General features: G+C 71.2%; 48 protein-coding genes and 4 pseudogenes (2 of these 52 cut by a window edge). 24 read left to right on the forward strand and 28 right to left on the reverse strand.

Translation table 11 applies throughout. The features are described 5' to 3' along the window. A protein-coding gene (locus OG936_RS19630) for a heavy metal translocating P-type ATPase (protein WP_406496285.1) crosses the window boundary here: on the reverse strand, nt 1–1,400 show its 5' portion. The gene continues 874 nt to the left of window position 1, outside the view; only the first 1,400 of its 2,274 coding nucleotides appear in the window; its start codon is at nt 1,398–1,400; its stop codon lies beyond the left edge, outside the window. Nucleotides 1,401–1,658: 258 nt separating this feature from the next. On the opposite strand from OG936_RS19630, the gene OG936_RS19635 reads away from it, so the two are divergent. Beyond that, nucleotides 1,659–2,348 carry a copper homeostasis protein CutC gene (locus OG936_RS19635; protein ID WP_406496287.1) on the forward strand — a complete coding sequence of 230 codons (690 nt, stop codon included), beginning with the start codon at nt 1,659–1,661 and terminating at the stop codon, nt 2,346–2,348. A gap of 276 nt (nt 2,349–2,624) precedes the next feature. Here the strand turns inward: OG936_RS19635 and OG936_RS19640 are convergent, their stop codons facing one another. Further along, nucleotides 2,625–4,718, reverse strand: a complete 2,094-nt coding sequence (locus tag OG936_RS19640) for a HelD family protein (RefSeq protein WP_406496288.1) — start codon at nt 4,716–4,718, stop codon at nt 2,625–2,627. 309 nt (nt 4,719–5,027) lie between these two features. Between OG936_RS19640 and OG936_RS19645 the strand changes: the two genes are divergently transcribed. After that, on the forward strand, nt 5,028–5,291 hold the full coding sequence (locus OG936_RS19645) for a hypothetical protein (protein ID WP_406496290.1): 264 nt from the start codon (nt 5,028–5,030) through the stop codon (nt 5,289–5,291). Nucleotides 5,292–5,338: 47 nt separating this feature from the next. On the opposite strand, the gene OG936_RS19650 is transcribed toward OG936_RS19645, so the two are convergent. Further along, the gene (locus OG936_RS19650) at nt 5,339–6,982 is read right to left on the reverse strand and encodes a DNA repair helicase XPB (RefSeq protein ID WP_406496292.1); all 1,644 of its coding nucleotides are present in this window, start codon (nt 6,980–6,982) and stop codon (nt 5,339–5,341) included. A 187-nt stretch (nt 6,983–7,169) separates the two neighbouring features. Then, a complete protein-coding gene (locus tag OG936_RS19655; RefSeq protein ID WP_406496294.1) occupies nt 7,170–9,629 on the reverse strand; it encodes a helicase-associated domain-containing protein in 2,460 nt (819 codons plus the stop codon). 75 nt (nt 9,630–9,704) lie between these two features. On the opposite strand from OG936_RS19655, the gene OG936_RS19660 reads away from it, so the two are divergent. Then, nucleotides 9,705–10,781: a hypothetical protein gene (locus OG936_RS19660; RefSeq protein ID WP_406496295.1), complete on the forward strand. Its 1,077-nt coding sequence runs from the start codon at nt 9,705–9,707 to the stop codon at nt 10,779–10,781. 24 nt (nt 10,782–10,805) lie between these two features. On the opposite strand, the gene OG936_RS19665 is transcribed toward OG936_RS19660, so the two are convergent. Genes OG936_RS19665 through OG936_RS19675 form a run of 3 tightly spaced genes read right to left on the reverse strand, consistent with a single transcriptional unit; the run spans nt 10,806 to nt 13,770 of the window. After that, nucleotides 10,806–11,684, reverse strand: coding sequence for an ABC transporter ATP-binding protein (locus tag OG936_RS19665; RefSeq protein WP_406496297.1), 879 nt, complete (start codon nt 11,682–11,684; stop codon nt 10,806–10,808). Next, a complete protein-coding gene (locus OG936_RS19670; RefSeq protein ID WP_406496299.1) occupies nt 11,681–12,763 on the reverse strand; it encodes a FecCD family ABC transporter permease in 1,083 nt (360 codons plus the stop codon). Before OG936_RS19670 ends, OG936_RS19665 begins: the two co-directional genes overlap by 4 nt. Further along, complete coding sequence (locus tag OG936_RS19675; RefSeq protein ID WP_406496301.1) at nt 12,760–13,770, reverse strand: FecCD family ABC transporter permease; 1,011 nt, start codon at nt 13,768–13,770, stop codon at nt 12,760–12,762. The genes OG936_RS19670 and OG936_RS19675 overlap by 4 nt, the downstream gene beginning before the upstream one ends. A 120-nt stretch (nt 13,771–13,890) precedes the next feature. Between OG936_RS19675 and OG936_RS19680 the strand changes: the two genes are divergently transcribed. Continuing rightward, the gene (locus OG936_RS19680; RefSeq protein ID WP_406496302.1) at nt 13,891–14,514 is read left to right on the forward strand and encodes an HAD family hydrolase; all 624 of its coding nucleotides are present in this window, start codon (nt 13,891–13,893) and stop codon (nt 14,512–14,514) included. Nucleotides 14,515–15,121: 607 nt separating this feature from the next. After that, on the forward strand, nt 15,122–16,519 hold the full coding sequence (locus OG936_RS19685) for a hypothetical protein (RefSeq protein ID WP_406500512.1): 1,398 nt from the start codon (nt 15,122–15,124) through the stop codon (nt 16,517–16,519). A gap of 220 nt (nt 16,520–16,739) precedes the next feature. Here the strand turns inward: OG936_RS19685 and OG936_RS19690 are convergent, their stop codons facing one another. Next, complete coding sequence (locus OG936_RS19690) at nt 16,740–16,964, reverse strand: hypothetical protein (RefSeq protein WP_406496304.1); 225 nt, start codon at nt 16,962–16,964, stop codon at nt 16,740–16,742. A gap of 211 nt (nt 16,965–17,175) precedes the next feature. Here OG936_RS19690 and OG936_RS19695 point away from each other — a divergent pair, with 211 nt between their 5' ends. Beyond that, nucleotides 17,176–17,559: a cold-shock protein gene (locus tag OG936_RS19695; RefSeq protein WP_406496306.1), complete on the forward strand. Its 384-nt coding sequence runs from the start codon at nt 17,176–17,178 to the stop codon at nt 17,557–17,559. Nucleotides 17,560–17,580: 21 nt separating this feature from the next. Here the strand turns inward: OG936_RS19695 and OG936_RS19700 are convergent, their stop codons facing one another. Genes OG936_RS19700 through OG936_RS19715 form a run of 4 tightly spaced genes read right to left on the reverse strand, consistent with a single transcriptional unit; the run spans nt 17,581 to nt 21,078 of the window. Further along, nucleotides 17,581–18,438, reverse strand: coding sequence for a 1,4-dihydroxy-6-naphthoate synthase (locus OG936_RS19700; RefSeq protein ID WP_266905882.1), 858 nt, complete (start codon nt 18,436–18,438; stop codon nt 17,581–17,583). Further along, nucleotides 18,419–19,129 carry a futalosine hydrolase gene (locus OG936_RS19705; protein WP_406496308.1) on the reverse strand — a complete coding sequence of 237 codons (711 nt, stop codon included), beginning with the start codon at nt 19,127–19,129 and terminating at the stop codon, nt 18,419–18,421. The genes OG936_RS19700 and OG936_RS19705 overlap by 20 nt, the downstream gene beginning before the upstream one ends. A 29-nt stretch (nt 19,130–19,158) precedes the next feature. Then, nucleotides 19,159–19,638 carry a DUF2771 domain-containing protein gene (locus OG936_RS19710; RefSeq protein ID WP_406496310.1) on the reverse strand — a complete coding sequence of 160 codons (480 nt, stop codon included), beginning with the start codon at nt 19,636–19,638 and terminating at the stop codon, nt 19,159–19,161. Between the two features lie 27 nt (nt 19,639–19,665). After that, the gene (locus tag OG936_RS19715) at nt 19,666–21,078 is read right to left on the reverse strand and encodes an MFS transporter (RefSeq protein WP_406496311.1); all 1,413 of its coding nucleotides are present in this window, start codon (nt 21,076–21,078) and stop codon (nt 19,666–19,668) included. A gap of 467 nt (nt 21,079–21,545) precedes the next feature. Between OG936_RS19715 and OG936_RS19720 the strand changes: the two genes are divergently transcribed. Then, nucleotides 21,546–22,481, forward strand: a complete 936-nt coding sequence (locus tag OG936_RS19720; RefSeq protein WP_406496313.1) for a DUF3027 domain-containing protein — start codon at nt 21,546–21,548, stop codon at nt 22,479–22,481. Between the two features lie 244 nt (nt 22,482–22,725). Then, complete coding sequence (locus tag OG936_RS19725; protein WP_406500514.1) at nt 22,726–25,986, forward strand: sacsin N-terminal ATP-binding-like domain-containing protein; 3,261 nt, start codon at nt 22,726–22,728, stop codon at nt 25,984–25,986. 202 nt (nt 25,987–26,188) lie between these two features. On the opposite strand, the gene OG936_RS19730 is transcribed toward OG936_RS19725, so the two are convergent. Beyond that, nucleotides 26,189–28,669: an HAD-IC family P-type ATPase gene (locus OG936_RS19730; RefSeq protein ID WP_406496315.1), complete on the reverse strand. Its 2,481-nt coding sequence runs from the start codon at nt 28,667–28,669 to the stop codon at nt 26,189–26,191. A 134-nt stretch (nt 28,670–28,803) separates the two neighbouring features. Beyond that, complete coding sequence (locus OG936_RS19735; RefSeq protein WP_406496316.1) at nt 28,804–29,118, reverse strand: DUF2530 domain-containing protein; 315 nt, start codon at nt 29,116–29,118, stop codon at nt 28,804–28,806. Nucleotides 29,119–29,337: 219 nt separating this feature from the next. Here OG936_RS19735 and OG936_RS19740 point away from each other — a divergent pair, with 219 nt between their 5' ends. After that, on the forward strand, nt 29,338–30,795 hold the full coding sequence (locus OG936_RS19740) for an NCS2 family permease (protein WP_406496318.1): 1,458 nt from the start codon (nt 29,338–29,340) through the stop codon (nt 30,793–30,795). 33 nt (nt 30,796–30,828) lie between these two features. On the opposite strand, the gene OG936_RS19745 is transcribed toward OG936_RS19740, so the two are convergent. Further along, nucleotides 30,829–31,044 carry a ribbon-helix-helix protein, CopG family gene (locus tag OG936_RS19745; protein WP_383758481.1) on the reverse strand — a complete coding sequence of 72 codons (216 nt, stop codon included), beginning with the start codon at nt 31,042–31,044 and terminating at the stop codon, nt 30,829–30,831. 145 nt (nt 31,045–31,189) lie between these two features. Here OG936_RS19745 and OG936_RS19750 point away from each other — a divergent pair, with 145 nt between their 5' ends. Both OG936_RS19750 and OG936_RS19755 read left to right on the forward strand, forming a co-directional pair. Continuing rightward, on the forward strand, nt 31,190–31,630 hold the full coding sequence (locus OG936_RS19750; protein ID WP_266747727.1) for a MarR family winged helix-turn-helix transcriptional regulator: 441 nt from the start codon (nt 31,190–31,192) through the stop codon (nt 31,628–31,630). Nucleotides 31,631–31,714: 84 nt separating this feature from the next. Further along, complete coding sequence (locus tag OG936_RS19755) at nt 31,715–33,049, forward strand: MFS transporter (protein ID WP_406496320.1); 1,335 nt, start codon at nt 31,715–31,717, stop codon at nt 33,047–33,049. 84 nt (nt 33,050–33,133) lie between these two features. On the opposite strand, the gene OG936_RS19760 is transcribed toward OG936_RS19755, so the two are convergent. Next, a complete protein-coding gene (locus tag OG936_RS19760) occupies nt 33,134–33,718 on the reverse strand; it encodes a Uma2 family endonuclease (RefSeq protein WP_406496322.1) in 585 nt (194 codons plus the stop codon). A 100-nt stretch (nt 33,719–33,818) separates the two neighbouring features. Between OG936_RS19760 and thpR the strand changes: the two genes are divergently transcribed. Further along, nucleotides 33,819–34,391, forward strand: a complete 573-nt coding sequence (thpR, locus tag OG936_RS19765; protein ID WP_406496324.1) for an RNA 2',3'-cyclic phosphodiesterase — start codon at nt 33,819–33,821, stop codon at nt 34,389–34,391. Nucleotides 34,392–34,438: 47 nt separating this feature from the next. On the opposite strand, the gene OG936_RS19770 is transcribed toward thpR, so the two are convergent. Further along, on the reverse strand, nt 34,439–35,356 hold the full coding sequence (locus OG936_RS19770) for an alpha/beta fold hydrolase (protein WP_406496325.1): 918 nt from the start codon (nt 35,354–35,356) through the stop codon (nt 34,439–34,441). Between the two features lie 88 nt (nt 35,357–35,444). Here OG936_RS19770 and OG936_RS19775 point away from each other — a divergent pair, with 88 nt between their 5' ends. Both OG936_RS19775 and OG936_RS19780 read left to right on the forward strand, forming a co-directional pair. Then, nucleotides 35,445–35,975, forward strand: coding sequence for a PadR family transcriptional regulator (locus tag OG936_RS19775; protein WP_406496327.1), 531 nt, complete (start codon nt 35,445–35,447; stop codon nt 35,973–35,975). 775 nt (nt 35,976–36,750) lie between these two features. After that, complete coding sequence (locus tag OG936_RS19780; protein ID WP_406496328.1) at nt 36,751–37,740, forward strand: aldo/keto reductase; 990 nt, start codon at nt 36,751–36,753, stop codon at nt 37,738–37,740. Nucleotides 37,741–37,825: 85 nt separating this feature from the next. On the opposite strand, the pseudogene OG936_RS19785 reads toward OG936_RS19780, so the two are convergent. The 3 genes and pseudogenes from OG936_RS19785 to pip form a co-directional block, all read right to left on the reverse strand. Next, a pseudogene (locus OG936_RS19785) lies at nt 37,826–37,978 on the reverse strand (aldo/keto reductase); the annotation flags it as partial. Nucleotides 37,979–38,095: 117 nt separating this feature from the next. Next, on the reverse strand, nt 38,096–40,384 hold the full coding sequence (locus tag OG936_RS19790; RefSeq protein WP_406496330.1) for an N-acetylmuramoyl-L-alanine amidase: 2,289 nt from the start codon (nt 40,382–40,384) through the stop codon (nt 38,096–38,098). A 196-nt stretch (nt 40,385–40,580) separates the two neighbouring features. Continuing rightward, nucleotides 40,581–41,576 carry a prolyl aminopeptidase gene (gene pip, locus OG936_RS19795; protein ID WP_406496332.1) on the reverse strand — a complete coding sequence of 332 codons (996 nt, stop codon included), beginning with the start codon at nt 41,574–41,576 and terminating at the stop codon, nt 40,581–40,583. 79 nt (nt 41,577–41,655) lie between these two features. On the opposite strand from pip, the gene OG936_RS19800 reads away from it, so the two are divergent. The 4 genes from OG936_RS19800 to OG936_RS19815 all read left to right on the forward strand — a co-directional run bounded on the left by OG936_RS19800 (nt 41,656) and on the right by OG936_RS19815 (nt 44,429). Further along, the gene (locus OG936_RS19800) at nt 41,656–42,141 is read left to right on the forward strand and encodes a hypothetical protein (protein WP_406496334.1); all 486 of its coding nucleotides are present in this window, start codon (nt 41,656–41,658) and stop codon (nt 42,139–42,141) included. Nucleotides 42,142–42,260: 119 nt separating this feature from the next. Beyond that, nucleotides 42,261–42,734, forward strand: coding sequence for a MarR family winged helix-turn-helix transcriptional regulator (locus OG936_RS19805; RefSeq protein ID WP_406496335.1), 474 nt, complete (start codon nt 42,261–42,263; stop codon nt 42,732–42,734). Then, on the forward strand, nt 42,731–43,603 hold the full coding sequence (locus OG936_RS19810) for an ABC transporter ATP-binding protein (RefSeq protein ID WP_406496336.1): 873 nt from the start codon (nt 42,731–42,733) through the stop codon (nt 43,601–43,603). The genes OG936_RS19805 and OG936_RS19810 overlap by 4 nt, the downstream gene beginning before the upstream one ends. Further along, on the forward strand, nt 43,563–44,429 hold the full coding sequence (locus OG936_RS19815) for an ABC transporter permease (protein WP_406496338.1): 867 nt from the start codon (nt 43,563–43,565) through the stop codon (nt 44,427–44,429). The genes OG936_RS19810 and OG936_RS19815 overlap by 41 nt, the downstream gene beginning before the upstream one ends. A gap of 21 nt (nt 44,430–44,450) precedes the next feature. Here the strand turns inward: OG936_RS19815 and OG936_RS19820 are convergent. Further along, nucleotides 44,451–44,534 (reverse strand): annotated as a pseudogene (locus tag OG936_RS19820) (DUF397 domain-containing protein); the annotation flags it as partial. Between the two features lie 190 nt (nt 44,535–44,724). Between OG936_RS19820 and OG936_RS19825 the strand changes: the two are divergent. Then, on the forward strand, nt 44,725–45,309 hold the full coding sequence (locus tag OG936_RS19825; RefSeq protein ID WP_406496340.1) for a cysteine hydrolase family protein: 585 nt from the start codon (nt 44,725–44,727) through the stop codon (nt 45,307–45,309). Nucleotides 45,310–45,499: 190 nt separating this feature from the next. On the opposite strand, the pseudogene OG936_RS19830 reads toward OG936_RS19825, so the two are convergent. After that, a pseudogene (locus OG936_RS19830) lies at nt 45,500–47,129 on the reverse strand (IS200/IS605 family accessory protein TnpB-related protein). Nucleotides 47,130–47,460: 331 nt separating this feature from the next. Continuing rightward, complete coding sequence (locus OG936_RS19835; RefSeq protein WP_406496342.1) at nt 47,461–48,219, reverse strand: class I SAM-dependent methyltransferase; 759 nt, start codon at nt 48,217–48,219, stop codon at nt 47,461–47,463. A gap of 386 nt (nt 48,220–48,605) precedes the next feature. On the opposite strand from OG936_RS19835, the gene OG936_RS19840 reads away from it, so the two are divergent. Together OG936_RS19840 and OG936_RS19845 are read left to right on the forward strand one after the other, a co-directional pair. After that, complete coding sequence (locus OG936_RS19840; RefSeq protein ID WP_383758504.1) at nt 48,606–49,244, forward strand: TetR/AcrR family transcriptional regulator; 639 nt, start codon at nt 48,606–48,608, stop codon at nt 49,242–49,244. A gap of 48 nt (nt 49,245–49,292) precedes the next feature. Then, nucleotides 49,293–49,919: a helix-turn-helix domain-containing protein gene (locus OG936_RS19845; protein WP_406496344.1), complete on the forward strand. Its 627-nt coding sequence runs from the start codon at nt 49,293–49,295 to the stop codon at nt 49,917–49,919. Nucleotides 49,920–49,955: 36 nt separating this feature from the next. Here OG936_RS19845 and OG936_RS19850 read toward each other — a convergent pair whose 3' ends face one another. Continuing rightward, nucleotides 49,956–50,642 (reverse strand): GDSL-type esterase/lipase family protein, encoded by a 687-nt coding sequence (locus OG936_RS19850; protein WP_406496346.1) that lies wholly within the window; start codon nt 50,640–50,642, stop codon nt 49,956–49,958. 58 nt (nt 50,643–50,700) lie between these two features. On the opposite strand from OG936_RS19850, the gene OG936_RS19855 reads away from it, so the two are divergent. The 3 genes and pseudogenes from OG936_RS19855 to OG936_RS19865 all read left to right on the forward strand — a co-directional run bounded on the left by OG936_RS19855 (nt 50,701) and on the right by OG936_RS19865 (nt 52,734). After that, nucleotides 50,701–51,705: a WD40 repeat domain-containing protein gene (locus tag OG936_RS19855; RefSeq protein ID WP_406496348.1), complete on the forward strand. Its 1,005-nt coding sequence runs from the start codon at nt 50,701–50,703 to the stop codon at nt 51,703–51,705. A gap of 51 nt (nt 51,706–51,756) precedes the next feature. Further along, nucleotides 51,757–52,269: pseudogene (locus OG936_RS19860) on the forward strand (GNAT family N-acetyltransferase); the annotation flags it as partial. Between the two features lie 57 nt (nt 52,270–52,326). Continuing rightward, nucleotides 52,327–52,734 carry a DUF4259 domain-containing protein gene (locus OG936_RS19865; protein WP_406500516.1) on the forward strand — a complete coding sequence of 136 codons (408 nt, stop codon included), beginning with the start codon at nt 52,327–52,329 and terminating at the stop codon, nt 52,732–52,734. Here OG936_RS19865 and OG936_RS19870 read toward each other — a convergent pair whose 3' ends face one another. The 4 genes from OG936_RS19870 to OG936_RS19885 all read right to left on the reverse strand — a co-directional run. Then, on the reverse strand, nt 52,735–53,307 hold the full coding sequence (locus OG936_RS19870; RefSeq protein ID WP_406496349.1) for a Uma2 family endonuclease: 573 nt from the start codon (nt 53,305–53,307) through the stop codon (nt 52,735–52,737). 156 nt (nt 53,308–53,463) lie between these two features. Continuing rightward, nucleotides 53,464–54,582, reverse strand: a complete 1,119-nt coding sequence (gene serC, locus OG936_RS19875) for a phosphoserine transaminase (protein WP_406496351.1) — start codon at nt 54,580–54,582, stop codon at nt 53,464–53,466. A 107-nt stretch (nt 54,583–54,689) separates the two neighbouring features. Continuing rightward, on the reverse strand, nt 54,690–55,898 hold the full coding sequence (locus OG936_RS19880) for a cytochrome P450 (protein WP_406496352.1): 1,209 nt from the start codon (nt 55,896–55,898) through the stop codon (nt 54,690–54,692). Further along, nucleotides 55,895–56,643, reverse strand: partial view of a cytochrome P450 gene (locus OG936_RS19885; RefSeq protein WP_406496354.1) — the 3' portion only. It continues 544 nt past the right edge of the window; 749 of the gene's 1,293 nt are visible here — the last part of the coding sequence; its start codon lies off the right edge, out of view; it ends in the stop codon at nt 55,895–55,897. The genes OG936_RS19880 and OG936_RS19885 overlap by 4 nt, the downstream gene beginning before the upstream one ends.

Below are 56,643 nucleotides of genomic sequence, written 5' to 3' on the forward strand. Positions count from 1 at the left end.
GTGTGTACGTCCAGCAGGGTCATCCGGCCGGTGGTGACCGTGCCGGTCTTGTCGAGGACGATCGTGTCGACGCGGCGGGTGGTCTCCAGGACCTCGGGGCCCTTGATCAGGATGCCGAGCTGGGCGCCGCGTCCCGTGCCGACCATGAGGGCGGTCGGGGTGGCGAGGCCCAGGGCGCAGGGGCAGGCGATGATCAGCACGGCGACGGCTGCGGTGAACGCGGCGCTCAGGCCCGCGCCGTTGCCGAGCCAGAAGCCGAGCGTGCCGAGCGCGAGGGCGATGACGACGGGGACGAAGACGGCGGAGATCCGGTCGGCGAGGCGCTGGGCCGCCGCCTTGCCGTTCTGCGCGTCCTCGACGAGCTTCGCCATCCGGGCCAGTTGGGTGTCGGCGCCGATCCGGGTCGCCTCGACTACGAGCCGGCCGCCCGCGTTGAGCGTGGCCCCGGTGACGGAGTCACCGACGCCGACCTCCACGGGGACGGACTCGCCGGTGAGCATGGAGGCGTCCACGGCCGACGCGCCCTCCACGACGGTGCCGTCGGTGGCGATCTTCTCGCCGGGGCGGACCAGGAACCGGTCCCCGACCTGGAGCTCGGCGGTCGGCACGATCACCTCACGGCCGTCGCGCAGCACGGTCACCTCCTTGGCCCCGAGCTCCAGGAGCGCCTTGAGGGCGGCGCCCGCCTTCCGCTTGGAACGGGCCTCGAAGAAGCGCCCGGCGAGGATGAAGGCGGTGACTGCGGCAGCCGTCTCCAGATAGATGTTCCCCGCGCCGTCGCTCCGCCCGATGGTCAGCTCGAAGGGGTGAGTCATGCCGGTCATCCCGGCGGTGCCGAAGAACAGCGCCCACAGCGACCACAGGAACGCGGCCGAGGTGCCGACCGAGATCAGCGTGTCCATCGTCGCCGCGCCGTGCCTGGCGTTGGTCCAGGCGGCGCGGTGGAAGGGCCACGCGGCGTACGTGACGACGGGGGCCGTCAGGGTCAGCGAGAGCCACTGCCAGTAGTCGAACTGGAGCGCCGGGACCATCGACATCGCGATCACCGGCACGGCGAGCACCACGGCGGTGAACAGCCGCTGCCGCAGGGGCCGCAGCTCGTCGGCCTCCGCGGCCTCGGGGCCTTCGCCCTCGACGGTTGCCGGAGGCGCGGGCTCGTGCGCGGTGTAGCCGGTCTTCTCGACGGTGGTGATCAGGTCCTGTACGGAGACGTCCTCGCCCCGGTAGCTGACCTTGACCTTCTCGGTGGCGTAATTGACGGTGGCCTCGACGCCGTCCATCCGGTTGAGCTTCTTCTCGATACGGGCCGCGCAGGAGGCGCAGGTCATGCCGCCGATCGCGAGCTCGACCTCTGCGGTGGTGCCGGTACCGGTGCCGGTTATGGCGGTTTGCGCGGACACGGTGTCCTCCCTGGCGCTGAGTTATACCCCTGGGGGGTATGGCTTCCGGAGTCAGGTATACCCCCCACCCCTATAAAATGCAAGGGTGGATATCGGGTCGGGATCCGGAGTGCGTGCGTCCGCCCGGCGCCCGTTCACCGGAAGTGCGCCTGGCCTCACGTATCTTCACGTCACATGGAGGCTGCGCCGCCGGCCTGCCGCCCCGTAGGCTGGTCATTGGACTAGACCTATTGCCGTTTCCTGGAGGATTGGGATCCCATGAGCAACCGTGGACTCCTGGAGGTGATCGCTCTCGACGCGGAGGACGCGGTCGCTGCCCAGGCGGGTGGTGCGGACCGGCTTGAGCTGGTCACCGACATGGCGGCGGACGGCCTGACCCCGTCCCGCGCGACCTTCGCGGAGATCCGGGCGGCGGTGGACATTCCACTGCGCGTGATGCTCAGGCTGGAGGACGGCTTCGCCGCGGGCGACATCGACGAACTCGTCGCCAGGGCGCGCGAGCTGCGGGCGGAGGGCGCCGAGGAGTTCGTCATGGGCTTCCTGGACGCCGAGGGCCACCCGGACCTGGTCGCCGTCGAACGGCTCGTCGCCGAGCTGGACGGCTGCCGCTGGACCTTCCACCGCGCGATCGACCGGGCCGCGGACCGGGACGCCCTGCGCAGGCAGCTGGCGGACATGCCGGGCCTGGACACGTACCTCACCGCGGGTTCGCCCAAGGGTGTCGACGAGGGCATCCCGACGCTGCTCGTCGAAGCGGCCCGCACGGGCGAGCCCGGCTACGAGCCCCGGATCCTGGTGGGTGGCGGCCTCCGCCTGGACCACCTGCCGGAGCTGCTGGACGCGGGCATCGACGCGGTACACATCGGCGGCGCGGCCCGCCCGCACGGCTGGTCGGGACCGGTGGACGCGGCAGCGGTACGGGAGTGGCGCACGGTGCTCGACGCGTAGCGGGGAGGGGCGGGGAGGGGCGGGTCGCCTGCGGCGGGGCTGTTCCCCTGCCCGCTCCTCCCCGTAACCGGGGTCTCTGCCCCCGGACCCCCGCGCCTCAAACGCCGGCGAGGCTGGGTTTTGCGCCCGCGCCTCGGACGCCGGAGGGGCTGGGTTTTGCGCCCGCGCCTCGGACGCCGGAGGGGCTGGGTTTTGCGCCCGCGCCTCGGACGCCGGAGGGGCCTGGTTTGCGCCTGCGCTTCGGACGCCGGCGGGGCTGCGTTTTGCGCCCGCGCCTCAAGCGCCGGAGGGGCTGGGTTTCGCCAGCTCGCCCGGCAGCTCCGCCGCGTGGACCACCGTCAGCCCCGACACCGCACGCGTCAGCGCCACGTACAGCCGCCGCAGCCCCGTGCGCTCGTCGGGCTCGCCGTCCACCACCGCGGCCGGCTCGTCCAGCACCACGTAGTCGTACTCCAAGCCCTTCGCCAGCGACGCCGGGACCAGAGTCAGGCGGGACTCGGCGGTCGTCTCCTCACCGGGGGAGAGATACGCGTGCCCCGCCGCGGCCAGCGCGTCCGCCAGCGCCGGAATCCGCGCGTCCGCCGCGATCAGGCCGATCGACCCCTCGTGCCGCAGCGACTCCTCGCACGCCGCCAGCACCGCCGCGTCCAGCTCCGCCGGACCGGCCACCTCCCGTACCTCCAGCGAACCCGGCGACTCACGCACCGACTCCACCGCCGCGAGGCCCGGCGAGATCACCGGCAGCAGCCGGGACGCGTACGCGATCACCTCGCGCGGCACACGGAAACCCGCCGTCAGCTCCTCCACCAGCGCGTCCGGCTTGCCCAGATGGTGCAGCGCCTGCGTCCAGCTCTCCGTCGACCACGGCGTCGTGCCCTGCGCGAGGTCGCCGAGGACCGTCGCCGAACCGGTCGTGCAGCGGCGGCCCACCGCCCGGTACTGCATGGGGGACAGGTCCTGCGCCTCGTCGAGCACGACATGGCCGAGCGAAGGCGTACGCGCCACCAGATCGCTCGCCTCGTCGATCAGCACCGCGTCCGCCGCCGACCACTTCGCGGACTTCACGCTGCGGGCCGGCCTGGTCCACAGGATCGTCTTCTGCTCGTCCTCGGTGAGCAGCCCCGCCGCGTGCGCGGCCAGGAACTCCGCATCCGACAACAGCCGAAGCACCAGCTTGGCCGGTTCGACGGCCGGCCAGATCGCCTTCACGGCCGCCTTCACGGCGGGGGTGCGGGCCACCGCGTTCTGCACCCGGTCGTCGGGCGCCTCGCCCGCCTCCTCCATCCGCACCAGGACGGAGTGCGCGATCCGCTGCGGAAGCGCCTCGTGGGCGGCCCCGTACCGCATGTCCCGGGCCAGGAGTTCGGTGACGATCTCCTCCAGCTCGTACGCCGGCACCCGCCACCGCCGCGAGCCGCGCACCACCATCACCGGCTCCGTCGGCAGCGTCACATGCGAACGGATCGCCCGCCGCAACACCTCAGCCATCCTGGCGTCGCCCTTGACGACGGCGGCGGCCGCAGAGTCCGTGCCGCGCACCTCGATGCCCGCCGTCACCAGATCGTCGACGGTCGCCTGCTTCACCTCCAGCTCGCCGAGGGCCGGGAGCACCTGCTCGATGTAGTGGAGGAAGGACCGGTTCGGGCCGATGACCAGCGTGCCCGTACGGGCGAGCCGCTCCCGGTGCGCGTACAGCAGATACGCGACCCGGTGCAGGCCGACGGCCGTCTTGCCGGTGCCGGGCCCGCCCTGCACGCAGACCGTCCCGCCGAGGCCGCTGCGGACGATCTCGTCCTGCTCGGGCTGGATCGTCGCGACGATGTCACGCATCGGACCCACGCGCGGCCGCTCGATCTCCGCCTGGAGGAGCTTGCTGGTCTGCGCGGCCTCGGCGGGGTCGGTGAGGTGCTCGTCCTCGTACGCGGTCAGCTCACCGCCGGTGTAGCCGAAGCGGCGGCGCCGGCCGACGTCCTGCGGGTCCTTCCTGGAGGCCCGGTAGAACGGCTGCGATACGGGCGCACGCCAGTCGACGACCATCGGATCGCCGTCGGCGTCGTGGACGTGGCGGCGCCCGATGTAGAACTCCTCTCCCTCGGCACCCTCGGCCTGCTCGGCACCGACCGTGTGCAGATAGTCGAGGCGCCCGAAGAAGAGCGGGGTGTGGGCGAAATCGGCGAGGGACTTGATCCGCTCGTCGATCTGGGCCTGCAGAACGGCCGCGTTGACCCAGTTCGCGGTGACGTCGCGGATGTCGAGGGCCTGGGCGTCCTCGCGCATGGCGCGCAACGCGGAGCGGGACGCGGCGAGGTGGGCGCGCTCAAGGGCCAGGGGATCGGTGGTGGTGTCGCTTTCGTGTACGTGTGCGGGCACGGTGTTGCCTCCGGCTTTTCAACGCAGGACGGCGGACCGCACCTCGCCCCGGGGCACTGCTCGGGGCGATGCGGTCCGCTCGGGGATCGATCACGGGGTACGCACACAGGTGGTGCGTACGGCTGTCGGCCGGTTTCCGTCCGGTCGGCGGCGCTCCCCCGGCTGCCGGCGATGGCCGGTACCACGGTGCGGGAGGCGGGCAGACCGGCGATTGTATCGACCGTGCTCATCCGGGTCGAACGGATTTGAGGCCGCTTCGGCGCCGGTCCGCCGCCGGGTCCACCCCGTAGGGGACGGCATAGCCTCGGCATGTTCGCCATCGGCTTCGCGGTGATGGCGGCCGACAGCTGCGGCCCGGACAACTGCTCCTCGGACATCACGGTTCCGCTGAGCCTCATGGCCTACGGGCTGTACGCGGCCCCGTTCATCACGCCCCTCGCCCTGATCACCGCCTGGGCGCTGCCGTGGCGTCCCCGCTGGACCACCGCCCGCCGGTGGGCAGCGGCGATCGCCGTGCTGCCCGGCCTGACGGCGGTGGGCGGCCTGGTCCTGCTCCTGACGCTCGGCGGCTGACCCCGTCAAGACGCAGCCGGTCCGCGTACGCGGACCGGCCACCGGCCTCAGTTGCCGGTCAGCAGCTCGTCCGCGTCCACGATCCGGTACGCGTACCCCTGCTCGGCCAGGAACCGCTGGCGGTGCGCCGCGAAGTCCTGGTCGATCGTGTCGCGGGCGACCACCGAGTAGAACCGCGCCTCGTGCCCGTCCGCCTTCGGCCGCAGCACCCGGCCGAGCCGCTGCGCCTCCTCCTGGCGCGAACCGAACGTCCCCGACACCTGGATGGCGACGGTCGCCTCCGGCAGGTCGATGGAGAAGTTCGCGACCTTCGACACCACGAGGACGCTGAGCTCGCCCTCCCGGAACGCGTCGAAGAGCTTCTCGCGCTGGGCGTTGCTCGTCTCGCCCTTGATCACCGGGGCGTTCAGATGTTCACCCAGCTCGTCGAGCTGGTCGATGTACTGCCCGATGACGAGGGTCTGCTCACCCCGGTGCTTGCGCACCAGCGCCTCCGTCACCTTCCGCTTCGTCGCGGTCGTCGCGCAGAACCGGTACTTCTCCTCGGTCTCCGCGGTCGCGTACGCGAGCCGCTCCGAGTCCGTCAGATTGACCCGCACCTCGACACAGTCGGCGGGCGCGATGTAGCCCTGCGCCTCGATCTCCTTCCACGGCGCGTCGAACCGCTTGGGCCCGATCAGCGAGAAGACGTCCGACTCGCGGCCGTCCTCACGCACCAGCGTCGCGGTGAGGCCGAGGCGCCGCCGGGCCTGCAGGTCGGCGGTGAACTTGAAGACGGGCGCGGGCAGCAGATGCACCTCGTCGTAGATCACCAGACCCCAGTCACGGGAGTCGAACAGCTCCAGGTGCGGGTAGACGCCCTTACGGCGGGTCGTCAGCACCTGGTAGGTCGCGATGGTGACCGGCCGGATCTCCTTGCGCGTACCGCTGTACTCGCCGATCTCGTCCTCGGTCAGCGAGGTCCGCTTCACCAGCTCGTGCTTCCACTGCCGGGCCGAGACGGTGTTCGTCACCAGGATCAGCGTCGTCGCCCTGGCCTGAGCCATCGCACCCGCCCCGACCAGCGTCTTCCCCGCACCACAGGGCAGTACGACGACACCCGAGCCGCCGTGCCAGAACCCCTCGACGGCCTGCTTCTGGTATGGCCGCAGCGCCCAGCCGTCCTCGGCCAGGTCGATCGGGTGCGCCTCGCCGTCGACGTATCCCGCGAGGTCCTCGGCGGGCCAGCCCAGCTTCAGCAGCGTCTGCTTGATCTGTCCGCGCTCGGACGGGTGCACGGCCACGGTGTCCGGGTCGATCCGCGCCCCGACCAGCGGCTGGACCTTCTTCGAGCGGAGGATCTCCTCCAGCACGGGCCGGTCGGTGGAGGTGAGCACGAGACCGTGCACCGGATCCTTGGACAGGGTGAGGCGGCCGTACCGGGCCATCGTCTCGGCGATGTCGACGAGCAGCGCGTGCGGTACGGGATAGCGCGAGTACTGCACGAGCGCGTCGACGACCTGCTCGGCGTCGTGCCCGGCGGCTCGCGCGTTCCACAGCCCGAGCGGGGTCAGCCGGTAGGTGTGGATGTGCTCGGGTGCGCGCTCCAGCTCGGCGAAGGGCGCGATCGCACGACGGCAGGCATCGGCCTGGTCGTGGTCGACTTCCAGGAGCAGTGTCTTGTCGCTCTGGACGATGAGGGGTCCGGTCACGCGCGTCGGCCCTTTCTGCTGCGGGGACGGCCGGGAACGGCCAAACGTCCAGTGTGCCGCATGTGGGGACCACGGTGGAGTGTGCTGATCGGCACAGGGACGTACGAGCTACGAGTTCCGGACCTCGGGTTCCGGGCTCCGGACCTCGGGTTCCGGGCCCAGGGTCTCGGGTTTCGGGCTCCGGACCTCAGTGTGCGGCGTCGTCGGCCAGTTCGGCGACACCGGTGATCCGGTGCAGGGGATAGGTGCGGACCTCGTCCGCCGTGTGGTCGTACGCCGTGACGAAGCCGCCCTCGACCCGGACCGGGGCGATGACCCGCTGACTGGCCGCCCCGTCCGCGTTGACGTAGCCGATCCAGAGCGCCGACCCGGTCATCGCGGCGGCCTGGACGGTGGCGAGGGTCTCGGCCGGGGTCGTACGGGGCAGGGCGCCGGCCGGTGCGTCGGGGGCGTCGGCCGGGTCCTTGCGGACCACCGTGGCGGCCGTGTCCCCGGCGCGGATCGCCCGTACCGCCGCGCCGAGCAGCGTGGCGTCCGGGACCGGCGGGCCCTCCGGCACCGGGGCGGGGGCGGTGCGCGGCGGGGTGCGGTGGGCGCCCGCGCGGGTGATCAGGACGTCGCCCTCGGCGGACTCGGCCGCCGGGGCGTAGCCCATCTCGCGCAGCCCGTCGAGCAGGGACGCCGGGTCGACCTGGGCGGCCAGGGCCGTCGGCGCGAGGCGGCGCAGGCGCAGGGTGGCCGAGCGCCGGTCGGCGAGGATCTCGTTCAGCACCGCCTCGTCGTCGCAGCGTACGTACGAGGAGGCGGCGCCGATCCGCAGATGGCCGTGGCGGCGGGCGACGTCGTCGATGAGGTAGCTGAGCGGCTGCGGCACCGGCGTACGGCTGTGGGTGGCCAGGAACGCGTGCAGATCGGCCGCGGACTGTCCGGCGTCCAGGGCACGGCGCACGGACCCGGGGGTGAAGCGGTAGACCGTCGCGCCGCCCTTCGACTCGATGTCCGCGAGGGCGGAGAGCAGGTCCGCCAGGGGGCGTTCCAGCGGGCCCGGGGCGACGGCCGTCAGGTCGGCCTGGAGCAGGACGTGGTCCAGCGGCTCCGGGATGAGGGGCGCGAGCAGCGCGGTGGCCTCGGCCGGCCCGGCGTCGAGCAGGGCGCGGGTGTGCGAGGCGAGCGCGCCGCGTCCGGTGATGCCGAGGAGCTCGGACTCGTTCAGCGTCCACAGGGCGATCCGGGACCGCAGGTCGGTGGTGTCCCCGGCAGTGGCGGAGGCGCCGCGCAGGGGGCGCTCCCAGCGGAGGCGGGCGAGGACGGTCTCCGGGTCGGGGGCGGTGCCCGGTTCCAGGGCGGCGAGGAGGGCGAGGACCCGGTGGCGCACCTCGGGGGCGGCGGAGCGGTCGAGGCCGGGGCCCAGGGCGGACAGGGCCCGGCCCTTGGCGTCCTGGCCGCCGACCAGTCCGGGGGTGCGGGTGGCGGCGAGCCAGGCGGTCGCGAGGCGCGCCCAGCGGTCCTGGGCGGGGAGTTCGGTCCAGTCGTCGTACGTGGGCGTCGGCGCGTACCGCTCGTCGGCCTCCCCGTCGGAGGCCAGCAGCCCGGCCGCGTAGGCGAGTTCGACCCAGAACGCCGCGAGCGGCTCGGAGACATCGAGGGCGGTGGCGGTCTTCTTCAGGTCGCGGACGCTGAGCCCGCCGGCGCGCAGTATCGGGGGGCCGCCGCCGTTCCAGTTCTTCAGCAGCTCCTCGACGGTGGTCACCGCCAGGAACGCCTGACCGGCCGCGGCGCTGTCCACAGCCTGGGGATCACGGACGGCGACCGCTTCCACGGCGGGCGGCCGGGGCTCCGGTACGCGGTGGGCGCGCCCGGCCCGCAGATGCAGGGCGGCCTCGCGCGGCAGCACCACGGTGCGGGTCGACACGGGCAGCAGCAGCCCGTGGTCGCGCAGCCACTTCACCGGCGGGGTGGGGTTCGGGGTCACTTCCCCGTACGGCGGTCCCCACACCAGCCGGTCCAGTACGGACAGGGCCTCGGCGGGGGCGGTGTCCAGCAGTTCGCCCATCCTGGCCCGGTCGGTGAAGAGCGCGGACAGGGCCGTCACGGCGGACACCGGGTCATGGGTGGCGGGCAGTCCGGCGGCCACCAGGATCTCCTGGAGCCGGCCGGGCGACATACCGGCGGTCGCCTCCGCGACGGTCGGGCCGAGACCGGTGGGGGAGGCGTGCTGCGGGGACGGCGCGAGAAGTTCGCGTGCGGTACGCACCAGCCGCAGCCGGTCGTCCTCGCCCCAGACGAGGGCCTGTTCGCGCACGGTGGCCAGGGCGGCGGGCAGCGCGTCCTCGATCGCCGCGTCCACGTCGTCGCGGTGCTCGCCGTCGTCCCGGCCGTCGCCGGTGAGGAGGCCGAGCAGCGTCTCGTACGAGGCGGGGTCGGGGGCCACGGCGAGCGCCTCGGCGGTCTGCAGGGAGAACCGGTCGAGGTGTTCCAGCGCGCGTACGACGGAGGCGCGCGTGCCGGCTCTCGTCGCGAGCTGAGTGATGTCGTTGGGTACGGGGGTGAGGAGATCGGGGCGGGCACGCAGCAGCCCTGCCAACGACTCGTCGTCCCGGGCGCGGAGAGCTTCGGCGAGCGTCCGCGGTGGTGTGGTCATCCCCATCCGTCCCACGGTAGTCGCTCCGGACAGGGGCGAGGGCGCTACCGTCGGTGCAGGGCGGCAGAGGGGAACCATCGCGTGGGGATCGAGAGCGACCAGCTCGTCTACGACTACCTGAGCCGGGTCGGGGACCTGGCGCAGCAGCAACAGCTGTCCTCGGCCGGCCGGATGAGGCTCGTTTCGGCGCTCCGGGGCGAGATCGACCGGCAGCGCGGAAAGCAGTCCGCGGACAGCCCGGCGGCCGTTCGCCGCATCATCGGGAGGCTCGGCACCCCCGACGAACTGGTCGCCGCCGCGGCCGCGTCGGCGGACGGGACGGTCCAGTTGCCCCTGCGGCCGGAACCCGCCGCGGGGGAGGGGCGCGGCATCCCCCGGCCGCGCAAGGGGATGCTCCGGAAAGACAGTTCCGGCCAGGGCGCGTCGCGGGCGGAGATGGCGGACGGGGAATCGGAGGGCTCGGCGGACTCCGGGGTTCCGGACGTGGCCGCCGGGCGGGTCCCGTCGCCGCCGCACATGGCCGGAACGGACGAGCTGGGGCCGTCCGGCAGCGAGCCCGACTGGTGGCGGATCGAGCCCCAGCCGTTCGGTGACGGGGTGGACGTGCCGGGGTTCGTCGGCGGTGTCGAGATCCCGGACATGATGCGGCCGCCGACATCCCGGGACGCGGTTCCGGGCCCCCGTACCGGGGCGGAGGACGCCGCGGACGACGACGGCACGCCCGCCGAGGAGACCGGCACCGACGAGGCCGCACCGCGTCGCCGACGGCTCCCGCGCCTGCGCCGCCGCGCCCCCCGCGAGTCGGCGCCGACGGCCCGGGGCTTCTCCCACCCCTTCCTGCTGCTCGCCGCCGCGCTGCTGGTCACGGGTGCTGTGACGGGTTCCTGGCTCGCCCTGGCGGGCGGCTGGCTGCTCGCGTACGGCTCACGCACGCTGTCGCGCGCGGAGGCGAAGTGGGCCGCGATGGGCCTGCCGGGCGTGGTCGTGGCGGGCGCCCTGGTCTGGCTCTGGGGCCGGACGGACGGCCGCTGGGGCGAACCGATCCCGCAGGACGGGATGGCGGACGCGCTGAGCGGGGTGTGGCCGGTGGTGGTCCGGACGGCCGCGGTGGCGTCGGCGGCGTTCCTGGTGTGGCGGGCGCGGAAGCGGGCGGGGTAGGCCGGGGGGCACTGCTCCCCGGGTTCACGACGCGGGCGTGGCCTGCCAGGGCGCCCCCGGCACGACGAGTGGCGACCCCGTCACCGGGTCCGGGACGATCACCGCGTCCAGGCCGAAGACCTCGCGTACGAGAGCGGCGGTGACGATGTCCTTCGGGTGGCCCTCGGCGACGATCCGGCCCGCCTTCATGGCGACCAGGTGGTCCGCGTAACGGGCGGCCTGGTTGAGGTCGTGGAGCACGGTGACGACGGTCCGGCCGCGGGTGCCGTCCGGGGCCGGGGCGGTGAGCCGGCGCACCAGGTCCAGGACCTCCACCTGGTGTGCGATGTCGAGGTACGTGGTCGGCTCGTCGAGCAGCAGCAGATCCGTCTCCTGGGCGAGTGCCATCGCGATCCAGACCCGCTGGCGCTGCCCGCCGGACAGCTCGTCCACCGACCGGTCGCCGAGCGCGGTGATGTCCGTACGCGCCATGGCGTCCGTCACCGCCCGCTCGTCCTCCTCCGACCACTGCTGCCACCAGTGCTGATGCGGCTGCCGGCCGCGGGCGACGAGGTCACAGACGGTGATCGCCTCGGGGGCCACCGGGGTCTGCGGCAGCAGTCCGATCGACTGGGCGATCCTCCGCGTGGGGATCTTCGACAGTTCGGTGCCGTCGAGGAGCACCGCCCCGCCGCGCGGCTTGAGGAGCCGGCCGAGCGCGCGCAGGGTGGTCGACTTGCCGCAGGCGTTCGGGCCGACGATGACGGTGACCCGGCCGTCGGGCACGGCGAGGTCCAGCTCGTGGACGACGGTGCGGTCCTCGTACGCGAGCGTCAGCTCCCGCACGGTGAGCCGGCTGGTCGCGGCCGGGGCCGCCGCGGCGTCGGACGCGCCGGACGCGTCGGACGTACGGGTCGAGCTCATGCGGTGCCTCCACTGCGGCCGCGGCCGCCGCCCTGACCGCGGACGATCAGCCAGATCAGATACGGGGCGCCGACCGCCGCCGTCAGAACACCCACCGGCAGTTCGGTGGGCGAGAAGAGCCTGCGCGCCAGCAGATCCCCGGACACCACGATCACCGCACCGAGCAGTGCCGAGCAGAACAGCGGGATCTGCGCGGTCCGGGTCATCCGGCGGGCGATCTGCGGGGCGAGCAGCGCCACGAAGTCGACCGGCCCGGCCGTCCCGGTCGCCACGGACGCCAGGATCACCCCGAGGGCGACGAGACCCAGCCGTACGCGCCCCAGACGCACCCCGAGCGCGGTCGCGGTGTCGTCATCCATCGATACGGTGCGCTGGGCGCGGGCAGCCCACAGGACGGCCGGCAGCAGGACCAGCAGCGTCCAGCCGATCGGTGCGGCCTCGGACCAGCCGCGGCCGTTGAGCGAGCCGGTCATCCAGACCTGTGCCTGCTGGGCGACCAGATAGTCGCCCTTCGTCAGGAACAGTGTGGTGACCGACTTCAGCGCGATGGCGAAGCCGATGCCGATCAGGACGAAGCGGGTGGCGTGCAGCCCGCCACGCCAGGCGAAGACGTACACGAGGGCCGCCGCGGCCACCCCGCCGATGACGGACAGATACGGCAGCACGGTGTACGAGGTGACGCCGAAGGTCATCGCGCCGACCGTGAGCGCGCTCGCCCCCTGGCTGATGCCGATGATGTCGGGGCTTGCGAGGGGGTTGCGGGCGACGGTCTGGATCAGCGCGCCGGCGATCCCGAACGCCGCGCCGACCAGCAGCCCGACGACCATCCGCGGCAGCCGCAGCGTGCCGACGACCAGCTCGTCGGGGGACGGCTGCCCCAGGACCACCTTCACGACCTCGCCGGGCGCGACGAAGCTCTCGCCGACGCAGAGGTACGCGACACAGACCGCGGCCAGCAGCACGACGAGGGCGGCGGCGACGACGGCCGCCCGCCGGTGCAGCAGGAACCGGCCCCGTGCCCCGATCCGTACGACGTGGTACCCGGCGGGCCGTACCCGTACGGGGGTGTCGGCGCTCATGCGGGCACCGCCTTCCGGCGTACCAGGGTGACCAGGAACGGAACGCCGATCAGCGCCGTCATCACGCCCGCCGGGACCTCGCTCGGCGGGAAGACGACGCGGCCGATGACGTCGGAGACGAGCAGCATGACGGGCCCGATCAGCGCCGCCATCGGCAGCACCCAGCGGTGGTCGGAGCCGACGATCGCGCGGGCGATGTGCGGGACGGCGAGGCCGATGAACGCGATCGGCCCGGCCGCCGCGACACCGACACCGGTCAGCACCGTGGCCCCGACCCCGCCGACGATCCGTACGGTCGCGACGTTCTGCCCGAGCCCCTTCGCCACGTCCTCGCCGAGCGCCAGCGCGTCGAGCCCACGGGCGACGGACAGCACGAGAACGGTCCCGACCAGCATGAACGGCCAGATCTGCTGGACCACGTCGGACTCGCGCCCGCCGATCGAGCCGACCTGCCAGAAGCGGAACTCGTCCAGCGCGGACGCCCTGGTCGTCAGCACCGCCGTCGTCATCGACACCAGCAGCGCGTTGATCGCGGCGCCACCGAGGGCGAGCTTCACGGGGGTGGCGCCCCCGCGCCCGCTGGAGGCGACGGCGTACACGGCGACGGAGGCGATCGCGGCCCCCGCGAAGGCGAACCACACGTACCCCGTCAGGCTGTGGATCCCGGCGAACGCGATGGCCAGCACCACGCCCACGGAGGCGCCCTGGCTGATGCCGAGGATGCCGGGGTCGGCGATGGGGTTACGGGTGATGCCCTGGAGCACCGTGCCCGCGAGCGCGAGTGCCGCGCCGACCATCAGCCCGATCAGGGTGCGCGGCACCCGCATGTTCCGGATGACTTCGGCGGCGTCGGAATGCCCGCCGTGCAGCAGGGCGTCGATCACCTCGGACGGGGGTATGGAACGGGCCCCCACGGCGAGGCTGAGAAGTACCGCCACCAGCAGCGCCGCGACGGCCGCCGCCGTCGCGAGTGCGCGTCTGGAGCGGCGTGGTGCGGCGGCTGACATCGGACCCAATCGAAAGCGAAGCAAAGTTAGGCTTGGCTAAGTCTAAGCACCGCCGATTTCGGGCCCGAGGGCCGTACCGGACGGGTACGGCGTTCCGGCTCCGTGCCCGGCCCCGCGACAATGGACTCCATGTCCTCGCATCCCCTGACGGTCGGCTTCGACCTCGACATGACGCTCATCGACTCGCGGCCCGGCATCAAGGCCGCGTACCTGGCGCTTTCCGCCGAGACGGGGACGCCGATCGACACGGACCTGGTGGTGAGCAGGCTCGGTCCGCCGGTCGACGAGGAGCTGCGGAACTGGTTTCCGGCCGATGCGGTGGCCGCGACCGCCGACCGGTACCGCGAGATCTATCCCACACACGCCATCGCCCCGAGCCTCGCGCTGCCGGGCGCCCGGGAGTCTGTCGCGGCGATCCGGGAGCGGGGCGGCCGGGCGATAGTCGTCACCGCCAAGCACCGGCCGAGCGCGGAGCTCCACCTGGCCCACCTGGGGATCGAGCCCGACGCGGTGATCGGCGGCCTGTGGGCGGAGGCCAAGGGACGGGCCCTGCGCGAACACGGGGCGCACGTGTACGTCGGCGACCACACCGGGGACGTACGGGGCGCCCGCACGGCCGGAGCGCTGTCCGTGGCGGTCACCACGGGCCCGTGCGACGCGGAGGAGCTTCGGGCGGCGGGGGCGGATGTCGTCCTGTCGTCGCTGGCGGAGTTCCCGTCCTGGCTGGAGAAATACGCGGCGTAGGGCCTTCGACGGGCGAGGGGTCACTGAGCGCCGTACGACGGAGCATCGTCCGTCTTCACCGCGCACTCCACCCAGAGCAGCTTTCCGCCCTGCCCCGGCAGACCACTGTGCAGAGGGGGTACGCACCCCAGCTCTCCGCGTAGAGATGCGACTCGCCAGGTGCCAGCGAGGCTGCAGTGATAGGGGCGCGAGGGGTGAAAGCTGGGGGATAAGTGGCCTTGAACTGCAAGAACGCCCCCGGTGGCACTGCGTATTCACCCGGCCTCGGCCCGGCGGTTTTCGTCGGCGCGGAGCTTACTTGCGGCCGATTGGCGCTGCCGACTGGCTGAAAAGAGCGAGACAAGCCGGTTCCGCGATGGCACCCTTGATCACGTCTGCCTTCAAGAGGGCCGCACACGGAATTACTGCGGTGCATGCGGTTCCTGGCCAGTGAGTTGCCTCCCTGCGTGTGGCACTCCGTCCTGCTCGACAGCCGTTCTGGAAACCCTCCTTGATGACTACTGTTCGAACCTTGCGTTCATCGCTCCGTTGCCCGGGGACCGGAACGCCGTCCGTGACATCTTCAGCTGACCCCGAGCGGCGCCGCGCTCTCGCCCAGTTGATACCGATGCTGTGGACTGTTTCCCTCGGCCTATGGGGCCTGTCACGGCAGGACAGCGTATGGCGGGACGAGGCCGCGACCTGGCAAGTGGCCCAGCGCTCCACGGCTGAGATTTGGCACATGCTGGGAAACATCGATGCCGTGCACGGCTGCTACTACCTTCTGATGCACGCACTGTTTGAATGCTTCGGCCCCAGTACCACCATCCTGCGGCTGCCCTCGGTCATCGCCACGGGAGTGGCGGCGGCGTGCGTGGGGGGAATCGGCTACCGGCTGGCCGGTATGTGGGTGGGCTTGGCCGGAGGGATGGCTTTCGGACTGCTTCCGGCCGTGCAGTTCTATCTCCAGGAGGGGCGGCCGTACGCCCTGGTCGCAGCCGGAGCCGGAATCTCCACCCTGCTGCTCGTGACCCTGCTGCAGGGGCGCGACCGCGCGCTGTACTGGGCTGCCTATGGCGGCACTGTCGCGATGAGCGGGCTTTTGAACTGGCTCTCGCTCATGATCCTTCCAGCGCACTTGGCGACTCTGGTCTGGAGCCGGGCCGGCCGTGCAGTGTGGAGACGATGGACTGCTGCCGCCGCGGCCGCAGCGGCCTGTGTGCTGCCCTTGATCGTGTTCAGTCGAGGACAGTCCGCACAGATCTTCTGGATCCCACCGCTGACCTGGCACATGCTCATCGGCCCGGCGGTCCTGTTGGTGATCGGTGGAGTCGGCGCACTACTGGACCGGCCCCGGACCGGCCGACTGTCGGTGGCAACCGTCGGACTACCGCTGCTGGTGGTCCCACAGATCAGCCTCGTCGGGCTTTCTCTGATCCAGCCGTTGTTCCTGGACCGGTACATCCTCTTCAGTCTGCTGGGACTGGCGCTCCTGATCGGCACGGTGATCGGCTCGGCGGTACAGGCAGTGAAGCCCCGGCACCCGAGAGCGTCGCTCGCGGTTCTCCCCGCAGCGCTCGTCGTCGCGATAGTGGCATCGTTGCCGCAGTCGCTGGCCAAGCGATCCCCATCGAGCCGGGTGGACGATGTCCTGGCAATAGCCTCGGACGTGCGGCGGTTGCAAGAGCCAGGGGATGCGGTGCTCTTCATCCCATCGGCGCGCCGGGACACCAAATCCGTCTCCCCGAGTGTCTTTTCCGGTCTGCGAGACATTGCACTGGCGCAGAGCCCGGAGAAGTCCGGGACCCTTAAGGGCCTGGAGGCGACCCCCGATCAGATCCGTGCGGCAATGCTGGACCAGCGTCGGATCCTGCTGGTGACGGATACGCCTCAGGTGGCGAGACCGGTGACAGTCGAGCGGGACAAGATGAAGGTCTCCGTGCTGAAGAAGTACTTCAGGGCCGTGGCTGACGAGCAGGTCCGCGGACGAAGGGTGACAGTGTACGAAATCCGCCCCGTCGGGTGAGACAGTCAGCCGCCACACCATCGCTGAGCGACACCAGGCAGGGACATCAGCCCGCACGAGCGCCGCCGCCCCTGGCGTCTCCGCGCGCGGCGGGTCCTCAAGCGGCTTGCCGAGCAACACGACCCACCCGCAGCGTCACGACGTCACATCCTCAGTCGGGCGAGCTCAAGCCCGTACGGAACTGGGGGCGGTCGAAACGGCCCGCCGGACGCCCCCGGCCCTACGGCTTCGGCGCCCCGGCCCGCACCGAGCGCACCACGCCCGCCGCGGCGATCAGGAAGCCGACGCCCATCAGCATGCACAGCGACCACGCGATGGACGGAAGCGGATGGGTTCCGAGGAACAGCGGGGCCATCGTGGCCAGCGTGGCCAGTGCGCCGATGAAGAAGACGATCGCGCCGATCCGGACGAGCCGGTCACCTGCGCCAGAAGGAATAGTGCTCACCCCGTCAGGGTAGTTCCCGACATCGGCGAACCGCCCCGCGGCCGTCGATGTACAGAAACAAGCACCGTTTCTGGACAGCAGTCCGGATGACCAGGCTTGACGAGGGGTACGTCACCTGGGGAGGCTTTTGCCAGCAGGGGAGCACCACCACTGGATAACCTGACCTGCTGAGGCTTTGTTCCGGCATACGGGTTGAGATGAGGTGCGTGCTTTGCCGACTGGCAAGGTCAAATGGTTCAACAGTGAGAAGGGCTTCGGCTTCCTCTCCCGCGATGACGGCGGCGACGTCTTCGTGCACTCCTCCGTGCTCCCCGCCGGCGTCGACGCACTCAAGCCCGGCCAGCGCGTCGAGTTCGGCGTCGTCGCCGGTCAGCGCGGAGACCAGGCGCTGTCGGTGGCGATCCTGGACCCGACACCCTCCGTCGCGGCCGCGCAGCGCCGCAAGCCGGACGAACTCGCGTCCATCGTGCAGGACCTGACCACCCTGCTGGAGAACATCACGCCGATGCTGGAGCGTGGCCGCTACCCCGACAAGGCGGCCGGCAAGAAGATCGGCGGCCTGCTGCGCGCGGTCGCCGACCAGCTCGACGTATAGGCCCCGGCATTCTGCGGGACCTCAGACGAACGACAGCGCATCCGGGCCGAGGGGCGGTACCAGCCCCTCGGCCGCGGCGCGCGTCAGCAGTCCGCGGATCGCCGCGTAGCCGTCCTCGCCGAGGTCGGCCGTGAACTCGTTGACGTACAGCCCGATGTGCTGGTCCGCCACGGCCGGGTCCATCTCCTGGGCGTGCTCCAGCACGTAGGGCCGGGAAGCCTCGGGGTCGTCCCAGGCCATCCGTACCGAGGTGCGCACCGAATCGGCGAGCAGCTTCAGCGTGTCCGCGCCCAGCGACCGCTTGGCGATGATCGCGCCGAGCGGGATCGGCAGCCCGGTCGTGTCCTCCCAGTGCCGGCCCATGTCGGCGAGGTTGTGCAGCCCGTAGTTCTGGTAGGTGAAACGCGCCTCGTGGATGACGAGACCGGCGTCCACCTTCCCGTCGCGCACGGCGGGCATGATCTCGTCGAACGGCAGGACGACGATCTCGCCGACCCCGCCCGGCACCACCTCGGCCGCCCAGAGCCGGAACAGCAGATACGCGGTGGAGCGCTCGCTCGGCACGGCGACGGTCCGGCCCGTCAGGTCCGTGCCCGGCTCCTTCGTGAGGACGAGCGGCCCGCAGCCCCGCCCCAGCGCCCCGCCGCACGGCAGCAGCGCGTACTCGTGAAGGACCCACGGCAGTACCGCGTACGAGACCTTGAGGACGTCGAGCTCGCCGCGCTCGGCCATGCCGTTGGTGATGTCGATGTCGGCGAAGGTGACATCGAGGGCGGGCGCGCCGGGGACCCGTCCGTGCGCCCAGGCGTCGAAGACGAACGTGTCGTTCGGGCACGGCGAGAAGGCGATGTCCAGCCGGTCACGCGTGGTTTCGGTCATGGGGGGTCCAGCCTTCCAGTACGGGTATGAGCTTCCCGAACGCCCCGGTGAGCGCGGTCAGCGCGTCGCCGATGCGCCAGGCGGCGCGGTCGCGCGGGCCGACGGCGTTCGAGACCGCGCGGATCTCCAGCACCGCCGTGCCCGCCCGCCCGGCGGCCTCGGCGACCCCGAAGCCCTCCATGGCCTCAGCGGTGGCCGCGGGGTGCGCGGTGAGCAGTGCGGCGGTGCGCTCCGCGGTGCCGGTGACGGTGCAGACGGTGAGGACCTCCCCGGTCGCCCCACCGGTGGCCGCGGCCACCTCCCGTACCAGTGCGGGCGGTGGCGTGAAGCGGTCGCGCCCGAAGCCCAGGGCGGTGACGGGCAGGAATCCGTCGGGGGTGTCGGCGCCCAGATCGGCGGCGACGATCGCGCTCGCGACGACGAGGGAGCCGAGCGGCGCGGCGGGGGCGAATCCGCCGCCGATGCCGGCCGAGACGACGAGACCGTACGGCTCGGGCGCGGTGGCCAGCGCGAAGGCGGCGGCGGCCGCGGCGGCGGCCGGTCCCGCGCCGCCCGCGAGGACGTCGAAGGGCCCGGCGCGGTGGATCTCCGCACCCCCCGCCTCGCGCACAGGCGCCGCGGAACCGTCCCCGAACGTACGCGTGACCGCGTCCCGTTCCACCGGGACAGCGGTCACGACAAGCACACGCACGGGGGGAGTCCTCCGAGGTCAGGAGAGGATCAGCTGGTCTTCTTCAGCTCGAAGTGCCAGACGCCCGTGAGCTTCTTGCCCTTGGTCTCGACGATGCTGACCTGCGTCTTGTTCGACGTCTCGCCGGTCTGGCTGGAGAAGAAGGCGCTGCCCGGGATGGACCGGTAGGTCTTCTTGTACGGCTCCTGCTCGGCCTGCTGGCCGTTGATGAACAGCGTCCAGCCGTTGTCCGCGATCTCCGGGTCGACGCCGAAGCGGACCTTGTCGTCCATGGCGACCTCGACGGACTTCTCCGCCTTCTTGTTGAGGCAGCTCTCGTATTCGGAGGACTTGAGGGGCTCGCCGCCGTTGTAGCAGGCCGCCTCGGACGTCACCACGTTCCCGCCGACCGTTACGGTCGCGAGCGGCGTCGGCTTGTCGCAGGCGGAGAGGACAAGGAGTCCCGCGGACACGGCACCAAGAGCGACGCCGATTCGACGGCCCTTACCGGAGAAGAACGCAACGGTCATGGGCCGAAGGCTATCGGTCGCTCCGGCTCACGCCACGCGGGGGTGCGGCGAGCCGCGCCGCGCGCCGACCAGCAGCCCCCGTACGGACGTGGCCGCACCCAGGGCGAGGATGCCCGCGGCGACCGACATGCCGAGTACGCCGTTGAGGGGGAGGACGATGCCGATGCCGCCGCCGACCACCCACGCCATCTGGAGCACGGTCTCCGACCGGGCGAACGCGGAGGTCCGTACCTCCTCGGGCACGTCGCGCTGGATCATCGCGTCCAGCGAGAGCTTCGACAGGGCCTGGGTGAAGCCCGCCGTCGCGCTGAGCGCGGCGACCATGACGGTGCTGAAGAAGAACGCGGCGAGCACGGCGACCCCCAGCGCCAGGGTCAGCACGGAGGCGACGATCACCTCGGGGCCGCGGGCCTTCAGCCAGGCGCCGAACGCCGTGCCGAGCGCGTTTCCCGCACCGGCCGCCACACCGACGATGCCGAGCGAGACGGCGGCGCTCTGCCCGGCGAGCGGCTGCTCGCGCAGCAGGAACGCCAGGAAGAAGATGAGGAATCCGGAGAGCGCGCGGTGCGCGGTGTTGGCCTGGAGACCGTTCAGCACGGACGGTCCGACGGACCGCAGCCCGGGCCGTTTCTCGCCGTTCTTCTCCCGGCCCCTCGTCCTCCCGTTCCGCTTCGTCCCGGGCCGGGGGGCCGCCGCGCCGTACGTCGGCACCAGCCGGGCCTTGCGCTCGCCCTTCGCGGAGTCGACCGTGTGCGGCAGCGTGAAAGCGAGGACGGTCCCTCCGATGAAGATCACGCACGCCCCGTACAGCGGCCAGGGAGACCCGATCGTGTGCAGCCCCGCGCCGATCGGGGCGGCGACGCCGGTCGCCAGGAGACCGGCCAGGGTGACCCGGGAATTCGCCTTCACCAGCGAGAAGCGCGGTGGCAGCAGGCGCGGCACGACGGCGCTGCGGACCACCCCGTACGCCTTCGAGCAGACCAGGACGCCCAGCGCGGCCGGATACAGCTCCAGGCCGCCGGTGGCGACCGCGCCCGACATGGTGAGCGCGAGCACCGCACGGGTCAGCATCGCAGCGGCCATCGCGGCGCGGCGGCCGTGCGGCAGATGGTCCAGGAGCGGGCCGATCACGGGCGCGAGGAGGGTGAAAGGCGCCATGGTGATGGCGAGGTAGAGGGCGACGCGGCCCCGGGCCTCGTCCGTCGGCACGGAGAAGAACACCGTCGACGCGAGCGCGATCGTGATCATCACATCGCCCGCGCCGTTCACGGCGTGCAGTTCGATCAGCTTGCCGAGCCCGGACTCCCCGGCGCCGTGGGCGTGCGTCGCCTTCCGGATGCCTTTCGCGGTGCCGGTGAACGGGGTGTGGAGGGCATGACCGATCGCCCGGCCCGTCCTGCGGAGCGGGCCGGAATCCTTGTGCGACCTGGCGGAAGTCACCTCGACATAGTGCCCCAGCCGTCGCGGTGACGAACCGGCATCGGTCCGGGACGCGGAGCGCTCCGCCCTGTCGGGTCAGTGCTCCGCCCGGCCCGCGGCTCGAACCGGCTGGTCGTCCGGCCGGTTGTCAGGCTGGTCGTCGACCGGTTGTCCGGTCCGTCTCCGTACGGGCCGCGAGGCCGTCTTCGCACCGGACACGGCACCGGATACGACCCTGTTCCGGACGGGCAGGTGGGCGGGGAGCGGCGGAGAGGGTAGCGTGCGTAGCGCGCCACCGGCGGTTGTCCTCGGCCGCGCGCCTATCGGCGATCCCGCAGAATGGATTGCAGAAGGTGCGCCCGAGGCAGGCACAACGGGTGTGGACGTCGACGCGGCCCCCAGGTCCGCTCCGCCCGCAGCCGTCATGGCCGAAATCGATGGATGTGCTGGCGCACTCGTGAGACTGGCGTAGGAGAGAAGCGAGACCTGTGAGTGCTGCGACGACGCGAAGCCGTACGGCCCGTACCCCTGCCCCCGACCGTCTGTGCGCCGAGGCGGTAGACCTCGCGCGCGCGGCGGCCGAGGAAGCAGCCGCGCCGGGGGTCGTCGGTGAGCATGTGGGCCTGGTCTCCGAGGGCGACCGGGTCGTTACGCACTTCTTCGAGTGCCGGGAGCCCGGCTACCGGGGCTGGCGCTGGGCGGTGACCGTCGCCCGGGCGTCCCGCGCGAAGAACGTCACCCTCGACGAGACGGTTCTGCTGCCCGGCAGCGATGCGCTCCTCGCCCCCGAGTGGGTGCCGTGGAGCGAGCGCCTGCGCCCCGGCGACATGGGGCCCGGCGATCTGCTGCCCACCGAGGCGGACGACCTCCGCCTGGAGCCCGGCTACACCGGTGAGGACGAGCCGCCGCCGAGCTCCGCGGTCTCCGAGGTTTCCCAGGAGATGGCCGACCTCGTCGACGCGGAGGACGCGGAGCTGACGACGCGCCCCGCGACGACCAGCCGGGGCTCGATCGCGGCGGTCGCCGAGGAGCTCGGCATGCGGCGGGCGCGGGTCCTGTCGCGGTACGGGCTGCACACGGCGGCCGACCGGTGGGACGAGGGGTTCGGCGCGAAGACGCCGATGGCCCAGGCGGCGCCCGCGTCGTGTGTCACCTGCGCGTTCCTGGTGCCGTTGGCGGGGTCGCTGAAGCAGGCGTTCGGGGTCTGCGCGAACGAGTTCGGCCCGGCCGACGGACACGTGGTGTCGCTGTCGTACGGGTGCGGAGGGCATTCGGAGGCGGCGGTGATGCCGAAGCCGCCGAAGCCGGCGCCGCACGCGTTGGACACGATGCAGGTGGACGAGTACCCGTTGCGGCCGGCGCGGGACTCCGGCTCGGTCCCGGCGGAGCCGGACGCTCCGACGGAGGATCTCGGCCACTCCTGACCGGGGCCGGGTTTGCGGGCACTCCGGCGCGGCCGGTGACGCAGACCCGCGGGCCCGCCCCGCGAACCGGTTCCGTCCTCAATCGCCGGACGGGCTTGATTTCGTACACCCCGGCTTGTCCGGCCTCGCCATGGGTGACCCCGCAGACATGGCCCCCCGCCCGGCGAGAGGACCCGGTACCTTCAGGCGCACACTGGCGGCACGGGCAAGGCGTAACCGGAAAGAGCGGAGTCAGAGCGTGAGCATGAATGCGACCGAGGGGGCCGATCCGTTCGGGACCGCACGGATGCGACGCGGCGTGCTCGACGCCTGGGGCGCCGGCCCCGCCAGATTCCGCGAGGACGCCAACGCCGAGGAGGACCTCGCGCTCGGCGGCTACCGTGACCGCCTCGTCGTCGAGCTGGCCCAGAACGCCGCCGACGCCGCCGCCCGCGCCCGGGTCCCCGGGCGGCTCCGCCTCACCCTGCACGCGGCGACCGCGGACGCCCCCGCCGTACTCGCCGCCGTCAACACCGGCGCCCCCATCGATGCCACCGGCGTGGAATCGCTCTCCACCCTGCGCGCCTCCGCCAAGCGCGAGGGCCACGAGGGAGCCGTCGGCAGGTTCGGCGTCGGGTTCGCCGCCGTGCTCGCGGTGAGCGACGAGCCCGCCGTCGTCGGCCGGCACGGCGGCGTCCGCTGGTCCCTCGCCGAGGCCCGCGACCTCGCCGCCCGCGCGGCCGTCGCCAGCCCCGGCCTCGGCGACGAGCTCCGCCGCCGCGACGGCCACGTACCGCTGCTGCGGCTCCCGCTGCCCGCCGAGGGCACCGCACCCGACGGGTACGACACCGTCGTCGTCCTCCCGTTGCGCGACGGTGGCGCCGAGGACCTCGTGGTCCGGCTGCTCGACGCGGTCGACGACGCCCTCCTGCTCACCTTGCGCGGGCTCGACGAGATCGTGATCGAAACCCCGGACACCGTGCGGACGCTGCGCCGCTCGCAGCACGGCCCGTACATCCACGTCGAGGACTCCGCACACGGTACGCACCGCTGGCGCACCGTCACCCACCACGGCCCCGTCGAGGCCGCGCTGCTCGCCGACCGGCCCCGCGAGGAACGGCTGCGCCCGCACTGGTCGGTCACCTGGGCCGTCCCCGTGGACGCGGAAGGCGCCCCCGTACGCCCCCGCACCGCCCCCGTCGTCCACGCGCCGACCCCCACCGACGAACCCCTCGGCATTCCCGCGCTGCTCATCGCGTCGCTGCCGCTCGACACCGCCCGCCGCCACCCCGCGCCCGGCCCGCTCACCGACTTCCTGGTGCAGCGCGCGGCCGACGCGTACGCCGAACTGCTCGCCGGCTGGCAGCCGGTGGCGGTCGACACCATCGACCTCGTTCCCGGACCGCTCGGCAAGGGCGAACTGGACGGCGCCCTGCGCGGCGCGATCCTGGCGCGGCTGCCGCGCGTCGCGTTCCTGGCGCCCGCCGCCCCGCGCGACGCCGCGGCCGAAGCGGACCGGTGGGACACCTGGGACGCGCAGCCGGACGGCATCCGCGAGGCGGTCACCACCGCGCTGCGCCCCATCGAGGCCGAGGTGCTGGAGGGCGTCGGCGCCGAGACCGTGCGGGTGCTCTCCGAGGTCCTGCCCTGCCTGCTGCCCGCCGGACTGGAGCGCCGCAGCGAACTGCGCACCCTCGGCATCGCACGCGTCCCGCTGACCGAGGCGATCGACCGGCTCGCCGGGCTCGAACGCGACCCCGGCTGGTGGCGGCGGCTGTACGACAGCCTGTCCGGCGTCGACCCGGACCGCCTCTCCGGTCTGCCCGTCCCGCTGGCCGGGAAGCCGGAGACACCGGAATCGCAGGCCCCGGCCGCGCCCCGCACCACCATCGGCCCCCGCCAGGTCCTCCTTCCACTCCCCGGCGCGCTCACCGGACCCGTCCTCGGCCGGCTCGCCCGGCTCGGGCTGAAGGTCGCGCACCCGGATGCCGCCCATCCGCTGCTGGAGAAGCTGGGCGCCCTGCCCGCCTCGCCGCGCGCCGTGCTGTCGACCCCTCAGGTGCGGGCCGCTGTCGCCGGATCGCTGGACGCGGGCGAGGTCTGGGACGAGGACGCGCTGGACGTCGACGAGCTCGCCGAGACCGTCCTCACCCTCGTACGGGACGCCGACCTGGCCCCCGGCGACGAGCCCTGGCTCGGTGCGCTCGCCCTCCCCGACGAGGACGGCGAACCGGCCCCCGCCGGTGAACTCGTGCTGCCCGGGAGCCCGTTCGCGGCCATCATGCGGGAAGGGGAACTCGCGCTCTGTGAGCAGGAGTTGGCCGAACGCTGGGGCGAGCAGCCGCTCACCGCCTGCGGCGTGCTCGCCACCTTCGCCCTCGTGAGGGCCGCCGATGTCGTTCTGGACCCGGACGAACTGGAGCCCCGTGAGGGCGACTTCGCCGATCCCGACGACGCCGGTCTGCTCGACGCAGTCGATGTGTGGTGCGAGGACGTCCTCGACCAGTTGCAGTTGAGTCTGCCGCCGCGCAGTGGTGACGATGAGGGGTGGTGGTCGGGCGACGGGCGGGCTCCGGTGCCGCCGGTCGCCACCGAACTCGTAGCCGTCCGCGACCTGGACCTCGTCGACGACGACGCCTGGCCGCAGGCGCTCGCCCTGCTCGCCCGGCCGCCGCTGCGCGACGCGCTGACCCAGCCCGTGCGGGTGCTGCTGCCCGACGGCACGACCCGGTCCGTCCGCCCGTACACGGCCTGGTGGCTGCGCGACCACCCCGTGATCGACGGCCGCCGCCCGGCCGGCCTGCGCGCGGCGTCCGGCGACCCGCGGCTGGCCGGACTGTACGAATCCGCCGACGCGACCGGCTTCGACGACGCCCAGGTGCTGCGCGCTCTCGGCGTACGGACCTCCGTGGCCGCCCTCCTCGACGAGCCCGGCGGCGCCGCCGAACTCCTCGGCCGGCTCGCGGACGAGGACCGCGAGGTCGGCCCCGTACAACTGCACGCCCTGTACACCGCGTTGGCCGATCTCGACCCCGAACAGGTCACGCTGCCCGACGCGTTGCGGGCCGTGGTCGACGGCGAGGTCCGGGTCGTCGACGCGGCGGACGCCGTGATCGCGGACGCCCCGGATCTGCTGCCGTTGACCACCGGGCTCCCGCTGCTCCCGGTCGCCCCGGCGCGCGCGGCCGATCTGGCCGAGCTGTTCCAGGTGCGGCGGCTCGGCGAGACCGTGGCGGCCGAGGTGACGACGGAGGGCGAGGAGCATCCCGTACCGGATGCGGTACGGGTCCTGCTCGGCGCCCGGACTCCGGACACGTACGTCGAGCACGGTGAACTGCGCGCGGGCGGCGTCGAACTGGACTGGCGCCGCACCCCCGACGGGGCTGTGCACGCTGCCACGCTGGAAGGCGTCGCGGCGGGCTTGACCTGGGCGGCGGGGCAGTGGCCGCGCCGCTTCGAGGTCGCGGCGCTGCTGGAGGACCCGTCCCGTACGGAGGAGCTGGCCCGGGACCGCTGGTTCGACTGAGACGGGGCTCGCAACGGCGGTCGGGGACGCCCGCCCGGCGGTACCCACGGGCGGGCGGGGCGGGATCTTCCGGGCGGGGCGGGATCGTCACGGAAAAGTCGCCTTCGTGTGCAACCCTTCACATCTGTGGGGAGTCTCGTCCGACGAGTCACCAGACTCGTCGGACCGAAGACCTCCCGCGGTCGGGGAAGTACTCGGGGAACTACACCGGGAAACGGCGGCCGACCAGCCGCCAGGCGTACTCCAGGCCGGCCGCCGCCACCACCGCGATCCCCGCCGCGGTCCACGGCATCACTGCTCCCACCAGCTTCAGCGCGAAGAACTCCTGCAGCCACGGCACCACCAGCACGATCAGGAATGCCAGCCCCATCGCCACCACCAGACCCACCCGCCACCAGGTGTACGGACGGGCGATGATCGCCAGGACCCACATCGAGACCAGGAACAGCGTGAGTGTCGCCGCGCTGGTCTCCGCGCCCAGCGCACCCGTACCGGAGTAGTAGTGCCGGGCGGCCATATACGTCACGAAGGTGGCGACGGCTGCGATGACACCCGACGGGATCGCGTACCGCATGACACGGCGCACGAAGTGCGGATGGGCCCGTTCCTTGTTGGGGGCGAGGGCCAGGATGAACGCCGGGATGCCGATCGTCAGTGTCGACAGCAGCGTCAGGTGGCGCGGCAGGAACGGGTAGTCGACCTGGAAGCAGACCACCAGGATCGCGAGCAGCACCGAGTAGACCGTCTTGGTCAGGAACAGGGTGGCGACCCGGGTGATGTTGCCGATCACCCGGCGGCCCTCGGCGACGACGGACGGCAGCGTCGCGAAGCTGTTGTCGAGCAGCACGATCTGGGCGACGGCCCGGGTCGCCTCGGAGCCCGACCCCATGGCGACGCCGATGTCGGCGTCCTTCAGCGCCAGTACGTCGTTGACGCCGTCGCCGGTCATCGCGACGGTGTGGCCGCGGGACTGGAGCGCGCCGACCATGTCCCGCTTCTGCTGCGGGGTGACCCGGCCGAAGACCGCGTTCTCCTCCATGGCCGTGGCCATGTCGTCCGGGTCGGTGGGCAGCCGGCGTGCGTCCAGGGTGTTCCCGGCGCCCGGCATGCCGAGCTTCCCGGCGACCGCGCCGACGGAGACCGCGTTGTCGCCGGAGATGACCTTCGCGGCGACCCGCTGGTCGGCGAAGTAGGCCAGCGTCCGGCCGGCGTCGGGCCGCAGCCGCTGCTCCAGCACGACCAGCGCGCTCGGTACGGCCCCGGTGGCGGCGTCCGCCCCTTCGAGTTCGCCCTGCGCGCGAGCCAGCAGCAGCACCCGCAGCCCCTGCTCGTTGAGCTGCTCGATCTCGGTGAGCGCCGGGTCCTGCTCGGGCAGCAGCACATCGGGGGCGCCCAGCAGCCAGACCGATGCCCGGCCGCCGCCCTCGTCGAACGCGGCGCCGCTGTACTTGCGGGCCGAGGAGAACGGCAGCGCCTGTGTGCACCGCCACTCCTCACCGTCCGGGTAGGCGTCGACGATGGCCTGCAGGCTGGCGTTGGGCCGTGGGTCGGACGCGCCGAGGGCGCCCAGCACGCGCCGTACGTACGCGTCGTCCGTACCGCCCAGCGCCCGCACCTCGGCGACGTCCATGCCGCCCTCGGTGAGCGTGCCGGTCTTGTCCAGGCAGACGACGTCGACGCGGGCCAGCCCCTCGATGGCGGGGAGTTCCTGCACCAGACACTGTTTGCGGCCGAGCCGTACGACCCCGATCGCGAAGGCGACCGAGGTGAGCAGCACCAGGCCTTCCGGGATCATCGGGACGATGCCGCCGACGGTCCGGGCGACCGACCCCTTGACGTCGTTGTTGTTGACGACGAACTGGCTGATGATCAGGCCGATCGCGGTCGGCACCATCATCCAGGTGACGTACTTGAGGATGGTGGAGATGCCGGTGCGCAGCTCGGACTGGACGAGGGTGAAGCGGGACGCCTCCTCGGCGAGCTGTGCGGCGTAGGCCTCGCGGCCGACCTTGGTGGCGGCGAACGAGCCGCCGCCCGCGACGACGAAGCTGCCGGACATGACGAGGTCGCCGGGCTGCTTCAGCACCGGGTCGGCCTCGCCGGTGAGCAGCGACTCGTCGACTTCCAGGCTGTCGGCCTCGGCGACCGTGCCGTCCACGACGACCTTGTCGCCCGGGCCGAGCTCGATGAGGTCGCCGAGGACGATCTCGGAAGTGGAGATCTCGGCCGAGACCCCGTCGCGCCGCACGGTGGGTTTCGCCTCGCCGATGACCGCGAGGCCGTCCAGGGTCTTCTTGGCCCGCCACTCCTGGACGATGCCGATGCCGGTGTTGGCGATGATCACGAAGCCGAAGAGGCTGTCCTGGATCGGCGCGACGAACAGCATGATCAGCCAGAGCACACCGATGATCAGGTTGAACCGGGTGAAGACGTTGGCGCGGACGATCTCGCTCATGGAACGCGACGAGCGGACGGGTACGTCGTTGACCTCGCCCCGGGCGATCCGCTCAGCCACCTCGGCGGCGGTCAGCCCACGGGTGTTCACCGCCGGGGCCGGCAGCTTCACGGGGTGGACCGGGTCGAGCTCGGACCCGGCGTCGATCATGGCCGGTCCGGGGCGGTCGGCGGAACCGGAAGCCCCGGGGGGCTGCTCGCCGGAGGAATGGGGTGCCCGCTGCGTCATGGCTCCGACGGTACGGGTGGAACGTTCGAATCACCCACCGGGGGTCCGAAGATCAGACCGGAGGAGGAGAGAACTGGTCCTACGGGGGTAGGGAACTGCGGAAAACCCCGGACTGCCTGGTGGGACGCGTCACATCACGCGGAGTCCGAGGTGCCCCGGTCGTCCGGCCCGGTGCCCGAGGCCGGAACCCCGGCCGACTCAGCGGCCGCCGCGGCCCGCTTGATCGCCGCGTCGCGTCCCCGTACGTACCAGATGCCGATCAGGCCGAGCCCCGCACCGGCCAGACAGGTCCACACCCACCACGCGTGCCCGTGGTCGTCGAACCAGCCGTAGAACGGGAGCTGGACCAGGAAGAGGACGAACCAGAGGATCGTGCCGCCCGTGATGGTGGCGACAACGGGCCCCTCCAGGGGCTCGGGTGCCTCGTGCTTCGGTGTCCACTTCGCCATGACCTCAGTGTATGGGGCGTCCCGTGACCCCCTCCCGTGCCCCGTAAAGACCGCATACATAAAGACTCCCGGCCTAGGTGGCCCAAGGGTCTACGCGCGGAGATAGCGATCTTCGCCTTATGTATTCATACTGAATCTGCTTGCGACTGTCTCGAATTATTCGTCTGAACGTCCAAAGCTGACCACTTTTAACCCCCCTACGTACGACTGAGGTCCTACATGTCCCCCTCGGCCACCGCTCCGGTCGATTCCACGCGGTCCTCGGGCCCTCAGCCGCACAACGGCCTGGATCGCTTCTTCAAGATCTCCGAGCGGGGGTCGTCGGTCGCGCGCGAGATCCGCGGCGGATTCGCCACGTTCTTCGCGATGGCGTACATCATCGTGCTGAACCCGATCATTCTCGGCAGCGCGAAGGACATGTACGGGCACCAGCTCGACGGTGGCCAGCTGGTCACCGCGACCGTACTGACCGCCGCGTTCTCCACGCTCCTGATGGGCGTCATCGGCAATGTGCCGATCGCGCTGGCCGCCGGCCTCGGCGTCAACACCGTCGTGGCCCTCCAGCTCGCCCCCAGGATGAGCTGGCCGGACGCGATGGGCATGGTCGTCCTCGCGGGCATCGTGGTCATGCTGCTGGTCGCGACCGGGTTGCGCGAACGCGTGATGCATGCCGTACCGAAGTCGCTGCGCAAGGGCATCGCGATCGGTATCGGTCTCTTCATCCTGCTGATCGGCCTGGTCGACTCGGGCTTCGTCTCCCGCATCCCGGACGCCGCGCACACCACCGTGCCGCTCCAGCTCGGCAGCGCCGGTCACCTCACCGGCTGGCCGGTGCTCGTCTTCGTCATCGGTGCGCTGCTCACCCTCGCGCTGATCGTCCGCAAGGTGTCGGGCGCGATCCTGATCTCCATCGTCGCGATGACGGTCCTCGCGCTGATCGTCGACGCGATCGCCGATCTGCCGGGCGAGGCGTGGGGGCTGACCGTCCCGAAGTGGCCGGGCAACCCGGTCGCCACCCCGGACTTCGGGCTGATCGGTCACGTCAGTCTGTTCGGCGGCTTCAGCAAGGTCGGCGTGCTCACCGGCATCCTGTTCGTCTTCACCGTGCTGCTGTCCTGCTTCTTCGACGCGATGGGCACCATCCTCGGTGTCGGTGACGAGGCGAAGCTGACGGACAAGGACGGCAACTTCCCCGGCATCAACAAGGTGCTGTTCGTCGACGGCATCGCGGTCGCCGCGGGCGGTGCGAGCTCCGCCTCCGCGGGGACCTGCTTCGTGGAGTCCACGGCGGGTGTCGGCGAGGGTGCCCGCACGGGCCTCGCGAGCATCGTGACGGGTCTGCTGTTCACGGTGTCGCTGTTCCTGACGCCGCTGGCGACCATGGTCCCGTCGCAGGCGGCCACCCCGGCGCTGCTGGCGGTGGGCTTCCTGATCATCTCGGGTTCGGTGCGGGACATCGACTGGAGCGACTACACGCTCGCCATCCCGGCCTTCCTGGCCATGCTGATGATGCCGTTCACGTACTCGATCACCAACGGCATCGGCATCGGCTTCATCGCCTTCTCCGTGCTGCGGGTCGTGGCCGGGCGCTGGCGCGAGGTGCCGGCGGCGATGTATGTGGTGTCCGCGGTCTTCGTCTTCTACTACGCGATGCCGGCCCTCGGCCTCACGTCGTGACCGCTGCCGCCCTGATCCGTGCGGTCCCGAGGCTCACGTGACCTCTTCCGCCCTGATCCCCGGGGTCTCCTGCGACCCGTAGAACTTCTCCGTCTCGTCGACGGCCGCCTTGAAGCGCTCGTCGAAGTCATCGCGAATGAGCGTCCGGACCACATAGTCCTGGACGCTCATTCCGCGTTTGGCGGCATGCCGGCGGAGCCGGTCGAGCAGCTCACCGTCTATCCGCAGGCTGAGCACAGTCGATCCCATGGCAAGCAGGGTTACGGCCCAAGAGGAAGGTTCGCGTCACTTTCCGGATCCGACTCACTCGTTCGGGTGATCGATTGGGCAGTCTGCCTCTCGCGCGTGTAACACGAATGGTCTTTAGGGTAGGTAATGAGGTACCCTAATAAACATGCCTGACCTGATCCACGACGGCGACAGTGCGGCCGCCGTGAGCTCCCTCCGCTCAGCCGTGATGCTGCTCGGCCGTCGCCTCAAGCACCAGCGCGTCGACGAGTCACTGAGCCCCACCGAGATGTCGGTGCTGGGCACGCTCGCCCGCTGCGGCTCGGCCACACCGGGCGAGCTGGCCCGCAGGGAGCATGTGCAGCCTCCGTCGATGACTCGCATCGTCGCGTTGCTGGAAGCGAAGGGGCTGGTCAGACTCGAACCGCACCCCGATGACCGTCGTCAGAAGATGGTCAGCCAGACCGAGCGGGCGGAAGCCATGCTCGAAGAGAGCCGCTCCAAGCGGAACGCCTGGCTGGCCACCCTCGCCGAGGGCCTGGACGAGGACGAGTGGGAGACGCTGCGCAAGGCGGCGCCCGTGCTGGAGAAGCTCGCCCACCTGTAGCGGGCCGGCCGCGCCGGACCACCGGCGCACCGCCCGCACCCTTGTCAGTCAGTGACTTGTAGACGCCCGAGGAGGCGAACCCTTTTGAGTACGGGATCCGGAGCAGACTCCGCCCCCGCACCGACTTCCACCCACGAGAGCAAGCCCGGCGGGACCTTCTCGTCGCTGAAGATCCGCAACTACCGCCTGTTCGCCACGGGCGCAGTGATCTCCAACACCGGTACCTGGATGTCCCGCATCACGCAGGACTGGCTCGTCCTGAGCCTCACCGGATCCGCCACCGCCGTCGGCATCACCACGGCCCTCCAGTTCCTCCCGATGCTTCTCTTCGGCCTGTACGGCGGCGTCATCGCCGACCGGCTCCCGAAGCGGAAGCTCCTTCTCGTCAGCCAGGCGGCGCTCGGCCTGTGCGGGATCGCCCTCGCGGTGCTCACGCTCTCCGGTGTCGTCCAGGTGTGGCACGTCTACCTCATCGCGTTCCTGCTCGGCATGGTGACGGTCGTGGACAACCCGGCCCGCCAGTCGTTCGTCTCCGAGATGGTCGGCCCCGCCCAGCTGCGGAACGCGGTCAGCCTCAACTCGGCGAACTTCCAGTCCGCCCGCCTCATCGGCCCCGCCGTCGCCGGTGTCCTGATCACCACCGTCGGCAGCGGCTGGGCCTTCATGTTCAACGGCCTGTCCTTCGCCGCCCCGCTCGTCGGCCTGATGCTGATGCGCACGAGCGAGCTGCACAAGGCCACCGTCGTGCCCCGCGCCAAGGGCCAGCTGCGCGAGGGCCTGCGCTACGTCTCCGGCCGTCCCGAGCTCATCTGGCCGATCGTCCTGGTCGGCTTCGTCGGCACGTTCGGATTCAACTTCCCGATCTGGCTCACGGCCTTCGCGGACGAGATCTTCCACGGCGGCGCCGGGATGTACTCGTTCTTCAACATCCTCATGGCGGCCGGCTCCCTCGCGGGCGCCCTGCTCGCCGCCCGCCGCCGCTCCTCGCGGCTGCGGATGCTGGTGGCCGCGGGCACCGCGTTCGGACTGCTGGAGATCATCGCCTCCCTGTCGCCGTCCGTCTGGCTCTTCGCGATCCTGCTGGTCCCGATCGGCATGATCGGCCTGACGACCAACATCAGCGCGAACACGAGCGTCCAGATGGCAGCCGACCCGGCCATGCGCGGCCGCGTCATGAGCCTGTACATGATGGTCTTCGCCGGGGGTACGCCGGTGGGCGCCCCGATCGTCGGCTGGATCAGCGACACGTACGGGGTCCGTACGGGCATGGCGGTCGGCGGCGCGCTCTCGCTGGTCGCAGCGGTCGGCGTCGGCCTCATACTGGCCCGCGTCGGCGGCCTCCGCCTCCGGGTCGACCTCCGCCCGGGGCGCCCGCACGTGCGGTTCGTCCCGCGTGAAGAGCTGGCCACGGCGGCCTGAGGGTCGTCCGCGCAGCACGCCACACGGCCCCGACCGGTTGTCCCCCGGTCGGGGCCGTGCCGCTGTCGCCGCGCGTCGGGGGCGTCAGTCGCGGGGGAATCCGCTCGTCTCCAGGGTGAGGCCCACCACGGTCGACGTGAGGTCGATCGGGGTACCGAAGTCGAGGCTCAGTACGCTGCGGTACTCGTCGTCCTTCGGGATCGTGTGGAGATGCCACGTGCCGGTGTACGGGTCGACGACGACGTACACCGGCACACCGGCGGTGGCATACGTGGCCTTCTTCGGTCCGTAGTCGTTGTCGGCGGTTTCCTTGGAAATGACCTCGGCCACGAACTCGATGTCCTGGTAGCGCCAACGGCCCTTGTCGTCTTTGGTGGCGTCCTCGGCCAGGGCTACGACATCGGAAGCGAAGCCATTGAGACGGCCCGGGAAGTCGATGCGCACGTCGGACTTGAGCCGTTGCCGCGGGTACCTGGCACGCAGTTGCTCGATGATGTCGATGATGACGTCCCAGTGGGTGTCCCGCTGCGGCGACATGTAGATGTTCCCCTCGACGATCTCGACCTTGAATCCCTCGGGGGTGGGCTCAAGCCACTCGAACATCATGTCCAGAGTGCGCTCGTCGCTGGTGTCGGCCATTTCGATCCTGTCGGTGTCCACGACGGTCATCGTGCCGCTCCGCCCCGCTGCCGCACGGGCGCGGGCAGCCGCGTAGTACAACGATACGCACGGAGACGAAGACACGCTGTTACGGTGCGACACTCGGCCCATGAGCAGTCGCAGACTCTTTGTCGCCGTTCTGCCGCCCGACCACGCCCTCCAGGAACTGCGCCGTGCCGTCGCCCCGCTGCGCGCGCTCCCCGGTGCCGGGAGACTGCGCTGGACCGGTGAGCCGGGGTGGCACTTCACGCTCGCGTTCCTCGGGGCCGTGGACGAGGAGCTGCTGCCCGAGCTGCGGGTGCGCCTCGCACGGGCGGCCGGCCGCACCGAGCCCTTCCCGCTGCGCCTCCACAGCGGCGGCCGGTTCGGTGGGCGGGTGCTGTGGGTCGGGGCCGCGGGCGGACTCGACACGCTGCGGCTCCTTGCCGAACGCGCCGACGCGGCCGCCCGCCGCTCCGGCGTCCCGATGGACGAGCACCGCCACTACAGCGCGCACCTCACCCTCGCCCGCAGCCGCACCGAGACCGACCTGCGCCCCTATGCCGCGGCCCTCGAAGGTTTCGAGGGCACCCCGTGGGAGGTCGGTGAGGTCGCCCTCGTGCGCAGCAATCTGCCGGTCACCGGGGTGGCGGGGGAGCGGCCTCGGTACGAGGTGACCGGATCCTGGTCGCTGGGCCACTGAGGCCGGCGGTTACGCTCGAAGGGTGGATCCGAAGACCAGAAACCGCATCATGGCAGCCGTACTCGTGCTGATGTTCGTCGTAGTAGCCGTGGCAGCCGCCGTGGGGCAGTGACGGCCGGCGTCAGCGGCCGTGCCGCGGACGCCCGATCCGTCGGCGCAGGCACCGCAGCGGCCCCAGGAGGGTGCCCGAGGGCCAGGGCCGTCTGCTCGGCGAACGCCTCCGGGTTGTCCAGCATGATGTTGTGCCCGCACTCCGGGACCGCGACGACCCGCACCCCGTTCTCGATCAGCGTGTCCTCGCCGGGCAGCGGTCCGTCGTCCAGTGGGCGCAGATACGTACGCGGGATCTCCAGGTCCAGCAGCAACTCACGCATCGTCGGCGTCGTCCCGCGGGCGAGGTGCACCGCACTGCGGTGCAGCGCCTCGGGTCCCGCGAGGCGCATGGTGGCCCACCAGTGGGGCCCCACCCGGTCGCGCACCTCCTCCCGGCCACCGGCCAGGAACTCCTCCTCCGTGTATGAGGCGATCCTGCTGCTGCTGCTGCTGCCCGGCCGCGCCGGGGCGGGGGCGACCGGGTCCAGATTGGCGTCGACCAGTACCAGCCGGGCCACCAGGTGCGGGTGACGCGCCGCGAGCACGATGGCCACCGCGCCGCCCATGCTGTGCGCGACCACGTCCGTGTCGTGCGCGTCGGCCGCCTTCAGCGCCGCCGCCACCGCGTCGGCGTGCTCTTCCAGGGTGTAGCCGAAGTCCGTGGGGCGGTCGCTGATCCCGAAGCCGAGCAGGTCCATGAGCAGCGACCGGGCGTCGGCCGACAGGGGATGCGCGGCGCTCGCGCTGAAGTACGGGCCGGACGACGCCCCGAGCCCGTGCAGATAGACCCGGGTACGAGACGTGCCGGGGCGGCCGGGAAGTTCCACCCACCGGATGCGCGCGCCGCCGGGTGTCACCTGAGCGTCCTTCATGTCTTCTCCTCGTCGCCGCACCTCGTCAATACATCGCCGAGACTGTACATCGGCGCCGAGGTATAACGCCATCAGGGATGATGCCTTCATGCTGGAACTGGCCATCCTGGGATTTCTGTACGAGCAGCCGCTGCACGGCTACGAGCTGAAGCGTCGCGTCGCCCACCTCACCGGACACGTCCGCCCCATCGCGGACGGCACGCTCTACCCGGCGATCAAGCGCCTGGAACGCGCCGGATGGCTGGAGCGCCGGACCGAGCCGGGCAGCAGGGCCGCCCCCCGCCACACCCTGACCCTGACCGGGCCCGGCCGCGAGGAACTGCGGCGCCGGCTGCGGGAGGCCGACGACGTGGACATCAGCGACGAGAACCGCTGGTTCACCGTCCTCGCCTTCCTCCGCCATCTGGGGGCCCCGGCCGAGCAGGCGCAGGTGCTGCGGCGCCGGCTCGCGTTCCTGGAGGAGCCGAGCAGTTTCTTCTACGAGGGCGAGCGGCCGCTCGGCGCCGAGGCGTTCGAGGACCCGTTCCGGCGGGGTCTGCTGCGGATCGCCCGCGCGACGAGTGAGGCGGAGCTCAGCTGGCTCGGGGAGGCGCTGGAGGAACTCGGAACGCCGCTCTGACTGGCCAGAACCACTTTGTCGCGGCGGTCGCCGCCCGGGGCGAACCAGGTGATCACTCAGGAGGGGTGGGAGCTGGCGAACAAGAAGCTGGACGAGAACACCAGCAAGCGCAACGGCAACCGGAGGGCGGCTCCCCGATGCTCAGGGTCGCCTTCTGCACCTGCGGAGAACCGGCGTACCTCGGCCCGGGGCGGAACCGGCCGTACTACCGCTGTGCGTCCCTGACCACGCACAAGCCCTGGCCTACGGGCAGCAAGAGCATCGCAGCTCATGTGCTGGAGGGAGCCGTCGAGGAGGTCTACCGCGGCGCAGGCGATGGTCCCGGAAACCCACGAGGGCATGTGGCAGGAGGGGAAGGGCCGAGTGCAGGTCCTGATTCCCATGGACTTCAAGCGCCGCGTCCGCGACCTGGCGGCGGTGCACAGCGAGAGCTGACCATCCCGTCGGCACCAGGCAGGAAGGGCCTCGCCGGAGGGTAGGCGTGAGGGCGTCGGACAGGTCCTCCCGCACGACGAACGAGCCGGACGCGGTGCGGTACACGTTGGGGCAGTCACCCTGTCCGCGTTCGCCGTTTCCGTTGCAGTCGGGACAGTTCCTCACGAGCCTGTGAACCCCCTGGTTGTCCGGCCCCGATCAGGGCCGGACAGGAAGACCGTACGGAGCCGTGGGCCGGGACGTCTATGCAGAGACGCGACGATGCGCGTCGTCGCATAAATCAGTGGGTTCGCGGGGCCCTCTTGCTTGGAGAGGACTCGAAGCGGTTGGCTTGGGGCTCATGAAGTACACGCAGCTCGGACGCACGGGACTCAAGGTCAGCCGACTCGTTCTCGGCACGATGAACTTCGGTCCTCAGACAGACGAACCCACCAGCCACGGCATCCTGGACGCCGCGCTCGATGCGGGTCTGAACTTCGTAGACACGGCCAATGTCTATGGGTGGGGTGAGAACAAGGGCCGCACCGAGGAGATCATCGGTAGCTGGTTCGTCCAGGGCGGCGGTCGACGGGACAAGACCGTTCTGGCCACGAAGGTGTACGGGAGTATGGCCGGCGACGGAGACCCGTGGCCCAACCACGACCGGCTGTCGGCGCTGAACATCCGGCGGGCCGTTGAGGCCAGCCTCAAGCGGCTCCAGACCGACTACATCGACCTTTACCAGTTCCACCACATCGACCGCCGGACCCCCTTCGAGGAGATCTGGCAGGCCGTCGACGTCCTGATCCAACAGGGGAAGATCCTCTACGCAGGGTCCTCGAACTTCCCCGGCTACAAGATCGCCCAGGCAAACGAGACCGCCGCGCGGCGGGGGACGGTCGGGCTGGTCAGCGAGCAGTGCCTCTACAACCTCGCCGAGCGGCGCGCGGAGATGGAGGTCATCCCAGCCGCCCAGGAGTACGGACTCGGCATCATCCCCTGGTCCCCGCTGCACGGCGGCCTGCTGGGCGGTGTGATCAAGAAAGAGGTCGAGGGCAGCCGCCGCGCCTCCGGGCGGTCGGCCGATGCGCTGGCCAACACCTCCGTACGGGCCCAGGTCCAGGCGTACGAGGACCTGCTCGACAAGAACGGCCTGGAGCCCGGCGAGACGGCGCTGGCCTGGTTGCTGACGCGCCCCGGGGTCACCGGCCCGATCGTCGGGCCGCGCACGGCCGAGCAGCTGGAGAGCGCACTGCGCGCCCTGGAGCTGGAGCTGAGTGACGAGCTGCTGATGGCCCTGGACGAGATCTTCCCCGGTCCGGGACCGTCCCCGGAAGCCTTCGCCTGGTGAGCAGGTAGGTGTACGTACGGTGGCCGTCGTCCCTTCGTCCCGGGGCGGCGGCCATCCCCCGTTCAAGCGGGCATCAAAGTGCCTGGTTCGCGGTGTCGAAGAAATTCAGACCCGTGTCCAGCGCCGCGTCCATGATGGTGTGGCTGTCGACCTCATTGGTCTGCGGGCCGAAGTTCATGGTGCCGAGGACGAGACGGCTGACTTTGAGTCCGGTGCGTCCGAGCTGCGTGTACTCCATGGCCCCAAGCCGACGCCTTCGAGTCCGCTCGAAGCAAGAGCGGCCCGGAACGCGCCCTGCCCCCGGCACGGTGCCGGGGGCAGGACGTCGCGCGAATGCCTCGCGTGAGCGGCTACGTCACTTCAGGTACACGATGCCGTCCGTGGTGATCGCCGGCCGCCCGGAGGTGGCCACGACGACGATCTTGACGGTGTGCTTGGCGCTGCTGGTCCAGCTCTTCGTCCACAGCGCGTCGCGGTACTTGGTGGTGCTGGACTTCAGGTCCACCGTGGACACCTTGACCCCGTCCACATAGACGTACACCTGGCCGGAGGTGGTGGCCCTGGAGGCGATCAGGGCGACCGAGCGGCCGGTGAACGTCCAGCTCAGGCTCGCGTTCTTCGACGAGCTGGAGTACGACTTGCCGCCGAGGTAGCTGGACGAGGACTTCGTCGTCCAGGTGCCGGTCTTCGTCGCCGAGCTCTCCTGGACGATGACCGGCGTGCCGGAGACCGATGCGGCGGCGGTGTTGCCGGCCAGGTCGTACGCGGTCATGGCCCAGCTGGTCGCGACGCCCGACTTCGCGGTGTGCGAGGCGCTGGTGGTCGTCGGGCCGTAGGTCTTGGCGACCGGGGCGGTGAGCCTGACCTCCTTGAGCGAGGCGGCGTCGGTGGCCTTCCACTTCAGGGTGAGCGGTACGGCCGTGGTGTTCACCGTGCCGGTGCGCAGGGCCAGGTTGGGCTTGGTGGTGAAGGAGGGCGCCGTCTGGTCGGCGACGACGGTGGCCGCCGTGGACGTGGTGACCTTGCCCGACTGGTGGGTGGCCCGCACCTGGACCTTGTGGGAGCCGACGGCGAGCGTGGCCTTGGCCGAGGTGGCCGTCCCGGCGGTGGTGGCGACGGACTTGCCGTCGACCAGCAGTTCGTACTTGGAGACGAACGCGCTCGGGGTGCTCGCCGACCAGCCCACGGTGACCGCGGACTTGGTGTAGTACGTCGTGCCCGAGAGCCCGGCGCCGGTCACCGACTTGATGGCCAGTCCGGTGACGGGGCCCGCGGCGAGGCTGCGGATCGCGGGCAGCTGCCCGTACAGCTTGGTGCCGGGGCACTCGGTGTTGAAGCCGTCGCGGTGCCCGGATATCTGGTTGAACGGGTACTTCGTACCGGCGGTGAACGTCTTCCTGAAGCCGTTGGAGCCATTGGCGCCCGCGGTGAGCGTCGTGGTGCCCGCCGGGTCGCCCTTGTACTGGCCGAGCTTCCATGCGGCGATCCGTGCCACGGAGGTGGTCACCGCAGTGGGAGCGGTCGCGCCCGTGTACGTACCGATGACCGCGATGCCGGTCGACTCGCGGTTGAAGCCGTAGGTGTGCGCGCCGAGGACCGGCCGGTCCACGCCGCCCTTACGGCCCTCGAAGACCGTCCCGCACTTGTCGACCACGAAGTTGTAGCCGAGGTCCTTCCACCCGTTGGCCTTGACGTGGAACGTGTACAGGCTGCGCACGATCGCCGCGGAGTCGGCGCAGGAGTATGTGCTGCTCCCCGCGGTGTGGTGGACGAAGACGGCCTTGATGGTGTCCAGGTACTCCGGTGCCTCCGGGCTCATCGACTCGTCGGCACCCCAGCCCGCACGCGAGGTGATGGGCGGCTTCGGCACGCTCGACGACGGCGCGGGCGGCAGCGTCTTGGACGGGGTCGGACTCGCGGACGGCGAGGGGCTCTGGCTCGCCGGGGGAGTGGGCGCCTGTGTGGCCGGGGCAGACGGGGTGGGCGACGCCGGTTCGGACGGAGTGGCCTCGGCGGGCGGTTCCGTGCTGTCGTCGGGCGCGGGCGACTCGGGGGTGGTGGAGTCCGTCTCGTCGGCGGAGGGCGTGGCCGAGGGGTCGTCCGCAGTGGGGAGGTCGGCGGCGAACGCGGCCGGGTCGGCGTCGAGGGTGCCGCTGCGGCCCGGGTCCACGGTGTCCAGCCGCAGCCCCGCGGGCAGCTTCGAGGAAACCTTGCCGCCCGCGTTGATCCGTACCTCGACCCCGTTGGACGGGCCCACCCAGCGCGGCTCGGTGGTCCCACGTACGCCGGCCCGGCCGGCCTCCGTACGTCCGTCGACGTCGGTTTCGAGCGGAAGCCAGGACGTCCAGTTCCCGTTGGCGGCGGACCGGGTCCGTACCTCCACGGCTCCGGCGACCTTGGCCGCCGGGTCGGTCCAGGTGATGCCCAGCATGCTGAACGGCGCGGTGTCCCGCTTGTCGAGGGAGGCGGACGTGCCGTCGCCGCCGACCTTGAGCGCGGTCGCGCGCACATCGGCCTTGGCCGGGGCGGACTTGGTGTCCGAGTCCACCGAGGGGTTGCCCGTCACCCCCTCGAAGACCAGGACGCCCGCCAGGGCGGAGGTGGCCACGGCAGCCGTGACCCAGATTCTCTTCTTCGATCTCAAGTCGTACCCCAAGGATCGCTTAAGGACGGTCATTACGTCAGAGGCTGCGGCAGGCGACAGCACCGGTCGTCACAGGACCAGTGGGGGGTACGAGTGCTACCACGCGCATACAGCGAAGGCACAGCTTGCCATGGTCCGACGCCGTGGTGTCCACGCGGGTGGCATCGAGCCGGTCCGGGGAGCGCCGGGTGGTACGTCAGGGACGCTCCGGCCGGGTCCGGACCGCGAACCGGTCCAGTGCCGCCAGCACCGCCCGGCTCGTCGCCGGACCGCCCAGATGCCCCGCACCGCCGATCACGGTCAGTTCCGCGTCCGGCCACGCCTTCGTCAGCTCCCACGCGGTGATCAGCGGCCCGCCCAGGTCGAACCGCCCGTGCACCAGCACGCCCGGAATCCCCGCCAGCCGCCCCGCGTCCCGGATCAGCTGCCCCTCCTCCAGCCAGGCACCCCGGGAGAAGTAGTGCGAGCAGATCCGTACCAGCGCCTGCCGCGCCCGGTCGGGGCGGCCGCTGTACGGCGGCGGACCGGTGTACGTCTCCTGGGAGAGCACCGCGTCCTCCCAGGCGCACCAGTCGGCCGTCGCCCTCTCCCGTACACCGGCGTCGGGGCTCTCCATCCGCCGGGCGTACGCGGCGAGGACGTCCGGAGTCGCGCCGCTCCCGGCCTCCGGCACACCCGCCCGGAACAGGTCCCATGCCTCGGGGAAGATCTGTCCGGCGCCCCGGTACAGCCAGTCGATCTCGCTGCGCCGGGTCGTCGTGACCGCCGGAATCACGATCTCGGAGACCCGTTCGGGGTGCTGCTCGGCGTAGGCGAGGATCAGCGTCGAGCCCCAGGAACCGCCGTACAGCAGCCAGTTGTCGATCCCGAGGTGGCGGCGCAGCCGCTCCATGTCGGCGATCAGCCGGTCGGTCGTGTTGAACCGCATGTCGGTGGCCGGGTCGCTCGCGTGCGGGGTGGAGCGGCCGCAGCCCCGCTGGTCGAAGAGGACGACGCGGTAGCGGTCCGGGTCGAAGTACTGCCGGGAGCGCTCGGTGCACCCCGAGCCGGGACCGCCGTGCACGACGAGTGCGGGTTTGCCGTCCGGATTGCCGCACACCTCCCAGTACACGAGGTTGCCTTCCCCGACATCGAGCATGCCGTGCTCGTACGGTTCGATCGGCGGGTACTTCTCGTCGGGCTCGCGGTCCATGGCGCGGCGGCTCCTTCGGCTCGGCGGGCAGACTCGGCGGGCAAAGGGGCCAGCGTAGAGCGGGCGTAGCCTGTTCGTTGTGAATTCCGTACCCCGGGTACTGGCCGTACTCGACGAACTGCTGACCGCCGCCGCCCACGACGACCGCGGCGCGCTGTGGCAACTGGCCGAGCAGGGTCGGGAGTTGGACGCCAACCTGGTGCGCCTTCCGCAGGGCGCGGAGGTCGGTGAGCATCAGGAGGACGTCCTGGACGTCCTTCTCGTCGTCATCGCGGGCAGCGGCCGGATCGTGGCCGGGGGCGGCGACGTACTGAACCTGGCCCCGACCACGGTCGTCTGGCTGCCCCGCACCTCGCGCCGTGCGCTCGTCGCGGGACCGGAGGGGCTGGCGTACGTGACGGTCCACCGTCGCCGCCCCGGCCTGACCGTCAAGCCCTCGACGGCCCACGAGGGCGGCGAGGCGCCCTGCATGCTGGACCGGGTCTGCCCCGAGTGCGGCCGGCTCTCGCAGGACCCGGAACCGGTGTTCTGCAGCCGGTGCGGGGAGCGGTTCCCGGAGCGCTGAACGTCCGGCCCGGCCTGCTCCCCGCCGCGCGGGGCCCAGGCCTCCCGGATCCTTCCAGCCCTTCCGCATGGACAAAATTCACAGGGGCATTACCTCGCATACAGAGCTAAAATGGGCAGATGGCGGCGGGTGATCTCCCCGATGAGCTCGCCGGACTCCTGCCCCGCATACAGAGGCTCGCCCGGCGACGCCTGTGGAGTGACATGGGCGCCCCCCGGCTGCGCGGGGCACACGCCGAGCTGCTGCGGCTGGTGGCCGCCGAGCCCGGCATCCGGGTCTCGACGGCCGCACACAGCCTCTGTCTCGCGGCCAACTCGGTCAGCACCCTGGTGAACCACCTCGTCGCCGAAGGACTGCTGCGACGCGAGAAGGACCCCGGGGACGGGCGCGCCGCGCTGCTGTATCCCACTTCGGCGGGGATCGGGAAGCTGCGCGACTGGCGCGCCCGCCGCGAGGCGCTCTTCCGCGAACACCTGGCCCGGCTCGGCCCGGACGACCGGGCGGCGCTCGCCGCCGCGCTCCCGGCCCTGCGCGGACTGGCCGACTCCCTGCGCGAGGGGGACCCACTGCGAGAAGGGGATGAGATCGCGTGACCACGGCAACCGACCCGGCCCCCGCCCTCAACTGCACCGGCCTGAGCTACAGCTTCGGCGATGCGAAAGCCGTCGACGGGCTGGATCTGCTGGTCGGCCAGGGCGAGGTGTTCGGCCTCCTCGGCCCCAACGGCGCGGGCAAGACCACCACCATGCGCGCGATCACCACACTCCTGCCCGTACCGCCCGGCGTCATCGAGGTCTTCGGCCACGACGCGGCCCGGCACAAGATGGCCGTACGGCGCCTGCTCGGCTACGTACCGCAGCAGCTGTCGGCCGACGCGAACCTCACCGGCCGGGAGAACGTCCAGCTCTTCGCCCGCGTCTTCGACGTACCCCGCCGCCAGCGCGCCGCGCGGGTCTCCCAGGCGCTGGACGCGGTCGGCCTCGGCGAGGTCGCGAACCGGCTCGCCGGCACGTACTCCGGCGGCATGGTCCGCCGCCTCGAACTCGCCCAGGCCCTGGTCAGCGCGCCCCGGCTGATGATCCTGGACGAGCCGACCATCGGCCTCGACCCGATCGCGCGGGACAGCGTCTGGGACCGCATCACCGAGATCCGGACCGGCACCGGGATGACCGTGCTGGTCACCACCCACTCGATGGACGAGGCCGACCAGCGCTGCGACCGGCTCGCCCTGATGCACCTCGGCAGACTCCGCGCGCTCGGCACGCCCGCCGAGCTGAAGAACGAACTCGTCGCCCACCGCCGGGAATCCGGCGAGACGGGTCTTCCGCCGCCGTCCCTGGAGGACGTCTTCCGCCACCACTCCGGAAGCGGACTGAACGACCTGGGCTCGGGCTCCGACGAAGGGAAAGGAGCGTTCCGAGATGTCCGCCGTACCCGTCGCACCGCATCCCGCCTCGGCTGAGTCCGGCTCCCCGCCCGACCAGCGCTTCGCACTGCTGCTGACCCCGCCACCGCCTCGCACCGCCTGGCGCGTCGTACCGGCGAGAGTGGCCGCGATGTGCGCCGTCGAAGCCCAGAAGCTGCTCCACGACCGCACCGAGATCTACACCCGCGCCGTCCAGCCCGCCCTCTGGCTGCTGATCTTCGGCGAGACCTTCTCCCGTATCCACGCCATCCCCACCGGGGGCGTCCCCTATCTCGACTTCCTCGCGCCCGGCATCATCGCCCAGTCGGCCATGTTCATCGCGATCTTCTACGGCATCATGATCATCTGGGAGCGGGACTCCGGCGTCCTCACCAAACTCATGGTCACCCCCACGCCCCGCACCGCCCTGGTGACGGGCAAGGCGTTCGCCGCCGGGGTGAAGGCGGTGATCCAGGCCGCGGTCGTCATCGTGATCGCCGCCCTGCTGGGCGTGGGCATGACGTGGAACCCGCTGCGTCTGCTCGGTGTCGTGCTGGTGGTCGTGCTCGCCTCGGCGTTCTTCTCCTGCCTGTCGATGTCGATCGCCGGGATCGTGCTCACCCGTGACCGGCTGATGGGCATCGGCCAGGCCATCACGATGCCGCTCTTCTTCGCCTCGAACGCGCTCTACCCGGTCGCGCTGATGCCCGGCTGGCTCCAGGCCGTCAGCAGGGTGAACCCGCTGAGTTACGAGGTCGATGCCCTGCGCGGACTGCTCATCGGCACCCAGGCCCACCTCGGCCTCGACCTCGCGGTCCTCGCCTTCGCGGCCCTGGTCGGCATCGTCGCCGCCGGTTCGCTGCTGGGGCGCCTGGCCCGCTGAGCGGCCTGGGGCCGCCGGGGCCCAGGCGGCGGGGGAGAGGGTGAGGGCGGGGACGGCCAGGTCCTTGGAGTCGCGGACGTGGACGGTGTGGGGGCAGGTGGCGACTCATCGGTGTGCCGCAACACCTGAGCTCAAGCCCGGCAGCACCCCTCACCCGGAAACGAACGTGACAGAAGAGCCCCCAACTGTCACGTCGGCACGAGACCTTGTGGGCCTGCCCAGCGCCGATGCCGTGGACCGAACGGTCGGGAGAAATCACGTGGAAGAGCCCGGCGCGGACGGACATGATGGCGCGATGACCAGTAGTCGTGCGATGCCCGTAGAGGCCCTGCTCGTTGTGGACGTCCAGTCGGCCGCCGTCTCCGGTGACAGGGCGGTGCCCGGGACGGACCGGCTCGTGGACCGGACCGCGGACCTGATCGCACGGGCCCGGCGGGGTGGGGCGCTCGTCGTGCACGTGCAGAACGACGGGGCGCCCGGGGCCGGCGACGAGCCGCACACGCCCGGCTGGGAACTCCACCACCAGGTCGAGGCGGGCCCAGCGGAGGTCGTCATCCGCAAGACCCGGGACGACGGTTTCCACGAGACGCCGCTGGGCGGCCTGTTGAACGATTCCGGGGTGCGGGCGCTCGCCATCTGCGGCGTGATGTCCGAGATATGCGTCCAGACGACCGCCCGTACGGCGCTGGCGCTGGGGTACCGCGTCGTCATGCCGCACGACGGCCACGCGACGCACGACATTCCCGCCGCACCGGGGATCAGCGACGCGGTCCCGGCCGCCGCGGTCTCCCGGGTCGCCGAATGGGCCCTCGGCAGCGAGCTGGAGGTCGTCGCGCACGCCGCGGACGTCGCGTTCGCGGCCCCGTCCCGGCGGCGCTGATGCGCTAAAACACCTACGTGCATGGGGAGTTGGTCGCACGCCGCTTGTGAGATGGTTGGCTCGTTCCGGGAACCGCGGGGCCCGGTCCTGTCGTCCTCACGCGCGCCCCCACGCGGGCCCCCGGTGTGAGCAAGGTGCTCGACCTGACGAAGACGGCCGAGGAATGCCCGTCCGGGACCGACCACCGTTCCTAGCCAGTGTGCATGAGTGAGTCCTGGACCCACTGATGTGTACTGGGCGCATCCCGAACGGTGTTGGATGCACTCGGTCCCCGCTTTCGCGTCCCGTTCGGCGGCACGCCTTCAGGGGCGTGGTCCGTTGCGGGTGGGCGGGTTCCGTCACGTCTCCGGGTGCCTGGCCCGGCCTGGGCGGTCCGATGCCCCGCACGATCGCTCCGGTCGTGTGGGGGCGGTGCCGTCCGACGCCGGACCGGGTGCCCGAGGGCGCGTCGTCCGATCGCGATGCCGGCGGCATCGTGACGGGACATCTTTCGCTTGGGGGTGGCCAGCGGTTTCTGCCAGTGCTGGGCACCCCACATCGAGGTGTAGGCGGGGTCGACCGCGACGATACTCAGGCCCTGTTCGGCGGCCATGGAGACCAGCCGTGCCTTGAGCTTCCCGGTCGGGATGCCAGAGATCAGGCTGCCGGAACCGTTTCCTGCGGCCGTGTTTCTCGCGGGTCTTCTCGGTCGTGAAGTCGAGGTCTTCGATGCCGATCGCGGTCACGCTGCACCGCTTGGCCCAGTTGATCAGGCGGGTCAGGGCGTGGCGGATCTGGGCGTCGCGGTGCGTGGTGGTGCCGGACAGGTCGTAGAAGAACCGCCGGGGCTCGCCGATGGGGTTGCCGTGTGGGTCGAGGTGGTAGGCGGCGAAGTGGTCGGCGTTGGTGTCGACGCCGATCATGCCCCGGGCGCGGGCCGTCTCCAGCGGGATGGTCTGGACGGCGGGGCGTTGCCAGGACGCGGTGAGGTACCAGCGGCGGCGGTCGGTGTCGAGGTGGATGCGGTAGGCGACGGCCCGGTTCGCTTCGGTGCGGTCGGCCCACTCCTGGCCCCGGTACGCAAACGTCACGGTCGAGGTGAGGGTGTACCGGCCATGAGGGGCGTTGGCCAGGTGCGCGAGCGGGGCGGGAAGCTTGATGGACACTTCGCCGGTGGGGGTGACGCGGATCGTTTCGTTCCCGAACCGCTTCCCCGACTCGCCATCCGCGGCGATGAACCAGCGCTCCGCCTCCCAGCGTTCCCGCCACTGCTCTTCGGTGAGGTGGGCGTCGGCGAGGTGGTGACGGGTGTTGAGAAGGCGTTTGCCGCCCCGTACGACCCGGACGCGTCCGGCCTGCCGGTCACGGACCGCGGCATCGTGCCGGGCTTCCAGCGCCGCGAGACGGCGGGACTTGTGGAACCACTCACCCTTGGAGCGGTAGCCACCGGCTGCCCGCTTGGTGCCCGGTGCGCCGATGGGGAGGGACAGGCGATGCCGCAGCGTCCCGATCCCGGCTTCCAGATTCCGGATGTGCGCCGCCTGACAACGGCGCGCCAGCGCCCACTGATCGTGGGTGGCCTTGGTGATCGCCCCCGCGATCCGCGACGACGACTGTGCGGTCAGGTCCCGCTTACGCGACGCCCAGGTGTCCGCGCTGTGCTCCAGACCATCCGCACAGCGGACCCTGAGGTCACGGGAAGCCAGACGGCCCTGATGCTCACCGACCGCACGCAGGACTATCTCGTCCTGGGGCGTGAGGTGCTTGAGACGGTCCCGGACCGCCACCCCGCAAGGCCCGGGAACCACGAAGGATGCCGCCAACTCCCGCACACCACCCACCACAACACCCCCTCCCTCAGACTGGACACCTGCCACCTGCCCAACGAGCAGCAGACGCCAAGGTCACCCATTCGATCCCAGAACTTCCGTTCCCACTCGGTGAACCCGCCGACAGGACTCACTCCTGCTCACTACAACGCACTTCAGCTCAGCAAACCGACAGCAGCTCACAACCCCCTGGACCTGTTCCCGAGCCCGGGCAGGCCGTACAACACGATCTGCACCGCCAAGTCCTGACGGTCCGGGCCGCCCCAGGGCCGTTGAGGCCCATGCTTCACCGGCCGTGCGGTGCCTTCAGGTTGTCCCGCGACGCCAGGTCCGTGGCACGGTCCTAGCCGGCACCGGCACCGGCGCGTGCGCTGCGGAACAGGGCCGTCCAGAGGAACGGCTCGCCGAAGTGCGGCGATCCGGACGGTTCGTCGTGCATGCGGCGCAGTTCGATCTCCGTCAGGTCGGCGAAGATCCTGCGCAACGACTCCGGCGTGTAGGCCAGGCCGCCATGGAGGCCTCCGGTCTGTTCGTAGAAGGAGGCGTCGGGGAGTTCCGAGCCCATGCCTTTCTCACCGGCCGCGAAGCAGGTGAGGGCGAAGTGGCCGCCGGGCGCGAGGACGTTGTCGAGGAGGCCGAGGTAGCTGATGCGACGGTGCGGCGGCAGGTGGTGGAAGCAGCCCGAGTCGTAGATCAGGTCGTACGGGCCGGTCAGCTCCGCCCCCGCGAGGGCGAACGCGTCGCCGCAGTGAAACCGTACGTCGGCCCCCGCCTCCCGCGCGCGGTCCTCGGCCCAGGCGATGGCCGCCGGGGACAGGTCCACCGCGTCGACCTCGAAACCCAGGGACGCGAGGTGGAGGGCGTTGCGGCCCGGGCCGCAGCCCAGATCCAGGGCGCGCCCCGGGGTGATCAGGCCGCGGTCCACGTACGAGGCGAGGCTCTCGTCGGGCTTCGCCACGAAGAACGGAACCGGCTTCGTCCGGTCCGCGTAGAAGCTGTCCCACCAGGGCGCCCCGTCGGCCGTCCAGCGGTCCGCCTCCCGTGCGAACAGGCCGTCCAGAAGCCTGAGTACGTCGTCCACCGTGCGTATGTCGCGGTCCACGCGATCCCCTTCCCCGGAGGGTGAAAGCGTAGATCCGCGTGCGAGCGTTTGCCGCCCCCGCATCGACGAACCTGCATCCCCCCTAACGCCTGGGCTTTTCGGGGGTGCAGGCGACCATGGAGTGGCAGGAAGGGAGCTGTTTCGGCCCTCCGGGGGTCTGTTTCTTTCGCGATGCTCCGAGTTTCGTGTTCTGAGCTCCCCGTTCCGCTTGTGTGCCGGGCGCGGGCCGGGACCGAGGAGTTGACACCCTGGTAGCAACGGTTCGATGCGCATTCGGACTTGATCGGCGCGTCACCCTCCGCGTGGTCGAGCGCGTGGCGGACACCCCACCGGCCGGGTGGAGCGTGGAGAGTGGGGGCAGCGGTACGGACGACGAAGGAGGACCGATGGTGGGTGTCGTGGCGAACCAGCGGAACGGGGTACCCGGACAGGCCATGGAGGGGCCGGGGGCGCGGGACCGGCTCCTGCGCGCCGGGCGCCAGTTGTTCGCCGCGTACGGGTATGCGCACACGAGCGTCGAGTCTCTGTGCGAACAGGCGAAGGTGCCCGTCCACATCTTCCGGCAGGAGTTCGTCTCGCGGGAGGTGCTCCTGATGGCGATCTACGACGAGGTCGCGACCCACGGGCTGCGCGCCGCCGAGAACGCCCTGATGGCCGAGGGGATGGAGGACTGCCCGACGGCGCAACGAGTCCGGCTGCTCTTCGACGCCTATGTGAGGGCTGTCACCGAGGACCCGTGCGCGGCCAGGGTGGCGTTCGTCGAGGTGCTGGGGGTGAGCAGGGAGGTGGACAACCATCTCGCGACCTGGCGGGCGATGTGGATCGAGTTCCTGACTTCCGAGGCCGAGCGGGCCGTGCGACGGGGCGAGGCGGTGCCGAGCGATCACGCCGTGACGGTTACGGTGCTGAACCACTCGGTGGACGAACTCATGGCCCATCACGGCCGCAGGCCCCGGCAGGTCGACGCCGAGTGGCTGACCGATGAGCTGACCCGGCTCTCGCTGGCCATGATCCTGCCGTCCTGACACGCCCCGTTGCCGGGACGGCAAAGCCGGACGGCGAATAATGGGGCAATGGAAGAAGACGGACAGCGCCCGGCGCACGTCGAGCGAACGGACGACGAGATCTCGACCGTCCTGACCGGCGTCGGGCCGAGGCTGCGCACCCTGCGCCAGGAGCGCGGCACGACGCTGGCACAGCTCAGCGAGACGACCGGGATCTCCCTCAGCACCCTCTCGCGCCTGGAGTCGGGCGGCCGTAAACCCACGCTCGAACTGCTGCTACCGCTGGCCAAGGCGTACGGCGTGCAGTTGGACGAGCTCGTCGGCGCCCCGGCCACTGGCGACCCGCGCATCCACTTCCGCCCTTTCACCCGGGACGGCATGACCTTCGTGCCCCTGACCCGGCACCTCGGCGGGCTGCACGCGTACAAGCAGATCCTGCCCGGCGGGCGCGGGGCCACGGGGCCGCTGGAGCAGCGGGTGCACGAGGGATACGAGTGGGTGTACGTACTGGCGGGGCGGCTGCGGCTGGTGCTGGGTGAACACGATCTGGTGTTGACGGCTGGTGAGGTCGCCGAGTTCGACACGCGTACGCCGCACGCGTGGGCCAGCGCCGGGCCCGATCCGGTCGAATTCCTCAGTCTGTTCGGGCGGCAGGGCGAGCGGATGCATGTGAGGGCCCGGCCTGCGGAGCGGTGAGGTGCCGCATGCCGTTGCCCGGTCTGTCGCGGCCGGTCAGGGACGGGCCGTGTACGGGCCGCCCAGGCCCCACGCCTGGTGCATCGCGTCGGCGAACGCGGCCGCGAGTCTGTGTTCGCCGGTGGGACCGGGGTGCGTCCCGTCGTAGGTGTCCCGGTGGATGTCGTATCCCGGTGGGCGGGAGGCCAGCAGGATCGGTGACATCGGGTCGTCGAGGTCGGCGACGGCCTTCGCCAGGAGTTCGTTGAAGCGGTCGCACTCGGCGGCGAACGGGGCGTCCGACTCGGCCCGTACGTTCGGTATCACGGGCAGGAGCACCATCTTGACGTGCGGGTTCGCGGCGCGGGCCGCCGTGATGAACGCCCTTGCGTTCAGGGCTGTTTGGCCACTGTCCGTGTAGAACCCGAGGTCTATCAGGCCGAGCGAGACGAGCAGGACGTCCGTACGGTGCTCGGTGACCGTGTCGGCGATCACCGGGGCCATGTGCAGCCAGCCCTCGCCCCAGCCGGCCAGATGGGCGCGGGCCTCGGCGGGGAAGTCCGGTGCGCCGTACTCGTCACCGCCGGGGGTGTCCGCCCCGGTGTCGTACAGCTCGCTGCGCGGGCCGACGATCGCGAACGGGGCGCCGAGGGTGGCAGACAGGTGCTGCCACATCCGGTAGCGCCAGGTGAAGTCGCCGGCGCGGCCGATCGTCATGGAATCGCCGACAAACGTGAAACGCATGGCGTCATCATCGCGGATCACGCCTGCGACCTGCGACGTGACGATGGACACTTGCGGCATGCCTTCGTATCTGACTGTGTCCGGAGCCGTCGCGCTGCTCCTCCTCGCCGGGGCGGCTCCGGCCGTGGCCGGGGACGGGGCCGATCAGAGCTTCACGATCGAGGACCCCCGGATCACCGAGTCCAGCGGCCTCGCGGCGAGCCGCGCCCACCCCGGCGTCTACTGGACGCACAACGACAGCGACGACGGCCCGTACGTCTACGCCGTCGACTCCCGCACCGGGAAGACCGTCGCGACGATCACGATGCGCGGGGTGGGTCGGCCGCGTGACGTGGAGGCCATCTCGCTCGGGCCCGACGGCGATCTGTACGTCGGTGACATCGGCGACAACCTGAACGGCAGCTGGGACCACGTCTGGATCTACCGCTTCCCGGAACCGAAGCAGCTGCGGGACGCGACGGTCGACGCCACACAGTTCGACGTGAAGTACGCGGACGGCCCGCGCAACGCCGAGGCGCTGATGGTCCACCCCACGACCGGGCGGGTCTACATCGCGTCGAAGAACGAGGACGGCGGCGGACTGTACGAGGGCCCCACGAAGCTCATCACCGGCGCCACCAACGTCTTCCGCCGGGTGGGGGAGGTGCCGTGGGTGACGGACGGGGCGTTCTCGCCGGACGGCAAGGAGCTGGTGCTGCGCTCGTACTTCAGCGCCCGTGGGTACGTCTTCGAGAACGGCAGGCTCGGCGCCGATCACGCGGTCAGCGCTCCGCTGCAGCGGCAGGCCGAGTCGGTGACGTACACGGCGGACGGCTCGGCGCTGATGTTCGGCTCGGAGGGGAAGCGGAGCGATGTCGTGCGGGTGGACCTGGACGGAGCTGGAGCCGGAAGCGGAGGCGGAGGCGGGGACGCCGGGAAGTCGCCGTCCCCGGGCGGCGAATCGTCGGCGTCGTCCGCCGGAGCGAAGGACGGGGACGCGAAGGGGACGACCCTGACCGGTGTGCTGGTGCTCGCCGGGATCGGCGTCCTGGTGTTCATGGGACGGCGACGGAAGGGGAACTGACTTTCGGGCCCGCCACGGTGCGCATAGGGTCGGGCAGCTATGGAGAACCGAATGATTCCCGGCGCCGGGCCCTTCGCCACCGCCCGGCTGGACGCGCTGCCGCTGCGGGTCGGGTACGCGGACGAGATGGCGGCCGTGCTCGACGACCCCGCCCTGCACGCGTACACCGGAGGCGCCCCGGAGACCCCCGGCGAGCTGCGGGCCCGCTACGAACGCTGGACCGCCGGTTCGCCGGACCCCGGCGTGGACTGGTGGAACTGGGTGCTGCGGGTACGGGACGAGGGCCGGCTGGCCGGTTACGTACAGGCGACGCTGAACGCGCGTGACGCGGAGGCGGAGATCGCCTGGGTGGTCGGAACGCGGTGGCAGGGGCAGGGGTACGCGAAGGAGGCGGCGGTCGGGCTGGTGGCTCACCTGATGGAGGTGGGGGCGGTGCGTACAGTCGTCGCCCACGTCCATCCGGACCATGACGCCTCCGCCGCCGTGGCCGCCGCGGCGGGGCTGGTACCGACGGAGCAGTGGTGCGAGGGCGAACGGGCGTGGGAGAGGACTGACCCGCCGTTGTCAGTGGCCGGTGCGAGAGTTGGCACACGTACGGACAGCACTTGCGGAGGGGACCTCATGGGCACCTGGGACACCGGCCATTTCGACAACGACACCGCTGCGGACTTCTCGGGGGAGATCGACGATGCGCCGGAGGCGGGGCGGGAAGCGGTGATTCGCAAGGCCTTGGAGAGTGCGATCGCTCCCTCGGACTACTTGGACAGCGACGACGCCGTGATCGCCGTCGCGTCTGCCGCGCTGGTCGCCTCCCAGTGCCCGGGTGGCGAGCCGGTGACCACCGCGTACGGCCCCGACAAGCCGCTGCCCGTCCTCGCGACGGACCTGCGCCCCCTCGCGGTGAAGGCCCTCGACGCGGTGCTGGGCGAGAACTCGGAGCTGCGCGAGCTGTGGGACGACGCGGGGGACAAGGAGTGGGCCCCGGGCATAGCCGGGCTACGGGAGATCCTGGTGGCGGCGGCCGGCTGATCAGCTCCGGGGACGCCCCGCCCGGATCAGCTCGGCGACATCGAGGTTCACCGGGGCGCCGATCGAATCGGGCAGCGTGGCCGTCTGCCCGGGGGCGTACACCTGGTGGCTGTCGTAACCGCCGCCCATGGGCTCGGTCAGGACATGCACCCGGCCGTGCTTGCGGTCGACGATCACGTAGACCGGGATCTTGGCCTCCGCGTAGGCGGCGACCTTGTTGCGCAGGTCGTTGTTGTAGTTGCTGGAGGTGACCTCCAGCACGAGGCGGAAGACGGCGGGGTCGTAGCAGTTGTTCTCGATCAGATGCTCGTCGAGATCGGCGTCGACGATCGCCAGGTCGGGGATGGCGTAGTCCTCGGGACCGCTGGGGAGCCACAGACCGATGCCCTGAAGGACGTCGGATTCCTTGCCGTGGAGGTCTGCGGCCAGGAACGGAATCATGCTCTTGGTCAGCGCGTCGGCGTGCCGGCCGTCCGGCAGCGGGGCCACAGTGACGACGCCTCCGATGATCTCGACGCGGTAACCCGGATGCTGCTCCATGAGGCTGTTGGCTGTTTGGAGCAACGATTCCATCGCGGGCCTCCTGACTCGGTGTTGTCGAGGTCATCGTCGTCGGACGACACCGCCGCCCACGCCCGGAAGCCGTTCCGCCACCCGGCCGAGTGAACGGCGAAGGGCCCCGCGCACCTGATGTGCGTGGGGCCCTCCGGACGCGTAACCGCGTACCCGTTACAGCTTCTCGATCACGTAGTCGACGCAGGCCGTCAGCGCCTGGATGTCCGCCGGGTCGATCGCCGGGAACATCGCCACGCGCAGCTGGTTGCGGCCCAGCTTGCGGTACGGCTCGGTGTCGACGATGCCGTTGGCGCGCAGCACCTTGGCGACGGCCGCGGCGTCGATCTCGTCCGCGAAGTCGATCGTGCCGATCACCTGGGAGCGCTTCGCCGGGTCGGTGACGAACGGGGTCGCGTACTTGGACTCCTCCGCCCAGCCGTACAGGCTCCGCGCCGAGGCGGCCGTGCGGCCGGTGGTGAAGTCCAGGCCGCCCTGGGTGTTCATCCAGGTCAGCTGCTCGTTCAGGAGGAACAGCGTGGCCAGGGCCGGGGTGTTGTACGTCTGGTTCTTGAGGGAGTTGTCGATCGCCGTCGGCAGGCTGAAGAACTCCGGGATGTGGCGGCCCGACGCGTGGACGCGCGCGGCGCGTTCCAGGGCGGCCGGGGAGAAGACGCCGATCCAGAGCCCGCCGTCGGAGGCGAAGGACTTCTGCGGGGCGAAGTAGTAGACGTCCGACTCGGTGATGTCGACCGGCAGGCCGCCCGCGCCGGAAGTGGCGTCCACCAGGACCAGGGAGCCCTCGTCGGCGCCCGCGACGCGCTTGACGGGCGCGGCGACACCGGTCGAGGTCTCGTTGTGGGTGAACGCGTAGACGTCCACGCCCGCCTCGGCGCTCGGTTCCGGGTGGGTGCCCGGGTCGGAGGCGATCACGGTCGGGTCGGCCAGCCACGGGGCGAGCTCGGCGGCCTTCGCGAACTTCGACGAGAACTCGCCGAAGGCGAGGTGCTGGGACTTCGTCTCGATGAGCCCGTGCGTCGCGATGTCCCAGAAGGCGGTGGAGCCGCCGTTGCCCAGGATCACCTCGTATCCCTCGGGGAGGGAGAAGAGGTCGCGCACGCCCTGTCGCACCGCGCCGACCAGGTTCTTGACCGGGGCCTGGCGGTGGGACGTACCGAGAAGAGACGTACCGGTGGCGGCCAGCGCGTCGAGCGCCTCCGTCCGCACCTTGGAAGGACCGGCGCCGAAGCGTCCGTCGGCGGGCTTGATGTCAGCGGGAATCTGGATATCGGCCACGAACCGGAGCGTAGTACCTCAAGGACGGAGTCGAGGACCGTGTCCGTCGGATGAGACACCCGCTCCGGTACGTGGATGGCCTACGGGGAGGCCGTGGGGGACGTCGCTCAGCCCAGTTCCACCGGCAGGTCGTACAGGTCGTTCTGGGTGACGATCGGCTTGTTCCGCAGTTCGGACGCCGGAACGGCGAGCTCAAGGTCCGGGAACCGCTCGTACAGCGCGGGCAGCGCCACGCCGGCCTCCAGCCGGGACAGCGCCGCACCCGGGCAGACGTGCGGGCCGTGGCCGAACGCGATGTGGCGGTTGGGGGAGCGGGTGATGTCGAAGTCACCGGCCGTCGGTCCGTGCTGCGCCTCGTCGCGGCCGAGCGCGCCGAAGGAGACGATCAGCGCCTCGCCCTTGGGCAGGACCTTCTCGCCCACCTCGACGTCCTCCGTGGCGAACCGGATCAGGACATGGGACGTGGGGGTGTTCCAGCGCAGCGTCTCCTCGATCACGTTCTCCCACGGCACCTCCCCGCTCAGCACCTGCTTGCGCTGCTCGGGGTGGGTCTGGAGCGCGGCGACCGCGTTGACGACGAGGCTGATCGTGGTCTCGTGACCGGCCGCGATGATCAGCTGGAGGGTGTTGACGATCTCCTCGTCGGTGAGGTGGTCGCCGTCCTCCGAGGCCGCGATCAGGGCGCTGGTGAGGTCGTCGCCCGGGTTCTCCCGCTTGGCGTCGACGATCTTCGTGAAGAGCGCGGTGAGGTCCGCCATCATCTGCGGGACCTCCTCGGGCGGAGTCTGCGTCGAGAAGAACTTCTCGAAGAGCTCCTTCAGCCGCGGGTGGTCCGCGCTGTCCACGCCCATCAGCTCGCTGATCACGTTCATCGGCAGCGGGTACGCGAATTCCGCCTTCAGGTCGACCTTCTCGCCCTCGGGCAGCGCGGCCAGCCGGTCCAGGCTCGCCGTGGTCAGCGCCTCGATGCCGGCCCGCAGCCGCTCCACCCGCTTCACGGTCAGCGCCTGCGCGACCAGGGTGCGCAGTCGGCGGTGGTCCGCGCCGTCGACGGTGAGCATGGAGCGGCCCGGGTTGGCGAGGCCGATCAGCGGCCAGTCCATCGGTATCTCGCCGCGCTGCCAGGCGCCCCAGACATTGATGTCCTTCACGAGCCGGCTGTCGGTGAGCAGCTGCCGCGCCTCCGCGTGGTGGGTGACCGCGTAGCAGTGCACCCCGCCCGGCAGTTCCACCTCGGCGAGCGGGCCCGCGGCCCGCAGCCGGGCGCTCTCGCCGTCGAGGTCGGTGACGAAGGGGTCGAGGGCGATCCGGGTCATCTCTGGCCTCCGAGGGCGGTCTTGAGGGTGCTTCCGTTGATGGCGTTGAGGGCGGGCGTGGGCGTGAAGACCACCGGCAGGTCCGTCAGGCCGCGCAGCCACGGGGACGGACGTCGGGTGAGCTGCTCGGCGGGGACGGCGAGGTCGATGTCCGGGAGCCGGTCCAGCAGCACTTCGATGCCGGTACGGGCGATGACCTCGGCGGTCTCCTGGGCCGGGAACGGGCATCGGTGCTCGCCGTGGCCGAAGGAGAGGAACGCGTTGTTGCCGCCGGTCAGCGCGGAACCGTCGGTACGGACCTGCGGGTCCGCGTTGGCGGCGGCGATGCCCAGCAGCAGCAGGTCGCCCGCCTCGATGTGGCGCCCGCCGAGACGGGTGTCGCGCGACGCCCAGCGGCCCGCCACGTTCTGCGTCGGGGTGTCCTCCCAGAGCACCTCGTTCATGGCCTCGGCGACGCTGTGCCGGCCGCCCGAGAGGGAGGCGGCGAACCGGTCGTCGGTGAGCATCAGCCGCAGCGAGTTGCCGATCCAGTCGGCGGTCGGCTGGTGGCCCGCGGCCATCATGACCATCAGGTCCTGGGCGATCTCCTCGTCGGTGAAGCCGCCGGTGTCGGCGAGCATCCGCGTCGCGACGTCGTCACCGGGCGCGGCGTGCTTGTCGACCAGCAACTGGACCATGGACGAGGCGAGGTGCTGCTGCCCGGCCAGCGCCCGCTCCCGGCCGTCGATCATGTCGTTGATCGAGC

Origin of the sequence: Streptomyces sp. NBC_00846, from assembly GCF_045207325.1 — a bacterium.
GTDB lineage: Bacteria > Actinomycetota > Actinomycetes > Streptomycetales > Streptomycetaceae > Streptomyces.

What these genes read in the sequence shown, in the direction of transcription:
- OG936_RS19850 (WP_406496346.1), bottom strand. Translation starts at nt 50,642, where the DNA reads ATGCGTTTCACGTTTGTCGGCGATTCCATGACGATCGGCCGCGCCGGC.
- OG936_RS19670 (WP_406496299.1), bottom strand. Translation starts at nt 12,763, where the DNA reads ATGAGCGCCGACACCCCCGTACGGGTACGGCCCGCCGGGTACCACGTC.
- OG936_RS19865 (WP_406500516.1), top strand. Translation starts at nt 52,327, where the DNA reads ATGGGCACCTGGGACACCGGCCATTTCGACAACGACACCGCTGCGGAC.
- OG936_RS19635 (WP_406496287.1), top strand. Translation starts at nt 1,659, where the DNA reads ATGAGCAACCGTGGACTCCTGGAGGTGATCGCTCTCGACGCGGAGGAC.
- OG936_RS19855 (WP_406496348.1), top strand. Translation starts at nt 50,701, where the DNA reads ATGCCTTCGTATCTGACTGTGTCCGGAGCCGTCGCGCTGCTCCTCCTC.
- OG936_RS19725 (WP_406500514.1), top strand. Translation starts at nt 22,726, where the DNA reads ATGAATGCGACCGAGGGGGCCGATCCGTTCGGGACCGCACGGATGCGA.
- OG936_RS19815 (WP_406496338.1), top strand. Translation starts at nt 43,563, where the DNA reads ATGTCCGCCGTACCCGTCGCACCGCATCCCGCCTCGGCTGAGTCCGGC.
- OG936_RS19675 (WP_406496301.1), bottom strand. Translation starts at nt 13,770, where the DNA reads ATGTCAGCCGCCGCACCACGCCGCTCCAGACGCGCACTCGCGACGGCG.
- OG936_RS19710 (WP_406496310.1), bottom strand. Translation starts at nt 19,638, where the DNA reads ATGACCGTTGCGTTCTTCTCCGGTAAGGGCCGTCGAATCGGCGTCGCT.
- OG936_RS19735 (WP_406496316.1), bottom strand. Translation starts at nt 29,118, where the DNA reads ATGGCGAAGTGGACACCGAAGCACGAGGCACCCGAGCCCCTGGAGGGG.
- OG936_RS19760 (WP_406496322.1), bottom strand. Translation starts at nt 33,718, where the DNA reads ATGACCGTCGTGGACACCGACAGGATCGAAATGGCCGACACCAGCGAC.
- OG936_RS19825 (WP_406496340.1), top strand. Translation starts at nt 44,725, where the DNA reads ATGACCAGTAGTCGTGCGATGCCCGTAGAGGCCCTGCTCGTTGTGGAC.
- OG936_RS19685 (WP_406500512.1), top strand. Translation starts at nt 15,122, where the DNA reads ATGCTGTGGACTGTTTCCCTCGGCCTATGGGGCCTGTCACGGCAGGAC.
- OG936_RS19645 (WP_406496290.1), top strand. Translation starts at nt 5,028, where the DNA reads ATGTTCGCCATCGGCTTCGCGGTGATGGCGGCCGACAGCTGCGGCCCG.
- OG936_RS19745 (WP_383758481.1), bottom strand. Translation starts at nt 31,044, where the DNA reads ATGGGATCGACTGTGCTCAGCCTGCGGATAGACGGTGAGCTGCTCGAC.
- OG936_RS19770 (WP_406496325.1), bottom strand. Translation starts at nt 35,356, where the DNA reads ATGAAGGACGCTCAGGTGACACCCGGCGGCGCGCGCATCCGGTGGGTG.
- OG936_RS19870 (WP_406496349.1), bottom strand. Translation starts at nt 53,307, where the DNA reads ATGGAATCGTTGCTCCAAACAGCCAACAGCCTCATGGAGCAGCATCCG.
- OG936_RS19845 (WP_406496344.1), top strand. Translation starts at nt 49,293, where the DNA reads ATGGAAGAAGACGGACAGCGCCCGGCGCACGTCGAGCGAACGGACGAC.
- OG936_RS19700 (WP_266905882.1), bottom strand. Translation starts at nt 18,438, where the DNA reads ATGACCGAAACCACGCGTGACCGGCTGGACATCGCCTTCTCGCCGTGC.
- OG936_RS19805 (WP_406496335.1), top strand. Translation starts at nt 42,261, where the DNA reads ATGGCGGCGGGTGATCTCCCCGATGAGCTCGCCGGACTCCTGCCCCGC.
- OG936_RS19780 (WP_406496328.1), top strand. Translation starts at nt 36,751, where the DNA reads ATGAAGTACACGCAGCTCGGACGCACGGGACTCAAGGTCAGCCGACTC.
- OG936_RS19730 (WP_406496315.1), bottom strand. Translation starts at nt 28,669, where the DNA reads ATGACGCAGCGGGCACCCCATTCCTCCGGCGAGCAGCCCCCCGGGGCT.
- OG936_RS19840 (WP_383758504.1), top strand. Translation starts at nt 48,606, where the DNA reads ATGGTGGGTGTCGTGGCGAACCAGCGGAACGGGGTACCCGGACAGGCC.
- thpR (WP_406496324.1), top strand. Translation starts at nt 33,819, where the DNA reads ATGAGCAGTCGCAGACTCTTTGTCGCCGTTCTGCCGCCCGACCACGCC.
- OG936_RS19680 (WP_406496302.1), top strand. Translation starts at nt 13,891, where the DNA reads ATGGACTCCATGTCCTCGCATCCCCTGACGGTCGGCTTCGACCTCGAC.
- OG936_RS19775 (WP_406496327.1), top strand. Translation starts at nt 35,445, where the DNA reads ATGCTGGAACTGGCCATCCTGGGATTTCTGTACGAGCAGCCGCTGCAC.
- OG936_RS19655 (WP_406496294.1), bottom strand. Translation starts at nt 9,629, where the DNA reads ATGGGGATGACCACACCACCGCGGACGCTCGCCGAAGCTCTCCGCGCC.
- OG936_RS19665 (WP_406496297.1), bottom strand. Translation starts at nt 11,684, where the DNA reads ATGAGCTCGACCCGTACGTCCGACGCGTCCGGCGCGTCCGACGCCGCG.
- OG936_RS19740 (WP_406496318.1), top strand. Translation starts at nt 29,338, where the DNA reads ATGTCCCCCTCGGCCACCGCTCCGGTCGATTCCACGCGGTCCTCGGGC.
- OG936_RS19750 (WP_266747727.1), top strand. Translation starts at nt 31,190, where the DNA reads ATGCCTGACCTGATCCACGACGGCGACAGTGCGGCCGCCGTGAGCTCC.
- OG936_RS19880 (WP_406496352.1), bottom strand. Translation starts at nt 55,898, where the DNA reads ATGACCCGGATCGCCCTCGACCCCTTCGTCACCGACCTCGACGGCGAG.
- pip (WP_406496332.1), bottom strand. Translation starts at nt 41,576, where the DNA reads ATGGACCGCGAGCCCGACGAGAAGTACCCGCCGATCGAACCGTACGAG.